Origin of the sequence: Streptomyces sp. G5(2025) (assembly GCF_049542075.1) — a bacterium.
Taxonomy (GTDB): Bacteria; Actinomycetota; Actinomycetes; order Streptomycetales; family Streptomycetaceae; genus Streptomyces.
The window spans coordinates 2,566,286-2,623,956 of sequence record NZ_JBMUZT010000006.1 but is presented as its reverse complement, the minus strand read 5'-3'; the positions used below and the strand labels follow the sequence as shown (position 1 = coordinate 2,623,956).

Below are 57,671 nucleotides of genomic sequence, written 5' to 3'. Positions count from 1 at the left end.
TACGAGGGCAACTACTCCACGTACCTGGAGACCAAGCAGACCCGTCTCAAGGTCGAGGGGCAGAAGGACGCCAAGCGCGCCAAGCGCCTCAAGGAAGAGCTTGAGTGGGTGCGGTCGAACGCCAAGGGGCGTCAGGCCAAGTCCAAGGCGCGTCTCGCGCGCTACGAGGAGATGGCCGCCGAGGCGGACAAGATGCGGAAGCTGGACTTCGAGGAGATCCAGATCCCGCCGGGCCCGCGCCTGGGCAACATCGTCGTCGAGGTCAACAACCTCTCCAAGGCCTTCGGCGAGAAGGTCCTCATCGACGACCTGAGCTTCACCCTGCCGCGCAACGGCATCGTCGGTGTCATCGGTCCGAACGGCGCGGGCAAGACCACGCTGTTCAAGATGATCCAGGGCCTGGAGGAGCCGGACGCCGGTTCCATCAAGGTCGGCGACACGGTCAAGATCTCGTACGTCGACCAGAGCCGCGCCAACATCGACCCGAAGAAGACGCTCTGGGCGGTCGTCTCGGACGAGCTGGACTACATCAACGTCGGCCAGGTCGAGATGCCGAGCCGTGCCTACGTCTCCGCCTTCGGGTTCAAGGGCCCGGACCAGCAGAAGCCCGCCGGCGTGCTCTCCGGCGGTGAGCGCAACCGCCTGAACCTCGCGCTCACCCTCAAGCAGGGCGGCAACCTGCTCCTCCTCGACGAGCCGACCAACGACCTCGACGTCGAGACCCTGTCCTCCCTGGAGAACGCGCTCCTGGAGTTCCCGGGCGCGGCCGTGGTCGTCTCCCACGACCGCTGGTTCCTCGACCGCGTCGCCACCCACATCCTGGCGTACGAGGGCGACTCCAAGTGGTTCTGGTTCGAGGGCAACTTCGAGGCCTACGAGAAGAACAAGATCGAGCGCCTCGGCCCGGACGCGGCCCGTCCGCACCGCGCCACCTACAAGAAGCTGACGCGAGGCTGAGGCGGCAGTGGCTCGACACATATACCAGTGCCCGCTGCGCTGGTCGGACATGGACGCCTTCGGGCACGTCAACAACGTCGTCTTCCTGCGGTATCTGGAAGAGGCGCGCATCGACTTCATGTTCCGGCTGGCGCCGGGTGACGGATCCCCGTCGTTCTCCGGCGGTTCGGTCGTGGCCCGCCACGAGATCGACTACGTACAGCCGTTGGTGCACCGGCACGAGCCCGTCACCATCGAGTCGTGGGTGACGAAGATCGGTGCGGCGTCGCTCACCATCGCGTACGAGATCAAGGACGCGGACCAGGTGTATGTGCGGGCCTCCACCGTGGTCGTCCCCTTCGACCTGGAGGCGCAGCGGCCCCGGCGGATCTCCGCCGAGGAGCGGCAGTTCCTCCAGGAGTACGTCGACGACTCCGCCGACGGCGGTTCGGGGGCACTCGCCGCATGACCGCGACCGCGCGGCTGCACTTCGCCGACGCCGGGGAGGCGGCGGACCTCGCCGCCTTCCTGGCCCGGCTGATCCACTACGACAAGGCCGCCGCGGTGCGGTTGCAGGCCGCCGGGGACACGCTCGCCGTGTTCGGGCGGCCGCCGTCGTTCGAGGTGCTCGCCATCCGTACGGCGCGGCTCGCCGAGCCGTACGGACACGGACTCGACGCCCCGCTCGGCACGACGCCCGGCACGCCGCTCGACGTCACCGTCTCCGCGGGTGAGTTCCTGGAGTCCGTGGGGGAGTCGGCGCAGTCCGAGACGGCGGCTGGGATCGCCGCCGTGCCCGGGGCCGTCACCGGGCCGCCGTGGGCGGGCGTGCTGCCGCCGCGGGGCGGATGGCGGCAGGAGCCGGGGCTTCCGGCTCCGGATACGGTGCGGGAACTGGTGCGGGTCGCCGTGGGCGAGTTCCGGTCCCGCGTCGAGCAGCTGCCCGCCGAACGGCGGGTGCGAGCCGAACTGGACCGCGTGGGGCGGGAGATCTGGTCCCGGACCATCGGCGAGACACCGCTGCCGGTGCGCGCCGCCCATGCCGCGCAGGCGCTCGGGTTCCTGCGGGGCGACGCGCTGACCTTGCTGTCCTCGGGGGCGTGGCTCCGGCTCCGTACCGCCTACGGGTCGGTCGCCGTGCGGCGCGCCGGGGCGGTCGGGCTCCCCGTCACTCCCGCCTAGGCGCCGGCCCGGGCGGGCCCAGGCGGCCCAGGCAGGCAGGGCAAGTGGGGCAAGTAGGCGCCGCCCGTCAGCCCTCGGAGTTCACCATCGACGCCGCCGCGTACGTCAGGTAGTTCCACAGGGTCCGCTCGTGCTCCTCGGAGAGGTCGAGCTCGTCGACCGCCGCGCGCATGTGCTTCAACCAGGCGTCGTGCGCCGCCCTGTCCACGGTGAACGGCGCGTGCCGCATCCGCAGCCGCGGGTGGCCGCGGTTGTCGCTGTAGGTGCGCGGGCCGCCCCAGTACTGCATCAGGAACAGCACGAGGCGCTCCTCGGCCGGACCCAGGTCCTGCTCCGGGTACATCGGCCGCAGCAGCGGGTCCTCCGCCACCCCCCGGTAGAACAAGTGGACCAGGCGCCGGAAGGTCTCCTCGCCGCCGACCTGTTCGTAGAAAGTCTGCTCCTGAAGCGTGCCGCGTGGGATCTCTTTCACACCGTCCATGGTCTCAGACGGCGCGACCGAGGACGGAAGGCTTAGGACCACCGCCCCCGGGCAGCGGCTCCGAGCCTCCTCGCCACTCGCATCGGCGGCGTCCGCGCAGCACAGTGGACCCATGGAACCCGATCCTGCACTCGTCGCCGAGGCCCGGTCCGCCCTCGTGCGCCAGATCGAGGCGAGCGGGGCCTGGCGGGACGACCCGGCCTGGCGGGGGGCCTTCGAGGCCGTGCCGCGCCACCTGTTCGTCCCCTATTACTACTCCACCAGCACGGGCGGGGCCCACGAGCGGCTGTGGGGCGAGGACCCCGACCCGGAGCGCCGCGCCCGCTGGGTGCGCGGTGCCTACGCCGACGCGCCCCTCGCCACCCGGGTACGCGACGGCGAGCTGGTCTCCTCCAGCAGCCAGCCGTCCCTGATGGCGATGATGCTGACCGCGCTGCGCGTACGTGAAGGAGATCGCGTCCTGGAGATCGGCGCCGGGACCGGCTACAACGCCGCCCTGCTCGCCCACCGCCTCGGTGACGACCAGGTCACCACCGTCGACCTGGATCCGGAGATCACGGAGTCCGCGCGGCGGCACCTGGCGGCGGCCGGGCACCACCCGGCCGTGATCACCGGGGACGGGGCGATCGGCTGCCCCGAGCGCGCCCCGTACGACCGGATCATCGTCACCTGCACCCTGACCTCGGTGCCCCGGCTGTGGCTCGCCCAGTGCACCCCGGGTGCCCGAATCCTCGCGCCGCTGGCCACCGGGCTGATCGCGCTGACCGTGCGGGACGCCGAGCACGCCGAGGGGCGCTTCCTGCACACGCCCGCCTACTTCGTGCCGTTGCGGGGCGGCGGCACGGGCGTTCCGCACGAGCAGCACACCGGGGGGCTGCCCCGCAGGGCCCTACAGCACGAACTCTTCCGGTTCCTTCTGGAGCTGACCGCGGGCAGCCTCGACCCGCACGAGGCGCTCGCGCTGTGGGAGCGCGAAGGCCGCCCGGCGCGCGAACGCTTCGGGGTGTCCGTGCGCGGGCGGTACGAGTGGGCCTGGCTTGACGACCCCGAAGGGCCGTATGCCTGGCCGCTGTGACGTGACCGCCCGCCGCGGGGCCCGCTAGTCGCGGCGGACCGTGATCGTCGTCCAGGCGCCCACGTGCACCTGGTCGCCGTCCTGGAGCGGCACCGGGACGAACGGCTGGATGGGCTCCTCGCCGCCGTTGACCGTGGTGCCGTTGGTGGAGTTCTGGTCGACGACTGCCCAGCTGCCGTCCTGCTGCTGGACCAGGATCGCGTGCTGGTGCGAGACGCCCGGGTCCTCCGGGGGCACCGACAGGTCGATGTCCGGGGTGTCGCCCGTGGAGTGACGGCGGCGGCCGATGGTGATCTGGTTGCCGGCCAGCGGGCGCTGCTGCTCCGGCGAGTACGCGGGCAGGTTCAGGCCCGACGCCTCGGGGCCGCTGCGCTGCATCATCGCCATGAAGTACTCGCGGTCGGGACCGATCGTCGCCGTCCACGAGCCGGGGCCCTGCTGCTGAGGGGGTGCCTGCTGCTGCGGGGGCCCCTGCTGGAAGGGGTCCTGCGACTGCGGCGGCAGCGGTCCCTGCGGGGCCTGCGGCTGCGGCGGACCTTGCGGGGCCTGCGGCTGCGGCGGGACCTGCTGGAACACGTCCTGGCGCTGGAACGGCTCCTGCGGCGGGGCCGGGGACGACGGCGGCGAGATCACCCAGTCGTCATCACCGCCACCGCCGCTGCCACCGCCGAAGGACGGAGCGCCGGAGCCCGGCGGCGGGGGAGGCGGGCCCTGCGGGGCGCCCGTCCCCTGCGGGAACGCGGGCGGCGCGGGCGGACCCGGCTGCGCGGGCGGACCCGGCTGCTGGAAAGCCTGCGGGGCGCCGGGCGGGGCCTGGCCGTGACCGCCCTGGCCGGGATCCCCCTGACCGGGACCGCCGCCGTTTCCGGTGCCGTTGCCGAACGGCGGGATCGGCTCGGCCGGCCGGTTCATCTGCGAGGGACGCGAGCCCTGGTACTCGTACGAGTCCTGCCCGGGGTGGCCCGGCTGCCCGGGGTGTCCGCCGGGCGGCTGCTGCTGGAACGGCTGCCCGGGGCGCGGCGCGGGCGCGCCGGGTCCGCCCTGGGTGTTCGGCAGCGGCCGGATCGGCGCGGCCGGGGTGTAGGACGTCGCGGTGTTCGTCAGGAAGTTCCAGCGGCACTCCTCGCAGAACGGCGCGTTCGCCTCGCGGGGTGTGCGGCACTGCGGGCAGAGCTCCGCCTCGGACGCGGGATCCGGCACGGCGGCCAGATGCGGGCGCCCGGGGCCGGGCTGCGAGAAGTTCGGGTCCTGGCCGGGGGGCGGCGGCGGATAGCCGTAGCCGGCGGCGGGCGGCGGCGGGGGAGGCGGCGGCGGTACGGCACCGGCCATGCGGTGACCGCAGACCTCGCACCAGTCGTCGGAACCCGACTGGTGTCCGTTCGGGCAGGTCGGCATGTCGGCGCTTCCCCCTCTCCTTCTCCGGCCCGAGGGCCGTACGTACTGCGTCTCACTGGTCCACGGCGCCGGGGCGCCGCGCTACTGCTTCACACGTTCTTCACGACTGCTTCTTCACGCGAACGGTCTTCGTCGACCGGGTTTCGAGGGTCATCTCGTCGGCCTCGGCGACCTTCGCCTTCAATCGAACAGTACCTTCCGCGGCATCCACCACGTCCACCACCTTCGAAAGCAGTTTCGCCGTATCGGCGTTGCCGGAGGTGGCGGCGAGCTGGACGGCGCGGCCGAGTTTCGCCGTCGCACCGTCGAGATCTCCCGATTTGCGGGCGTCGAGTCCCTGCTGGATGACGTGTGCCAGTTCCGCCTGGCCCGTGTAGTGCGCGACCTGCGGGTTGATGGAGGTGGAGGCCGCCATGTCGTCCGTCCACACCGCCCGCACCAGGCCCTGCGACAGCGTCTGCGTACTGCCGTCGGGCTGCGGCACGACCAGGGAGACCCGGGCCGCGAGCATCTCCTGGCCGAGGTCGGCGCCCGGCACCCGCACACAGATGTGGTAGTCGCGTGACTCGTCGCCCCAGGACCCCGTCGGGTAGTCCCCGGCGCGCGGCCCCGCCTCCGTGCGACGGCCCGTCAAGTCCTCGACGGTGGGCGCCACTTGTTTCACGAACTGGATCTCCACGCCCACTGGAGTCCACAGCCGCAGGCTGACGTCGGCGACCTCCTTGCCCATCGCCTCCTCCATCATCCGCGTGAAGTCGGCACAGAGCCCGGCCGGGTCGGCGACGATGTCGGCGGTGCCGAGCAGCGCGGAGGCGATCCCTGTGACCTCCTTCACCTCCCAGTCCGTGCCGACGCCGCGGGCGTCGCAGGTGAAGCGGCCCGCACAGGCGTCCAGCGTGGCCTTGAGGTCCTCGGGTGACTCGTGTTCGTTGCGGCCGTCGGTGAGCAGGATGCCGTGGCGCACCGCGGTCGGGGCGACGTCGGCGGAGGCGAGGAGCCGGTCGGCGAGCCGCAGCCAGGTGCCGATGGCCGTGCCGCCGCCCGCGCTGAGCCTGCGCAGCGCCTGCTTGGCCTGCCCGCGGGTACCGGCGTCGGCCACCGCGAGACGCCCGCCGCCGGGGTAGACCTCCTTGGCGACATGGGTGCCGCCGATCACCGCGAAGTGCACGCCGTCGCGCAGAGCGTCGATCGCGGCGGCCGTGGCGTCCCGCGCGCCCCGCATCTTCGTCGGCGGATAGTCCATGGAGCCGGAGCAGTCGACCATGATCGCCACGGCGGCGTCCGGGCCCTGCCCCGCGGAGTACAGGTGCGGCGCGCTCACCGCGGAACCGATGGTTCCGCCTCCGGTGGAGGTCACCGTCGCGATGGCGTTGACCTCGCGGCCGCCCTCGGGCAGGAACTCGTTCTGGTAGACGTCGACCGAGAACTGCGGCACGTTCGACTTCGAGAAAATGGCCATGGATGCTGCTCCCCCTCAGATCCCCGGATACTCACGGCCCCGGCGGCCCCGGTACGGCCCCCGTACGGCGCTAGGCCGATCCTGCCCCTTGGGGCGCGTACGGGAACGGGACGACCGCCACTGTTACGTTGTCGTGGCCCCCGCCGTCCAACGCGTGGCCGACGAGGACCTGGGCGCTGTGCAGCGGCCGGACCGCGGCGTCGGCGGGCACGGCCCGCGCCATCTCCTCGACGGCTTCGGCGTAGTTCCACAGTCCGTCCGTGCACACCACCACTACACCCGCACGGTCCGGCTTGAAGGAAGCGGTGTGCGGCTCCAGTTCGTACGCGTCCGCGCCGAGCCAGCCCGTGATGGCGTGCGCGCGCTCGTCGGCGTACGCCTCGGCCTCGTTCATCAGGCCCGCGGCGACCATCTGCGCCGCCCACGAGTCGTCCTCGGTGAGGCGGACGGTGGGCCCGGTGCGGTCGTCGGGGACCCAGTAGGCGCGGCTGTCGCCGACCCAGCCGATCACGAGCAGGCCGCCGGCGACGACCGCGCCGACCAAGGTGCAGGCGGGCGCGTTCTGGTGGGGGCTGTGCTCGCGGGCGGAAGCGGGCTCGTCCGCCAGGGCGTTGACGGCGTCGGCCGCCGAGAGGATGGCGTCGTGCATGGCCTGCTGCGGGTGTGTCCCGCGCTCCAGCGCGTCCTGGAGGGATTCGGTGGCCGCGCGGGAGGCGGCGAGCGAGGCCTCGTCGGGCCGGGTCGCGGAGGAGACGCCGTCACAGACGATCGCGACGACGGCGGGGGAGCCGTCGGGCAGCGCGGCCGCGGAGATCGCGAACGCGTCTTCGTTGCGGTGGTGGCGCAGGCCCCGGTCGCTGACGGCGGCGACCGCGTCGAGCTCCTGCTCCATGTGGTCGCGCTCGCGCGGCTGGGCGTGCCCGCAGTTCTCGCAGTATCCGTCCGGGTCGACGCGGCCCGAACGGCAGGCCACGCAGAGCGTGGTGCCCGGGGGCGGGGCGGGGTCGGGCAGGGCGGTGCGCGGGTCGGCCGCGGTTTCCGGGGCGGGCGTGGCTTCGGGGACGGATGGGCTTTGCGGGGCCGGTGGGCCTGGCGGGACGGGCGGTCCTTGTGGTGTGGGCGGCGCGGGTGGTCCCTGCGGTGCGGGCGGTCCCTGTGGTGCGGGCGGTCCTTGCGGGGTGGGTGGTCCCTGTGGTGCGGGCGGTCCTTGCGGGGTGGGTGGTCCCTGTGGTGCGGGCGGTCCTTGCGGGGTACGCGGTCCTTGCAGGGCGGGTGTGGTGGCCGGGACGGGTGGGCCTTGCGGGGCGGGTGTAGTGGCTGGGGCAGGCGGTCCTTGCGGTGCCGGTGGGCCTTGCAGGGCCGGCGTGATTGCCGGGACGGGTGGTCCCTGCGGTGCCGGTGGGCCTGGCGGGACGGGCATGGTTTCCGGGGCCGGTGGGCCTTCGGGGGCGGGCGTGGCCTCGGGGGCGGGCAGTGGGTACTCCTCCGGCTCCGGCAGCTCCGTGCCCGCCGAGTCGGTGCCCGGCAGGTCGGTGGGCAGATGGGTGGGCGCCGGGGCGTCGGAGCTGTCCGCCTCCGGGGCGACGGGCCACTCCGAGGGCTGACCGGCCGTGCTCGCCACGCCGTTGGGCGAGGCGGCGGGGCGGGCCGGCACCGCCGACAGGTCGTACCCGCACGCACCACAGAACAGGTCACCCGACTCCAGCGGCTCCTCGCAGCTGGGGCAGGCAGACAGTTGGGGCATCTGCGACATCACTCACACCCACGTCCGGGGGCGGAAACGGTTGGCCCGCTCCACCAGTTCGATCCTCTCCTCGCCACCCTGTGCGAGCCGGGCCAGTGTCCGGTACGAACGCTCCAGGCCGAACCGGAGACCGCGCTCGTCCAGATCACTGCCGAGCAGCACGGTCCGCGTTCCGGTGGTGGCCGGTGGCGCGGATACGTGGCCAGAGTGCTTACCGGAGAGTACCCAGTCGAGCGCCGTCCCCAGAACCTCGGTCGCCAGGCGCTCCCTGCGCACCGCGTCCAGACCGAAGCCCGCGAGCATCTCGATCTGCCCCGCCGCCGCCGTCAGGTCGTCCAGGAACGACGGGCCCGGCGACGCCACCTGACCCTCCATACGACGGCGAAGACGCGCCCGCACCGCCGCGACCCGGGCCGCGGTGTAGTGGATGGACGACTCCGGCACCGACTCCAGGGTGCGCACCGCGCCGGCCCTGTCGTCGGCGGCGAGCCGCACCCGGGCCAGACCGAACGCCGCGCTCACATAGCTCGGGTCGGTGGCCCACACCAGGCGGTAGTACTCGGCGGCGTTGTCCAGCTGGCCCAGGACCTCCGCGCACACGCCGAGCGCCAGCTTCGGCGCGGCCTCGCCGGGGAACGCGTCGTAGACCGCGTCGAAGGAGAGCGCGGCGCTCTCGAAGTCGCCGGTGGCCAGGGCCGCGACGCCCCGGTACCAGACGACCCGCCAGTCGTCCGGGTGGCGCCGCTCCAGGCCGGCAAGCGCCTCGGCGGCGGAAGCGACCTCCCCCATGGCGAGCCGCGCGCGCAGGCCGCGCAGCTGGAGCTCGACGGAGTCGGCGGGCGCCGCCCCCAGCGCGGTGATCAGCTCGGCGGGTGCGGAGGCCATGAGTCCGGCGAGGAAGCCCGCGTTCGGGTCGTTCGGGTCGACGCGCGGCACCGGCAGCGCGAGCGCGGTCGCCGTGGCGTCCAGGGGCCGCACGATCGCCGTCACCGGGGGCGCGGGCGGCAGTTCACGGCGGGCGCCCGAACCCGCGGGGACGAGCGGACGCACCCCGAGCCGCGACACCTCGCCCGGCAGCTCCGCGAACAGCTCCGTGTCCGTGACCTTCACCTCGGGGCCGAAGAGCGTGGAGAGCGCGGGGCGCGGCTTGCCCGTCTGGAGCGCCACGACCTCCCGCAGCACGCCCGTGAGCTGCTCGGCCATCTCCTGCGCGGAGGCGAACCGGCGGGCCGGGTCGGGGTCGGTGGCGCGCACCAGGAGCCGGTAGAACGACTCGTACGTACGGAAGACCTCGATGTTGTCCGGGTCGGGCAGGGAGTCCACGAAGACGTTCGTATAGCCCTGGAAGTCGAAGGTCAGGACGGCGAGGGTGCGTGCGACCGTGTAGAGGTCGGAGGCCACCGAGGGCCCCACCTCGGCGACTTCGGGGGCCTGGTAGCCGACCGTGCCGTAGATCGCGGACTCGTCGTCGTCCATCCTGCGGACGGCGCCCATGTCGATGACCTTGAGCTGGCCCTCGGTCTGGATGGCGTTGTCGACCTTGAAGTCGCAGTACAGCAGATTGCGGCTGTGCAGGTGCCCGAGCGCTTCGAGGGCCTCGATGCCGTACGCGCACGCCTGCTCGACCGGCAGCGGATCGCGCCTGCCGCCGGGCGTGCGGCGGCCGTTGGCGATCTCCTTCAGGGACTTGCCGCCCACGTACTCCATGACGATGTAGCCGTCCATGGAGCCCGTGCGCTGGTCGAGGTGCTCGACGAAGTTGTAGATCCGCACGATGTTGGCGTGCTCGATCTCGGCGAGGAAGCGCCGCTCGGAGATCGCGGCGGCCATCGCGTCCTGGTCGCCCGTGTCGAGCAGGCCCTTCAGGACCACCCAGCGGTTGGACACCGCCCGGTCGATGGCGAGGTAGACCCAGCCGAGACCGCCGTGCGCCAGGCAGCCCACGACCTCGTACTGGCCGTGCACGATGTCGCCGGGGTTCAGCTTCGGTACGAACGAGTACGGGTGGCCGCACTTGGTGCAGAACCCCTCGGTGCGGCCGGGCCGCTCCCCGCGCGCGCGGCCCACCGGCGCCCCGCAGTCGGAGCGCGAGCAGAACCGCTTGCGCTCGGGCACCTCCGGGTTCTGCTGCACCGCGCCGCGCGGATCGGGCCGCGGCACGTCCGGCACGGTGACCAGCCCCACGCCGAGCCGCCCGCGCCCCGACGAAGCGGACGTCGAGCCCGAGCTGCGCACCGACACCGAACGCGACGTCGACGAGCCCGACAGGGAGCGGGAGAGCCGCCCCGAGACCGACCGGCGCGAGGACTGCGAGTGGGACGAGCGGGACGAGCGGGAGGAGTGGGAGGAGTGGGACGAGCGGGAGGACGAGCGGGTGCTCGAACTGCCCGAGCCACGCGACCCCTTGCCGCCGCCCGTGATGCCCGTCGGCGGCGAACTCACCCCGCCGTCCGGTGCGACGACCGGGGCGAGACCGCATGTGTCGCAGTACAGCTCGCCGCCGCCGACGTCCTCGTACGACCCCGTGCATCCGGGCCGCTGACACTGCCGCTGGCTCACGCTTCCCCCCTCCGGTCGGCGGCCCCGCCCTGCTGCGGGACCTTCGGCACGAGCACCTCGGCGGCCGCCTGCTGATAGCGCAGCACCGCCTGCTCGGCCACGCGCAGATCACAGGGCGCGCTCCACAGCATCCGGCGCGCCGCGTCGTACCGCTCGACCAGGAGCGGGTCCTCGGCGTGGCCGTGCCGGGCGACCTTCGCCTTGTACGCGTCCAGGCGGCCGCGCAGCTCCGCGCGGACCGCGAGCGGGGCCGTGACGGCGGTCAGCGACTCGCGGGCGCGCAGTAGTTCGTCCTCGGCCTTCTCCTCCAGGGACTCCAGGAGCGGGGAGAGGCGGTGCCACTGGGCGTTCCTGCGGTAGTCGGAGGCCATCGCCAGCTGCTCCTGGAGCGCGGTCGGCGGGCCGCTGACGGCGGGCACCTCCGAGGCGGCGATCTTGGCGAGGACCTCGCCACGGGCGCTGCGGGCCTCCGCGAGGGTGCGGTCCGCGCGGGAGAGCACGTCCCGCAGCCTGCCGAGGCGGGCCTCGGCGTCCTGGCGGACGGTGAGCACCGCCTCGATCTCGCGGCGCACCTCCTCCAGGGCGCGCGCCTCACGGTCGTAGCGGTCGGTGTGCGCACGGCCGCCGCCGGGCGCCGAACTGCCCTCCGCCCGCTGCCAGAACGCGAGCGGGTCGCTGATCACCTGCTCGCGCAGGGCGGTCAGGGCGCGTGTGATGCGCTCCAGGTCGTCGCCCGCGGGATGCTCTCCGGGGCGTACGCCGACGGAGTGCGCGAGGTGGCGGGTGCGGGCCAGCTCGGCGGCGAGCAGGTCGATGCGGGCGGGCAGCGCCGACCACACGGCGTCGGCGGCGACGACCATGTCGAGGGAGTGCGCGTACAGGTCGTTCATCCGGGCCACCAGCTCTTCGAGCGTGAACCGCTCGGTGAGCTTGGCGGGGCCGGTGATCGACGGGGAGGGGCCGGACTCGGAGCCGCCCGCGACGGTCACCGACTCGCCGCGCAGCAGCTCCGTCAGCTCGGCCAGGTCGTCACGGCTGGGCCAGCGCCTGCGGGCCCGCACGTCGTGCGCGGCGCGCAGGGCGCCGGCGTAGGCGTCGAAGTAGGTCCAGAGCAGGGTGATCCGGCGCTCCGTGGCCGTCCAGCGCTCCTGGGTGACGCCGGTGAGCGCGGCTCCTTCGAGCAGCCGGCGTCCCGCGTGGTCCTGGAGGGCGAGGAGCGAGGTCTCGATCGCCTCGTGCTCGGCGTCGAGCCGCGCCAGCGCACGGTCCACCTCGTCCCGGTCCATCACCGGACCAGGGGGTCCCGTGACGCTCATCGATCACCTCTCCGCTCTGCGTTGGCACGATACTTCGGTTCTGCCGCGACTTCGGTTCAGTCGCGGTACTCGGGGGCGGGTGGGCCGGACACCTCGCCGAGGCCGTCCTTGAGCCACTTGTCGTAGGACTTCCGCCAGCCGTTCTTGTCGTCCTCGCGGTAGTCCCGCAGCACCTTGTTGACCCGGCGGACCAGGTCGTCCGATCCCTTCTTCATCGCCACGCCGTAGTACTCGGTGGTGAAGGGCTCCTTGTCCTTGAGCTCGACCGTCGGGTCCTGCGCGGCCTGGCCCGCGGCGAGCGCGCTGTCGGTCACCACGGCGTCCACCTCGCCGAGCTGGAGCCGCACCAGGCAGTCGAGCTGGTTGGGCACCGTGGTGGAGATATCGGCACCGAAGCTCTTCTTCTCAAGTTCCTCCAGGGCGATGGAGCCCTTGGCCGAACAGACCTTCTTGCCCTTGAGCGTGTCGTTGTAGCCCGTGATGCCGGACTTCCTGGGGGCGAGGACCTGCTGGCCCGTCTCGAAATAGCCTGTGGAGAAGTCGACTTCCTTCAGGCGCGCGCAGTTGACCGTCATGGTGCGCACCACCATGTCGACCTGCCCGCTCTGGATGGCCGGGATGCGCTGATTGGTCGGGATGGCGCGGAAGACCACGGCGTCGCGGTCGCCGAAGATCTCCTCGGCGATCTCGCGCGCCAGGTCGATGTCGAAGCCTTCGAGCGCGCCGCCCTTCTTGTTCGGGTCGCGGTAGCCCCAGCGGTAGCTGTTCTGGTCGACGCCGACGATCAGCTTCTTGACCGCGCGGTTCTTGATGGCGTCGATCGTCGGGCCGTCCTTGCCCGACGGGGGCAGGCTCCGGTCGTTGCAGTCGTCGGCGTCCGCCCGCGCGGCCACCGTGACACCAAAGCCGCCGTCGGCCGGCTGCGTGTACGCGCCGCCGGCCTTGTGCGGGAGGGCCAGGACGAGCGACCCCATGAGGGCGCAGGCGGCCCCCATCGCGCCGACTCCGCCCCAGCCGCGCAGCCTGACCGTGCCGCGTCGTGTACGCATCGTCTGCGCGCCCCCTTCCACCTCTGACCCCATCACCGGTACTCCGAAAGCCTGCGGCCGATGCCGAGCACGGCGCCCGCCGCGCCGAGGACCGCGAGTACGGCGGCGCCTGCCGGCAGCCCCGTCATCGCTCCCCTGCCGTCCTCGGCCGCCTGCTTGAACTCACGCTGTTCGTACGCGAGGGCGCGGTCCAGGGCCGCGTCCACGTTGTCGAAGCACTCGCCGGTCGCCTTGGCACCCTGGCCGCCCTTGGCGCCTATGACCTTGTCGAGTGCTCCTCGGTAGTCACCGGAGTCGTCGCGGGAGCGGGCCTCCTTGTGACGGTCCTTCCAGACGCCCACGTTCTTCACGGCCGTGCGGACGGGACTCGCACCGGGCGTGTCCTTGGCGAGTTCGGCGGCTTCGCCGAGCAGTCCGCTGTCGCCGTCGCCGAGCCGCTTCATCTGCGCGCGGTAGGAGACGTCGAACTTGTCCTTGGTCTCGCCCGCCACCTCGGTGGTCTCCGCGCCCCGGCTCACCAGTGTGAGGTTCTCGTCGCCCCGCGCCTTCAGAGAGCTGATGCGGGCGTCGTTGAGGACGTTCAGGGACCGCACGCCGTGGTCGTACGAGTCGTTGAGCCCCGAGCGGGCGAAGGTGTGGCCGACGACGAGCCAGAGCAGGACCACCGTGGCGGCGGCGGTCGCGGCGAGCAGCCCGTGGTTGAAGACCCGGTTCGTGCGGCGGTAGTTGCGGCGCTGCGCCCAGGCGAGGGCGGCGAGCGCGAGGACACCGAGGGTGATGGCGAACCATGGGTAGGGCTTGGCGCTGCCGTAGTCGGAGGTCAGGCGGGCGTTCTCCGCCTTGTAGAGCTTCTCGGCGGCCGGGAGCATCTGCGTCTGCATCCTGTCGTTGGCGTAACGCAGATAGGCGCCGCCGAGCGGCAGGCCCTGGCGGTTGTTCGCGCGGGCTCGCTCGATCAGGCCCGTGTACTGGGGCAGGAGCTTGTTCAGCTTGCGGACGGCCGCGGCCGAGGAGGAGTCCGAGCCCGCGGCGGCCGCGGCGGTCGCCAGCTTCTGCGAGGCCCGCTCGATGTCGCGCTCGTACCGCTCGCGGACGGCCGCGGGCTCCTGGCCCCCCGCCAGGAAGCCGCTGGACGCGGCGGTGTTGGCGTCCGCCAGCGAGCGGTAGATGGCCGCGGCGTCGGCGCTCAGCGGCTGGCTGCGGTGCAGCACGTCGTCCGCGGCGGCGGAACGCTCCGTCATCTGCCAGGTGGTGACCGCGCCGAACGCCACGACGAGCAGGGCGAGGAAGGCACCGATGACGCGCAGCCTGCCCGGCTCCGTGGTCGCGGCGGCGCGCAGCCGGTCGGTGCCCTCGGCCCAGGCGGTGCGGCGCGGCGCGGAGGCGGCCGGCCGCGGCGGCCCCTGCGGGGGCGGGGCGCTCGGCGCCTGGGGCGGGACGGCCGGCATGGCCGGCGCCGACAGGGCCGGCGCCGACAGCCCGGGAACCTGCCCGGCAGTCTGCCCGGCGGCCCGGCCTGGAGACCCCGGCGGACCGGGCGGCCCGGACGGCGCCGCGCTGCCGTTCGGCGGATATGTCACCTTGACCTCGACCTCCCCCTTGGTCACCGGACGGTTCCTTCCGCCCGACGCGAGCGGCGCGGGAAGAAGTGCACGGCCGCAAGTATTGCCGCAGGGACTGACATCCGCACAGGCCTTGCCGCGATCTTGCGCGGATCCCTGCCTTTGAACACGTATGGGGGAGAGCTTCGGTTCCCGCCCGCGCGCACGGCGCGGACGGGCGACACGGTGGGCGCCGGTGTGCGCCGGGGTGGGGTCCGCCTGGCCGGCCCAGGAGCGTCGCTTTCCGAGGCGCACGCGCCCGTGCCGACCGCCGCGTTCGCCAACGGCACCCGTGCGCCGCCCCCAACTGGACCACAGCCGCGCGGAGTCGGGAAGGGTGCCCCTACGTGGTCCGGTCCGGGCGGCGGGAGGAGCCGTCAGCCCAGGTGTGCGTGCGTGCCCCCTTCGTAATGGCTCCGCACGCGCGCGTGCGTGTCAGTGGGTGCTCCTGCCTGGTCGAGGCCGAGCAACGCCGCGCCCAGGACCGGGCGGGCGGTGACCACCCGTGGTTCCGCCTTGGGGGCGTGTTCGGAGAGCAAGGACCGTACGCGGTCGTCCAGTTGGGGGTGGCGGGCCGCGAGGACGCTGCCGCCGAGCAGGACCGGGGCTTCCTCGTCGAGCAGGTCGAGGCGGGTCAGCGCCACCGTCGCCATCGCGACGACCTCGTCGGCCATCCGGTCCACCAGGGAGCGTGCCACGGCGTCGCCCGCCGCCGCGGTGGCGAAGAGCACCGGCGTCAGCTCGTGCCGCCTGACCTGGGGGATGCGCCCCAGGTGCAGCGCCTCGATCAGCGCGTACATGGACGGCAGGCCGAAGTGCCCGGGCAGCGCCACCCGCAGTGCCGTCGGTCCGCCGCGGCCGTCCTCGGCGCGTGCCGCGTGCCACAGCGCCTCCTCGGCGAGGCCGCCGCCCCCGCCCCAGTCACCGGAGATGCGGCCGATCGCGGGGAAGCGGGCGGTGCGCCCGTCGGGCAGCATGCCGACGCAGTTGATGCCCGCGCCGCACACCACGGCGACACCCCGCGGCTCCGCGTCCTCCAGGAGCCCGGCGCGCAGCACGGCGAAGGTGTCGTTGTAGACCTCCACCGACGTGCCCCAGCCGCGTCGGCGCAACGCCTGTGCCAACTCCCGCTCCTCCACCGGGAGGTCGGCGTTGGCCAGGCACGCCGAGACGTGGCCCACGGAGTCGACGCCCGCCTGCGCGAGCGCCCGTGTCACCGCCTTTGCGAGCACGTCCACCGCGGGCTCGACGCCGACCCGCGGGGGCTGGAACCCGCCGCCGCGGGCCGCGCCGACGACCTGGCCGTCGGCCGCGACCACGGCGACGTCGGTCTTGCTGTTGCCCGCGTCGATCGCGAGCACGCTCGTGCCTACGCCCACGCCAGGTGCTCCCGGTTGTGCGCGATGAGGCGGTCGGTGAGAGCCTCCGCGTGCGCGTACTGGCCGACCAGCGGGTGGGCGAGCAGCGCCTTGAAGACGCGGTCGCGACCGCCGTGCAGGGCCGCCTGGAGCGCCAGGTCCTCGTACCCCGTGACCTGCGCGATGAGCCCGGCGTACAGCGGGTCCGGCTTCTCCACCGCGAGGGGCCTCGCGCCGGTGCCGTCCACCGTCGCCTGCACCTCGATGACCGCGTCATCGGGGAGGAACGGCAGCGTGCCGTTGTTGACGGTGTTCACGACCTGGTAGGGGCTGCCGCCGTTGCCGAGCAGCGACGCCGCCAGGTCCACGGCCGCCTCCGAGTAGAAGGCGCCGCCGCGCCTGGCGAGCAGCTCCGGCTTCTCGTCGAGCGCCGGATCGCCGTACATCTCCAGCAACTCCCGTTCCATCACCGCCACTTCCGCGGCCCGCGACGGCTTGGTCCGCAGCTCCTCGACCACCGCGTCGTGCTGGTAGTAGTAGCGCAGGTAGTACGACGGCACGACGCCGAGCCGGTCGACGATCTCGCGCGGCATGTGCAGGTCCTCGGCGACCGCGTCCCCGTGCTCGGCGAGCAGCCTCGGCAGCACGTCGTCGCCGCCCGGGCCCCCGATGCGTACACCCGTCTCCCATGTGAGGTGGTTGAGCCCCACGTGATCCAGGTGCACCTCACCCGGCGCGACGCCGAGCAGCTTCGCGAACTTCCGCTGGAAGCCGATCGCGACGTTGCACAGCCCGACCGCCTTGTGCCCGGCCTGGAGCAGCGCCCGCGTGACGATGCCCACCGGGTTGGTGAAGTCGATGATCCAGGCGTTTGGGTTCGTACGCCGTACGCGCTCGGCGATGTCCAGGACGACCGGCACCGTGCGCAGCGCCTTCGCGAGGCCCCCCGCGCCGGTGGTCTCCTGGCCGACGCAGCCGCACTCCAGCGGCCACGTTTCGTCCTGCTGCCGGGCCGCCTGCCCGCCGACGCGCAGCTGGAGCAGGACCGCGTCGGCGTCGGCGACGCCCGCGTCCAGGTCGGACGTGGTGACGACGCGCCCCGGGTGGCCCTGCTTGGCGAAGATGCGCCGCGCGAGGCCGCCCACCAGCTCAAGACGGTCGGCGGCCGGATCGACCAGGACCAGTTCCTCGATCGGCAGGGTGTCCCTCAAACGGGCGAAGCCGTCGATGAGTTCGGGTGTGTAGGTCGACCCTCCGCCGACCACTGCGAGCTTCATTACGTGTCTCAGCCCTTTACTCCGGTGAGGGTGACGCCTTCGACGAAGGCCTTCTGTGCGAAGAAGAAGACGACGATGACCGGGGCCATGACGAGCAGCGTCGCCGCCATCGTCAGGTTCCAGTTGACGCTGTGGGCGCTCTTGAAAGACTCCAGGCCGTAGCTCAGGGTCCACGCGCCGGGGTTCTGGGCCGCGTAGATCTGCGGCCCGAAGTAGTCGTTCCAGCAGTAGAAGAACTGGAAGAGCGCGATGGCGGCGATGCCCGGCTTGGCCATCGGTACGACGATCTTGACGAGCGTACGGAACTCGCCGCAGCCGTCGACCTTCGCCGACTCGATGTACTCCTTGGGGATGGTGAGCAGGAACTGCCGCAGGAGGAAGATCGAGTACGCGTCGCCGAACGCCATCGGGATGATCAGCGGCCACAGCGTGCCCGACAGGTGCAGTTGCTGCGCCCAGACCAGGTACATGGGGATCACGATGACCTGCGGCGGCAGCATCATCGTGGAGATGACGAGCATCATCGCGGCGCGCCGCCCGCGGAAACGGAACTTGGCGAGCGCGTACGCCACGGGTATCGCCGAGCAGACCGTGAAGAGGGTGCCGAGTCCCGCGTACAGGAGCGAATTGCGCCACCAGTCGAGGAAGCCGGGCGTGTCGAACACCGTCTTGTAGTTGGACCAGTGCCAGGAGTCCGGCCACAGCTCGCCGCTCATCGCCTGGGAGTCGCTCATCACCGACGTCAGGAAGACGAAGACGAACGGCAGGACGAACAGCAGCGCGACCGCGATCGCCACACTGTGTACGGCGATCCAGTGCAGGATCCGCTTGCGGCGGGCGCGGGCGGCGGCGGGGCCCCGGAGCGGGGCGGCGGTGCGTTCGGGTGCGGCCGGCGCGCTGAGAGCGGTAGTCGTCATGAGTCCTCAGTCCTCCGCCGCGAGCAGCCCGGAGCGCTTGCGCATCAGGAGCGTCGTCACGGCCATGGCGATGGCGAAGAGCACGAGCGAGAGCACGCACGCGGCGCCGGTGTTGAAGTTCTGGAAGCCCATCGAGTAGACGAGCTGGGGGACCGTGAGGGTCGAGTGCTCCGGATAGCCGGGCTGGATCACCGAACCGGGGCCGATGTTGACCCCGGAGGCGACCTTCCCCGCGACCAGGGCCTGCGTGTAGTACTGCATGGTCTGCACGACACCCGTGACCACCGCGAACATGACGATCGGCGTGATCGAGGGCCAGGTGACGTAGCGGAACCTGGCCCACGCCCCGGCGCCGTCCAGCTCCGCCGCCTCGTACTGCTCCTTCGGTACGTCGAGCAGCGCGGCCATGAAGATCACCATCAGGTCGCCGATGCCCCACAGGGAGAGCAGCACCAGCGAGGGCTTGGCGGTGTCCGGGTCGTTGAACCAGTTGGGCCCGGAGATCCCGATCGCGCCGAGGAGTTCGTTGACCGGGCCCGTGCCCGGGTTCAGCAGGAAGACGAAGGCGACGGTGGCGGCCACCGGCGGGGCCAGGTACGGGATGTAGAAGGCGGTGCGGAAGAACCCGACGCCCGTCTTGATCTTCGTGACGAGCAGCCCGAGCGAGAGCCCGAAGACCACCCGCAGCGCCACCATGATCACGACCAGCCAGAGAGTGTTCCACAGGGCGGGCCCGAAGAGCGGCATCTGGTCGAACACGTACTCCCAGTTCCGCAGGCCCACGAAGGTGGGCTCCTTGATCTGGTTGTAGTGCATGAAGGAGAAGTAGACGGTCGCGATCAGCGGGTACGCGAAGAAGACGCTGAAGCCGACCAGCCAGGGGGAGAGGAAGCCGAGCGTGCGCAGTCTGCGGCGCGCCGCGGGACTGGAGAGGGTCAGGGAACGTGCCATGGCTCGGGGTCCTCAGCTCTTCGACTGGAGCGTGTCGGCGTCGATCTCTTCGTCGAGTCTCCGCAGGCCCGCGCGGAGGTCGGTGGTGTGCCCGGCCTCTACGGAGTACGCGAAGTCCATCAGCGAGACGACGTAGGCGCCGCCGTTCGTGGAGGGCGGCAGGGCCTTGCTGTGCTTGCTCTCCAGAATCTTGAAGAAGGCGCGGAACGTCGGATCGGCGTCCAGGCGCGGCGACTTGAGTGCCGCGTACGTGGACGGGACGTTGTGGATGGCGTTGGCGAAGTCCACCACCTGGTTGGTGTCGGTGGTCAGGAACCTCACCAGCTCCCACGCCGCGTTCTGGTGCTTGCTGCTGTGCGCGATGCCGGCGACCGTGCCGGTGATGAAGCCGCGCCCGTAGGTCTCGGCCTGGTCGTCGGGGACGGGCAGCGGCGCCACCCCCCAGTCGAACTTGGGTTTGGCGTCGGTCAGCATGAGGCCGCGCCACTCGCCGTCCAGGTGCATGGCGAGCTTGCCGGTCAGGAAGGCGTTCTGGCCGGACATCTCGTCACCGAAGGTGAGCCGGAACTTCTCCAGGTCGTCGAAGCCGCCCTGCGCGTCGGCGAGCTCGCGGGCCGTCTTCAGGAAGTCGTACGTCGCCGGTTCCTCCGCGAGGCGCGAGTTGCCCTCGGCGTCGAAGTACCGGGGCCCCCACTGCGCGAAGAGGCGGTCCGGACTGTTCTGGTACAGCCGGAAGTTGGGCATGTACCCGACCCGCTCGTACGAGTCCTTGCCGCTGCGCACGGTGAGCTTCTCGGCGACCCGCTCGAACTCGGACATCGTGTGCGGCGGGCGCTTGATGCCGGCCTCTTCGAAGGCGTCCTTGTTGTAGTACATGCCGAACGCGTCGGCGAGGAGGGGAAGGGCGCACTGGTTGCCCTGGTAGCTGGTGTAGTCGAGCAGCGTCTTCGGGAAGATCTTCCGCTTGTCCACGCCCGTCTTCTTCATGAACGGGTCGAGGTCGACCCACATCCCCGAGTCGCAGTACTGCCCGACGTTGTTGGTGGTGAAGGAGGACACCACGTCCGGGGCCTTGTCGCCGCCCGCGCGCAGCGCCTGGTTGACGGTGGTGTCGGTGACGTTCCCGGTGGTCTCCACCTCGATGTGGGGATGCGCCTCCTCGAACCGCTCGATGCTGTCGTCGATGGCCTTGACCTCGCTGGGCGTGGCCCAGCCGTGCCAGAACTTCAGGGTGACCGGCTCGGTCGGGTCGTCGTTCGCGCTGCCGACGCTCGGGTTGGCGCAGCCGGAGAGCAACAGGCCGGCTGCGGCGAGCGCCGCGGACGCGCAGGTGGGCATGCGCCATCGCGGCATGGCGGGCTTCCTTTACGGGGGAGGGGGTCTACTACGGGCCGGGGCGCGGCTCAGGCGGTGTCGAAGACCTGGTCCCGGGCCTGCGTGAGGGCCGAGCGGAGCGCGCCGGTGAGGATCGGGTCGCCGTCGAGTTCGCTGATGCGGACCTGCGGGCAGGGCAGGGCGAGGCCCGTCAGCTCCTCCTCGACGCGTACGCGCAGCTTGTCGCCGCCGGCCTGGCCGACCGAGCCGGACAGGACGACCAGCTCGGGGTCGACCACGGCGATGACCGCGGCGATGCCGGTGGCGAGGCGGCGGGCGACCTCGGCGAGGATCACGTCGTCGGCGAAGGCGTCGGCCAAGGACGCGCCGGGCCCGGCGAGTTCGCGGACGACGGGCGCGGAGACGAGGCTCTGGAAGCCGCCCCCGCCGCCACGCGGACCGAGCGTGGCCTCCGGACCGCCGCGCACCAGCGGAGCGCCCGGCAGCGGCATGTAGCCGATCTCGCCCGCGCCGCCGGTCGCGCCGCGCAGCAGGGTGCCGCCGAGCACGATGGCGGCGCCGACGCCTTCGTCGAGCCAGGTCAGGACGTAGTTGTCGTGGTCCTGGGCGGCGCCTTCGTACTGCTCGGCGACCGCGGCCAGATTCACGTCGTTCTCGATGGCCACCGGGGTCCCGAGCACCGCGGCGAGGTCGTCGCGCAGGGTGCGGGAGTGCCAGCCGGGCAGGTGCGGGGCGTAGCGCAGCTGGCCGGTGTGCGGGTCGATGGCGCCGGGGGTGCCGATCACCGCGGCCCGCAGGTCGTCGTGGCCGAGGCCCGCCTGACGCAGTGCCCCGTCGACGGCCTCCGCGACGAGCTGGGCGGTGCGGTGGCGTACGTCCTCGGCGATGGCGTCGGCCTCCACGCGCTCGGTGCCGAGGACGGTGCCGGTGATGTCGGCGACGAGCGCGGTGATGCCGGTCGGGTCGGCGGACAGCGCCGCGACGTGCCCGGCGCCCGGGTCGATCTCGTAGAGCAGGGCGTTGGGCCCCGGCCGCCCGCTGAGGCTGCCGGTGGTGTGCACGAGCCCGGCGGCTTCGAGCCGCCCGAGGAGCTGCGAGGTGGTGGGCTTGGAGAGGCCGGTCAGCTCACCGATACGGGTCCGGGTGAGGGGGCCGTGGACGACCAGTAGATCCAGTACGGCGCGGTCGTTCATGGCGCGCAGGACGCGCGGCGTGCCGGGGGCCCCCGGAGTGCTGCCTGCTGCTGCCATCACGACACCGGCCTTTCGGCTGCCCGTTAACTGTTAGGAAACTTTCCAATTCGTGAGGACCGTAAGGCTGGCGTGAACAGGCCGTCAATAGCGAACGCCCCCGCGGCAACCAAGTCGTTACCTGCGGGGGCGGGGCGTTGCACGGGGTGCTACTCCTCCAGGAGAAACGCCGTGTCGAGCTTCGGGTAGGGCTCGGGAAGCGGCAGGGGGCGCCCCAGCTCGACCTCGACCTTGGTGGCGTAGTGGGCCTTGGCGGGGTCCTCCTCCTGGACCGGGTCGGAGTAGGCGTACGCCTTGCCCTCTTGGCGGTGGAGCAGGACGTAGACGGGGACGCCCGCGGCGGCGTAGGTGCGGTACTTCGGGCCGGTGTCCGTCTCGTGGTTGCTGGAGGTGACCTCGCCGACGAGGGCGAGGAGTTCGATGGAGTACCAGCCCTTGTGGGCCTTGCGGTACGACTCGTCGAGCTCCGACGGCCTGCGGCGGCGCACGTAGAAGTCGGGAATGACGAGGGCCGTGGTACGGCCCCCCTGGGCCGGCGCGGTAGCCGTTGCCGAAGCCGGCCAGACGAATGCCGGCCGAGCGGAGCTGGAAGTACAGCTCGGCGGCCTCGTGGTTGTGTTCGTCGTCGGGCTGTGGTGGCACGATGCCCATCCCCTCGACGTACTCGGGACGAATCGGCACCTCGGATGCCTCTTCGAACGCGATCAGTAGATCGATGGGGTCCTGCTGCGGCAGCATGCTCGGCTCCGTGATGGGATCGGCGCTCATCGCTGGTCCTCCCTGTCGCTGATGCCAGGCTACGCCCGTTCCGGGTGCCCCAGCGGGAGCATGGAGGCGCCGGGCGGGCGCCCGGGGAAGATCACGCGCGGTCCACCCGGACGGGGGAGCGCAGGGCCTATTTCGACAGGTTCGGCGGCGGGGTTATCGGGGCCGTCGCCAGGGACTGCGGGGACGTCGTCGAGGCGTAGGCGGAGGGGGGTGCCATGGCGGCCGTGGGGTCGCCGGACGAGGGCTCCTCCGGCTGGAGCGGCAGGCCGCCCACGATGCGGATGCCCGCCTCGTCGAAGGCCCGCTTGACGCGCCAGCGCAGCTCCCGCTCGACGCCCAGGGACTGGCCCGGCATCGTCTTCGCCGAGACGCGGATCACCATGGAGTCCAGGAGGACGCTGTCCAGGCCGAGGACCTCCACCGGGCCCCACAGGCGCTCGTTCCACGGCTCGTCCTTGGCCATGGCCTCGCCGACCTCCGCCAGCGTCGCCTTGACCTTGTCGAGGTCCTCGTCCGGGCGGACCATCACGTCGACGCCGGCCGTGGACCAGCCCTGCGAGAGGTTGCCGATGCGCTTGACCTCGCCGTTGCGGACGTACCAGATCTCGCCGTTGTCGCCGCGCAGCTTGGTGACGCGCAGGCCGACCTCGATCACCTCTCCTGAGGCGACGCCCGCGTCGATCGTGTCACCCACCCCGTACTGGTCCTCAAGGATCATGAAGACACCGGAGAGGAAGTCCGTGACGAGGTTGCGGGCGCCGAAGCCGATCGCGACGCCCGCCACACCGGCGGAGGCGAGCAGCGGGGCCAGATTGATCTCGAAGGCGGCGAGGACCATCAGCGCGGCCGTGCCGAGGATCACGAACGACGCCACCGAGCGGAGCACGGACCCGATGGCCTGCGAGCGCTGGCGGCGGCGCTCCGCGTTCACCAGGAGCCCGCCGAGCGCCGTGCCGTCCACGGCGTTCGCCGTGCGGTTCATGCGGTCTATGAGCTTGGTGATGGCGCGCCGGACCAGGATGCGCAGGACGACCGCGATCGTGACGATCAGCACGATGCGCAGGCCGATGCCGAGCCACGTGGACCAGTTCTGCTCGACCCAGCTCGCGGCGTTCCCGGCGCTCTCCTGGGCGTCCTCGAACGTGGGCGGCTTCGGCGTCGGCGTGTCGTCCGGGTCCGTTCCGGCTGCCGACAGGACGGACAAGAACACGGCAGGTACCTCCAGGTATCGCGGCCTGCCCGGCGGACGAGAAGTCACGGGGGAAACGGGCAGACACACCACACTAACGGGGCATTGTGTGTGGATCGTTGTCATGTTCGAGGGAGAGACAGGGCTCACCTGGGCAAGAAGCAGGTGACGTGCCGGTGGCATGTCACCTGTGGTCGAAAACACTTCGAGCCCGTTACCGGTACATGCTGGCGCTTCGACCAGGCATGAGGGGAGACTGTCAACAGATCGTCCCGGCGCGAGCCACGCGCCGCCGGCGTTATAGGAGGCATCCGTGCCGCACGTCCTGGTCCTCAACGCGTCGTACGAGCCCCTCGGCGTCGTACCGCTCCGCCGCGCGCTCGTCCTCGTCCTGGAGAACAAGGCTCTCTGCCTAGAGGAATCCGGCGCCTTCATGCACAGCGCGACGCGCACCGTCCCCGCACCCAGCGTGGTCCGCCTCAAGCGGTTCGTCCGGGTCCCCTATCGGGGGCCCGTTCCTCTGACCCGGCGCGCGCTGTTCGCCCGCGACGGCGGTCGGTGCATGTACTGCGGTGGCGTCGCAACCAGCGTCGACCACGTCGTCCCGCGCAGCCGGGGCGGGCAGCACGCGTGGGAGAACGTGGTGGCCGCGTGCCGCCGCTGCAACCACGTCAAGGCCGACCGGCACCTCATGGAGCTCGGCTGGCGGCTGCGGCACAAGCCCGCGCCGCCCTCGGGCCTCGCGTGGCGCATCATCGGGACCGGACACCGGGATCCGCGCTGGCTGCCGTACCTCCAGCCGTTCGGCGCGGACGACGCGATGGCCCGGATCGATGGCATTTCCGCCTAGGAAACGATCCGGGCCTTTGTCGTACGTGGCGCCCTGACAGGGGCCGCGCGGCGGCTCAGCCGCGCGGCCGCCGCCCGTCGGCGACCGCGTACGCCTCGACCGACCAGAGCGAGTAGCCGAAGCGGGTGGCGCGCTTGTCGCCCTGGATACGGAGGTAGCGCGTCCCGCGCGCGTCCACGCGGATCGCCTCGCGCCCGCCCTTGCCGTCCCGCACGGTCGCGGCCGTGCGCCACGTCCTGCCGTCCGCCGACGTCTGCACCCGGTACCGCGCCGCGTACGCGTCCTGCCAGCGCAGCACGACCTGGCCGAGCCGCACCGGCTCCGCCAGCTCCACCTGCCACCACGCGCCGTCCTCGGCCGGCGAGGACCAGCGGGTGGAGGGATCGCCGTCGTTCGCGGCCGACGCCGGGAAGTCCTTCGTCTCGTCGCCCGACGACGAGGCCTTCGCGCCGCGCGCCAGGTCCGGGCCCGCCGTACGCGGAGAGGCGCGGACCGACAGCGTGCGGGTCTCGCCGCCGAAGGACACCGGGATCTCGTACGTCCCCGCGGGCGTGCCCGCGGCGACGCCGATCCCGACCGGCACCTCGACGTCCGTGCCACGCGGCAGCGTGGTCCGCGCCGGCACCCGCACCTCGATGCCCTTCGGCGCCTTGGCCACGACCTGCCCGCGCAGGGCGCCGGGGCGCAGGGAGCGCAGCTTCGCCGTGACCTCGCGCGGCTGCCCGCCGATCTCCGCGTCGGCCTCGGTGCGGGCCAGCGAGAGCCGGGCCGCGGGGGTGTCGGCGTACCAGGGGACGACATGGCGCACCTCGCCCGTGCCGTCGGTGGGGGTGGCGCGTACGGCGTCGGCGCGTACGGCATCGGCGCGCCCGGAGTCGGTGTGCACGCCCCCGCCGTGCTTCTTCGCGCCGCCGGTGCCGCCACCATCATCCGTCCGGGTGAGGTCGAGTTCGGTGAAGCCGCTCTCCGCGAGGGTCCCGACGCGCTGCCAGCCCTTGCCGGGCACGTGCACCTCGACGCTGCCCTTGGTGCCCGGGTCGGTCAGCGCCGTCACCGCCGCGAGCGGACGCTCACGGCCGAACCGTGCCGTCGCGCCGTCCGAGGCCTGCTTGCCGTCGAGCCCCGCCCAGGCCGCGTACGCCTTCTGGGCCCGCGTCAGGAACGGGTCGAGGACGCCCGCGCCGACGGTGACCCCGCGCGCCCGCAGCTCCTCGCGGAGCTTCGTCAGCTCGCGCGAGGCGCGCCAGGCGGCCGCGCCGTCACCGTGCGACTGCGCGCGCAGCATGTCGACGGCCGCCTCGCCGGCCTCGCCGTACAGCCCCAGCTTCTCGATCCACGGACGCACCTCGCCGTCGAGCGCGCTGCCCGAGAGCCGCCGCGGCGCCTCGCGCATCACACCGAACGCCGCGCGCAGCCGCCCGGCGGAAGCGTCGATCCGGGCGCGGTCCGTCGTGGTGCGCGCACGCCAGAGGTCGGTCACGAGGGGCCGCAGGTACGCCGACTCGTCGGCGCCCAGCACGGACGAGGCGTCGTTGCCCGCGAGGGCCCGCAGCGCGCCCCGCGCCTTCGTGTCGCCGCCCGCGAGGTCGTCGATCGCGGCGAGCCACGACTCGTGCGGGCGGTACGCGCGCGGGTTCCAGGCGTAGTCCGCGGCCGTGAACAGCGGGATGCGGGAGGCGGCGGGCTGCTCCATGGCGTTGCCGAGGAGAGCGGCCGAGCCGGTCGCGACGGCGGGCTCACGGCCGGTGTAGGGGCCGAGGTAGATGCGGTCCTGCGCGAAGTCGTTGACCGGGTAGTTGTCCATCGTGACCAGCGGGTGCGGGCCGAACGCCTCGCGGGCGCCCGCCAGTTCGCGCCCCGTGATGGTCTTGGGGACGACGCCGACGCCGGTCCAGGCCACCTGCACACGGCGGTCCAGGCCGGCCGAGAGGGCGGCGCGGTACGCGGTCGTGCCGTCCTGGAAGTACTCGGTCGGCATCAGGGAGAGCGGCTCGGCGTCCGGGTGGCGCCCGGCCAGGTGCGCGGCGACGGCGTTGGCCACCCCGGCCTGTGCCTTCGCGGCGGCCTCCGGGCCCCTGCCGAACGTCTCGGCGTCCCGCTCGCAGTGCCACTCGCTGTAGCTGACGTCCTGGAACTGGAGCTGGAAGGCACGTACCCCGAGCGCCCACATCGCGTCGATCTTGCGGGTGAGGTCCCTGATGTCCCTGTCGGACGACATGCACATGGCCTGCCCGGGGGAGACGGCCCAGGCCAGCGTGACGTGGTTGGCCTTCGCGCGTGCGGCGAGGGCGCGGAAGTCCGCGCGCTGGTCCGCCGGATAGGGCTCGCGCCAGCGCGCCTGGCGGTAGAGGTCGTCGCCGGGGGCGTAGAGGTAGCGGTTCTGCTTGGTACGCCCCATGAAGTCGAGCTGGGCCAGGCGCTGCTCGCGGGTCCAGGGGGTGCCGTAGAACCCCTCGGTCAGCCCGCGCACGGCGGTGCCGGGCCAGTCGCGGATGCGTACGCCGGGCAGGGTCCGGGCCTTACCGGCCAGCTGCCGCAGGGTCTGCACCCCGTGAAAGAGCCCGTCCTCGCCGGCTCCCGCGAGGGCGACGGTGGCACGGCCGTCGACGCGGCCGACGGCCAGGCGGTAGCCGCCCGACGGCAGGTCCCCGTGCTCGCGGGCACCGAGCGCGCGCAGCGCCCGGTCGGCGCCGGGGCCGCCGACGCGGACGACGAGGGTGGCGCCCTCGGGCAGCGGATCGCCTTCGCGCACCTCGATGACCCGACGGGCACCGGCGTCGCGCAGCACTTCGCGCAGCGCTTCGAGGGCGTACGGGTCGCAGCCGTCCCCGGCAGCGCGGCTGCCCTGGCGGTTCCGGCTGTCCCAGCCACCCCGGGCGCCTTGCGGGTCCTGGCCGTCCCGGGTTTCTCGACGGCCCTGGGCGTCTCGATCGTCCTGGCTGCGCCGGCCGTCGCGGCGGTTCCGGCTCCCTTGGTCGTCCTGGGCGTCCTGGCTGCGCTGGGCGGCCTGGGAGTCTTGGCTGTCTCGGGTGTCGCGGCGGTCGTGGCCGCTTCCGCCGTCCCGGCTGCCCTGGCTGTCCCGGCCGTTCCCGCTGCTCCCGCTGTTCCGGCTGTCCCGGCCGTTCCCGCCGTTCCGGCTGCCCTGGCTGCCCTTGGTGCCGCCGCTGTCCTGGCTGTCTGGGGCGTCCCGGCCGTCTTGGCTGCGCCGGCCGTCTCGGCTGTCCTGAGCGACCCGGCCGTTCCGGCTGCCTTGGTCCTCCTGGGCGTCCCGGGCGTCCTGGCTGCGCTGGGCGGCCTGGGTGTCGCGGGTGTCGCGGGTGTCCCGGCGGTCGTGGCCGCTTCCGCCGTCCCGACTGCTCTGGCTGTCCCGGCTGTCTCGGCCGTTCCCGCTGCTCCCGCCGTCCCGGCTGCTGACCCGGCCGTCGCCGTGCTTGGCCCCGTCGCTCCGGTCGTCGGTGGGCGGGGTCACGAGGACGACGTCGCCGCTCACGGTGACGGCGCTCCCGGCGGGCTCCATCGCGTGGGGGCGCGGCCAGACGGGCGGTAGTGCGGCGCCGCTCTTCCCGTCGTCGGCGCCGGGGCCGTCTGGGGAAGTGGCCGGAGCGCCGGGGCCCGGGGCCGCGAGGGCGCCGGGCGCACCGCCGAGCGCGCCCGCGATGACGGCGACCGCGACGGCGACCGCGCCCTTCCTGCGCCGCAACTGCACGCCCTCTCCCTGTCCTCCGGGGCCCCTGGGGCACCTGACATCACGTGTGGCAGTGAGCCCACCACTGAGGTGGCGGGGGTGTCAACGGGAGTGAAGGAGCAGTGGGGATTCTTCGCGGAACCTGCGCGGAGCAAGGGCCTGCGGGCCTTCCGCGCGGCCCGCCCCGGCGCTCGCCCGCCGTGGACATCTTCCGCGGATCCGCAGGTCCGGAGCCCGATCTTCCGTGGCATGAAGGGCGCCGGAAGAACAACTCCCGCGCGGGGCAAGCGATGGTGACCAGAGTCACGTTGGTGCACGCTATACGTCTGTGGCCCCGCACAGTGGGTAGGGCTGCCGTGACCTGCCCCCTGACTAGGAGCCCCCACGTGGCCGCTTCCGCGAATCTTCTGCTCTCCGCCCTCTCCAAACAGGTCCCCGCCCCCGACACGCACCTGATCTCCGGTTCCGGCGCCCATCTGACCCCCGGTCCGGGTACGCGGCTGATCCCCGGGCCCGACCGGCGTCCGGCCTCCGGCCTCGGCGCGCGGCAGGTCTCCGGGCCCGATTCGGGCCTCGACGGTTCCTCCTCCTGCACCTGCCTGGAGCCGCCCCTCACCAGCGAGCCCCCGCTCGCCGACGCCGCGCCGCTCACCAGCGAGCCGCCCCTCGCCGACGCCGCCCCCCTCACCAGCGAGCCCACCGCCACCGGTACGGCCTCGGGCCTGGACCCCATGGGGGTCTGATGGCCCTTTCCCGGCTGGCCGCCTTGTACGGGGTGGCCACCTCCTACTCCCCGTCCCCGGGACGCACCGTCCCCGTCGGCGACACCGCGGTCGTCGCGGCCCTCGCCGCGCTCGGCGTGGACGCGAGCGGCCCCGCTGCGGTTCGCGCCGCCCTCGCCGCGCGCGAGGCGCACCTGGCCGAGCGTCTGCTCCCGCCGACGGTGGTCGCCTGGACGGACGGCGCGCTGTCCGGCGCCTCGCCCCTCGCGGGGCTGCCATCGGGGACACGGGTGCGGGTGGAGACCGAGGGGGGCGCGGTGATCGAGTGGACGGTGCCCTGGACCTCCACCTCAACTGCCGCCGCCGAGCCCGCGCCCGACGGCTGGGCAGGGCTGCCGCCCGGCGTGCACCGGCTTCTCGTACGCAACCCCGACGGGCGCCGCGCCGAGGCCCACCTCATCGCCGCCCCGCGCCGGATCAAGACGCCGCCGCGCCGCACGCACGGGCTGCTGGTCCAGCTCTACTCCCTGCTGTCCCGCGACTCCTGGGGCATGGGCGACCTCGGTGACCTGACCGAGCTCGCCGCCTGGTCCGGCCACGCCCTGAACGCCGGGTTCATCCAGGTGAACCCGTTGCACGCAGCCGTGCCGGGGGTCCCCGGCGGCCCGGGCAGCGACCCGTCCCCGTACCGCCCCTCCTCCCGCCGCTTCCCCGACCCGGTGCACCTGCGCGTCGAGGCCGTGCCGGAGTTCGCCCGGCTGACGGGGGACGCCCGCGACCGCGCCGAAGCCCTGCGCCGCCGCGCCGAGGCACTGCGCGAAGGGGTCCTGCGCGGGGGCGAGTTGATCGACCGGGACGCGGTCTGGGCCCTGAAGCGCGAAGCCCTGGAACTGCTCCACGAAGTGCCCCTCGGCCCCGGCCGCCGCGCCGACTACCACGCCTTCCTCGCCGAACAGGGCCCCGCCCTGGAGGACCACGCCACCTGGAACGCCCTCGCCGAGGCCTACGGCCCCCACTGGCACTCCTGGCCCGCCGCCCTGCGTGACCCCGCCTCGCCCGCGACCGCCCGGGCCCGGCGTGAGCTGATGGACCGCGTCGACTTCCACAGCCGCCTCGCCTGGCTCACCGACGCCCAACTGGCCGCCGCGCAGCGCACCGCCCGCGAGGCGGGCATGGACATCGGCCTGGTCCACGACCTCGCGGTCGGCGTGCACCCGGGCGGCGCCGACGCCTGGGCCCAGCAGGACCACTTCGCGCCGCGCATGACCGTCGGCGCCCCGCCGGACGCGTTCAACGCGCGCGGCCAGGACTGGGGCCTGCCGCCCTGGCGCCCGGACCGCCTCGCCGCGTCCGGCTACGCCCCCTACCGCGCCCTCGTACGCGGACTGCTGCGGCACGCGGGGGCCCTGCGCATCGACCACGTCATGGGGCTGTTCCGCCTCTGGTGGGTCCCCGAGGGCGGCGACCCCACCGAGGGGACGTACGTCCACTACGACGCCGAGGCGATGCTCGCCGTCCTCACCCTGGAGGCGCACCGCGCGGACGCCCTCGTCATCGGCGAGGACCTCGGCACCGTAGAGCCGGGTGTACGCGAGACGCTGCGCGAGCACGGCGTGCTCGGCACCTCCGTCCTCTGGTTCGAACGGGACTGGGCGGGCACCGGCCGCCCGCTGCCCGCGGACGCCTGGCGCGCGGACTGCGTGGCCACCGCCACCACGCACGACCTGCCGCCGACCGCCGCCCGCCTCACCGGGGAGCACGTCCAACTCCGCCACGACCTCGGCCTGTTGACCCGCCCCCTGGCCGAGGAGCGGGCCGAGGCGGCCCTTGACGTACGCGAGTGGCTCGGCCTGCTCTCCCGGCTCGGCATGCTGCCCGGCGGCATGGGCTGCGAGGAGGACGAGATCCGCGCCGTGCACCGTTTCCTGCTCGCCACGCCCGCCCGCATGATCGGCGTCTGGCTCCCGGACGCGGTCGGCGACCGCCGCCCGCAGAACCTCCCCGGCACCTGGGACCAGTACCCCAACTGGCGGCTGCCCGTCGCCGACGCCACCGGACGCCCCCTCACCCTGGAGGACCTCGCCGCCTCGCCGCGCCTGCACGCGTTCATGGCCGTCTTCCGCGAGGGCGGCGAGGGCTGCGGGGCCGCCCGTACGGCACCCCCGGGCGCGCACCCCGTTTAGGAGTTCGCTACGTTTGCACCGTGGACAAGAAGAACGCTCTGCGCGCCGGCGCCCTGGCCTCCGGCACGACGCTGATGATGCTGCTCATGTCGTCCCCCGCGCTCGCGAACATGCGTGACGACGGCGACGACCCGGGCCCCGGCCTGAGTGTCATCGACACGCTCGGCCTCTATGTCGCCGCGCCCATCGTGCTGTTCCTGGTGATCGCGGGCCTCGTGATGGTCGGCGACAAGTCCCGCAAGCAGCAGAAGCAGGGCTGAGCCACCGACCGTAGCCTCGTCCGAGGGCTCGGTCCACCGACGTACGCGCAAGTCGCTCACGGCGGTGGGTCGAGCCCTCGGCGTGCGTTCAGGAGCCCTCAGGGCCGGTCGGCCGTCAGGTAGCGCTGGAGCGTCGGTGCCAGCCAGTCCGTGATCTCCTCCCGCGTCAGCGCGGCCGACGGCGGGAACCGCAGGACGTAGCGCGTCAATGCGAGGCCCAGCACCTGCGCGGCGCAGAGCGCGGCCCGCGACGGCGCCTGCGCCGGATCCGGGCAGATCGCGCGCGCCACCGGCAGCAGCTGCTCGGCGAAGATCTCCCGCATGCGCTCGGCGCCCGCCTGGTTCGTGATGCCCACGCGGAGCAGCGCGGTGAGCTCGTCCGCGTCCTCCCACACGTCCAGGAAGTGGGTCACGAGGAGCCGCCCCACGTCCTCGCGCGGCACGCGCGTGAAGTCCGGCATCCGCAGATCGACCGAGGTGGCGGCTGCGAAAAGGCCCTCCTTGCTGCCGTAGTAGCGCATCACCATCGACGGGTCGATCCGCGCGTCCCGGGCGATGGCGCGGATCGTGGCGCGCTCGTACCCGTCGGCGGCGAACCGTTCGCGGGCCGCCGCGAGGATGCCGGCGCGGGTGGCGTCGGAGCGGCGGGGCGGCGCGCCGGACGCCGGTGAGGCAGGGGGGACATGGGCTCTTTCCGTCATGCCAACAAACGTAGGCCAACACCTGTTGACAGTCCAGAGGGGCGGTCCTACCGTGACCAACAAGCGTTGACCAACAAGCGTTGACCAATGCGCGCTGGCATCAGGAGGCGGCCATGAACGGTTCTTCGAACGATGGCGACACCGGCGGCGTCGTGGTCGTGGGGGCGGGGCCCACCGGGCTGCTGCTCGCCGGGGACCTCGCGGCGGCGGGCGTCCCCGTCACTCTCGTCGAGAAGCGGGCGCCCGGCATCAGCAACCTCTCCCGCGCGATGGTCGTGCACGCCCGCACCCTGGAGCAGCTCGACGCCCGGGGCCTCGCCGACGAACTGGAGGCGAAGGGGGAGCCGCTCGCCGGGCTGCGCCTCTTCGAGCGCCTGACGCTCGACCTCGCGCCGCTGCCCTCCCGCTTCCCGCACCTCCTGGTCCTGCCGCAGTACGAGGTCGAACGGGTCCTGGAGCGGCGCGCGGCCAACGCCGGGGTGCGGTTCGCGTACGAGACGGAGGTCGTCGGCCTGACCCAGGACGCCGACGGGGTGACGCTCGAAGCCCGGGGCGCGGGAGGAGAGCCGGACACGCTGCGCGCGGCCTACGCGGTCGGCGCCGACGGCCTGCGCAGCGCGGTGCGCGAGGCGGTCGGGCTGCCCTTCCCCGGCAGGTCCGTCATCCGCTCGCTCGTCCTCGCCGACGTCAAGCTCGCCGAGCGGCCGCCGACGCTGGTCACCGTGAACGCCGTCGGCGACGCCTTCGCCTTCATCGCGCCCTTCGCCGACGGCTACCACCGCGTCATCGGCTGGAACCGCGCCCGCGACGTCGCCGACAGCGAGCCGCTCGGCCTCGACGAGGTCAAGGAGATCGTCCGGGCGGCGCTCGGCCGGGACTTCGGGATGCACGACGCCCGCTGGATGTCCCGCTTCCACAGCGACGAGCGGCAGGTGCCCGCGTACCGCGTGGGCCGCATCTTCCTCGCCGGGGACGCCGCGCACGTCCACTCCCCGGCCGGCGGGCAGGGCATGAACACGGGCCTCCAGGACGCCGCCAACCTGAGCTGGAAACTGGCCGCCGCCGTCAACGGCCGTGCGCCGAACGGCCTGTTGGACGGCCTGTTGGACACGTATCACGCCGAGCGGCACCCGGTCGGCAAGGCGGTCCTGCGCACCAGCGGCGCACTCGTCCGGCTCGCGATGGCGAAGCGGCGGGGGACACGCGCCGCCCGGGCCGTACTCGCCGCCGTCGCCACCCATGTGCGCCCGGTGCGGACGAAGGTGCTTGGCCGGATCACGGGCATCGGCTTCACCTGTCCGGCCCCGAGGGGCGCCCACCGCCTCGTCGGGCGGCGGGTCCCTGACGTCGCGCTCGAAGAGGGGCGGCTCTACGAAGTCCTGCGCGCGGGCGAGTTCGTCCTCATCGCACCGCGGGGCGCGGAGTGCGGGCGCGAGGCGGGGCGTGCGGTGGTGGCGCACTGGGCGAGCGCGCGACGTACGTGGATCCTGGTGCGGCCGGACGGGTACGTGGCGTGGGCGGCGGAGGGGGCGGACGCGGGGGCTGTGGCGGGGGCGTTGAAGGCGTGGGGCGTCAACTGCGTCAACTGAGCTGTCGGCATCGCGCGCCGCGACGTATCGTTCACTTTGGCTACAAATAAACAGCGGAAACTTTCGATGGACCTGATGGGTCGCGGGGTGTCACGGTGGTCGCACACCACACCGAGACACCCCGCCCGCCGTGGCGGGGAGAGAGACAAGGGATACCCCGTGGCAGTCCTCGACCGGACCCCCGCTTCCGCCGCCACCGCCGCGCGCCCCACGGCGGGCGCCGCTCGCCCCATCGGCGTCGGCCTCGCCCTCGCGGCCCTCGCCACGGTCGTCTGGTCGGGCAGCTTCGTCACCTCCCGCGCCCTGCACGACAGCGTCCCGCCCGTCCAGCACGCGTTCTGGCGCTGGATCATCGCCATCGTGGCGGTGGCGCCGTTCGCGGCGCGGGAGACCTGGCGGCAGCGGAAGCTGCTGCGCGCGCACCTGCGCTTCCTGCTGCTCGCCGCCCTGCTGGGCGTCACCGTCTACAACACCCTCGTGAACCAGGCCGGCCTGACGACCACCGCCGGCAACATGGGCATGATCATGGCCGCGTCGCCCGTCCTGATGGCCGTCCACGAACGCCTCGGCGGCGCCCGGCTCGGCGCCCGCCGCGTCACGGGCATGCTCGTCGCCTGCGCGGGCGTCCTGCTGCTGGTCGGCAAGGGCTCCCTCGCCATGGACTTCGCGGTCGGCGACCTGTGGGTCATCGCCGCCGCGCTCTCCTTCGGTACGTACAGCGCGCTCCTCAAGCGCAAGCCCGCGGAGATCGGCGGACTGCCGTTCCTGTTCTCGACGTTCGTGCTCGGCGCGCTGATGCTGCTGCCGGTCTTCGTGGCCAGCTACGTCATGCAGGGCGGCTTCGAACCGACGGTCGGCACCGTCTCCCCGCTCCTGTACGTGGGCGTGGTGTCCTCGGCGGTCGCCTTCTTCGCCTGGAACAAGGCCATCTCGATCATCGGCGCCGCGCGCGCCGGAACCGTCTACTACCTCCAGCCGGTCTGCGTGGCCCTGCTCTCCTTCGCGCTCCTCGGCGAGGCGATGGGGCGGCTCCAGGTGCTGTGCATGGGGCTGATCCTCGGCGGGGTCGTGCTCGGCGCGGCCCGCGCGAAGTAGAAGCAGGGGAGCGGGCGGGGATGCGGCCGGTGGGGCCGGGTCTGTTGGCCACTCGGTACGTTGACCCCATGAGCGAGTGGGACATCAAGAAGCTCCAGATCCTGCGTACGTTGAGTGAACGGGGCACCGTCACGGCGACGGCGCAGGTGCTGCGCATGACGCCGTCGGCGGTGTCGCAGCAGCTGTCCAACCTCGCCAAACAGCTCGGCGTGCCGCTCCTGGAGGCCCATGGCCGCCGGGTGCGGCTGACCGACGCGGCCCACCTCGTGCTGCGGCACGCGGAAGCGGTCTTCGCCCAACTGGAACGGGCGGACGCGGAGTTGGCCGCGTATGCGCTGGGCGAGGCGGGGGAGGTGCGGGTCGGGGCGTTCTCGACCGCCGTGCCCGCGCTCGTCGTGCCGGCGGTGCGGGCGCTACGGGAGGCTGCGCCGGGCATCTCCGTACGGGTACGGGAGACCGAGGCGGCGGAGGCGTACGAGTTGCTCGCGGCCGGGGAGGTGGACGTCGCGCTGTCCCTCGCGGTGCAGGCGCCGGCCTCGCCCGACGCGGACACGCGTTTCACCCGGGAGTCGCTCGTCGCCGACCCCCTGGACGTGGCGCTCCCCGGTGACCATCCGCTGGCGGCGGCCGAAGGGCTGCGGCTGGCCGATCTGGCGGGGGAGCCGTGGATCTTCGGGGGGAGCGGGCCCTGGTCGGAGATCACGCGGGCGGCGTGTGAAGGGGCCGGGTTCACGCCGGAGCAGGCGCATTCCGCTTCCGGGTGGACGGCGATCCTCGCGATGGTGGAGGCGGGGATGGGGGTGGCGTTGGTGCCGCGGATGGCGGCGGTGCGGCGGGACGGGGTGGTGATGCGGGGCCTCGCGGAGGACCGGCCGCGGCGGCATGTGATCGCGGCGGTGCGGAGGGGCGCGGCGGACGGGGCGGCGGTCTCCCGGGTGCTGGTGGCGTTGCGGGGGGTTGTGGCGGGGCGGGGGTAGGGGGGTGGGCGCGGTGTTTCTTCGGGTGCGGGCCGTGTCCGGTCTGGCCCGCGCTTCGCGCGGATGCCTCCCGCCCGCCCGTTACCGGTGGTGTAGGGGGCGCCGTGTTTTCGGGTGCGGGTCGTGGTCGGTCTGTGCCGCGCCCGCACGGGTCGTGCCCCGCGGCCGGAAGCCGCGAGGCACGGGCATGGTCCGGAACCGATGCGGGGTGAGCGGGTGGGTGGACAAGCCCGCCGCGGAGCAGCGGAACACCCCACGGCGGCCCCCGCCCGCCCCCGCCCGGCCAGAGGGCTACGCGTCGGCGATCCGCGCCCGCAGCGCCCGCTCCACCCCCGACCGCGACTCCATGATCAGGCGCCGCAGGGCCGCGGACGGGTTCGTCGAGGCGAGCCACGCGTCCGTGGCGTCCAGCGTGGCCTGGGAGACCTGGAGCGCCGGGTAGAGACCGATCGCGATCTGCTGGGCCATCTCGTGGGACCGGGCGTCCCACGCGTCCTTGACCACCGAGAAGAACTTCTCCGTGTAGGGCGCGAGCAGCTCCCGCTGGTCCGTCTGGACGAAGCCGCCGATCACCGCTTCCTGCACGGCGTTGGGCAGCGTGTCGGACTCGACGACCGAGGCCCAGGCCGCCGCCTTCGCCTCCGCGGTGGGCCGCGCGGCCCGCGCGGACGCCGCGTGGCGTTCGCCCGCCGCCGTCTTGTCCCGCTCCAGCTCCGCCGCGATCCCCGCCTCGTCGAGCCGGCCCGTCGCCGCGAGCCGGCCCACGAACGCCCAGCGCAGCTCCGTGTCGACGGCCAGGCCCTCGATCGTCTCCGAGCCGTCGAGCAGCCGCTCAAGGAGGGACAGTTCCGCGTCGGTGCGGGCCGTCGCCGCGAAGGCGCGGGCCCACGCCAGCTGGTGGTCGCTGCCCGGCTCCGCCGCCCGCAGGTGGGACAGCGTCGCCTCCGTCCAGCGTGTCAGCGCCTCCTCGCGGCGGGCGGGCGCCGCGTACAGGTCGAGGGCCAGCTTCACCTGGCGGTGCAACGACTGCACGACGCCGATGTCGGACTCCTTGCCGATGCCGGAGAGGACCAGGGAGAGGTAGTCCCGCGTCGGGAGCTCCGCGTCGCGTGTCATGTCCCACGCCGAGGCCCAGCACAGCGCCCGCGGCAGCGACGCCTCGAAGTCGCCGATGTGGTCCGTGACGAACGCCAGGGACTCGGTGTCCAGGCGGACCTTCGCGTAGGAGAGGTCGTCGTCGTTGAGCAGGATCACCGCCGGGCGGGCCTTGCCGACCAGCGCGTCGACCGCCGTCAGCTCGCCGTCGACGTCCAGCTCCACGCGGTCCGTGCGGATCAGCTTGCCGGACGCCCCGTCCAGGTCGTAGAGGCCGATCGCGATGCGGTGCGGGCGGAGCGTGGGCTCACCCTTCGCGCCCGCGGGCAGCGCCGGGGCCTCCTGCTTGACCGCGAAGGACGTGATGACGCCGCGCGTGTCGACGTCCACGACCGGGCGCAGGACGTTGATGCCCGCCGTCTGAAGCCACTTCGTCGACCACGTCTTCAGGTCGCGCCCGCTGGTCTCCTCCAGCGCGCCCAGCAGGTCGGACAGGCGTGTGTTGCCGAACGCGTGCTGCTTGAAGTACGCCTGCACGCCACGGAAGAACTCGTCCATGCCGACGTAGGCGACGAGCTGCTTGAGGACGCTCGCGCCCTTGGCGTACGTGATGCCGTCGAAGTTGACGAGGACGTCGTCCAGGTCGCGGATGTCCGCCATGATCGGGTGCGTGGACGGCAGCTGGTCCTGGCGGTACGCCCACGTCTTCATGGAGTTGGCGAACGTCGTCCAGGAGTGCGGCCAGCGCGAGCCCTCCGCGTACGCCTGGCAGGCGATGGAGGTGTACGTCGCGAACGACTCGTTCAGCCAGAGGTCGTTCCACCACTCCATCGTCACGAGGTCGCCGAACCACATGTGGGCCAGCTCGTGGAGGATGGTCTCCGCGCGCGTCTCGTACGCCGCGTCCGTCACCTTCGAACGGAACACGTACTGGTCGCGGATGGTCACCGCGCCCGCGTTCTCCATCGCGCCCGCGTTGAACTCCGGCACGAAGAGCTGGTCGTACTTGGCGAACGGGTAGGCGTAGTCGAACTTCTCCTGGAACCAGTCGAAGCCCTGCCGCGTCACCTCGAAGATCGCGTCCGCGTCGAGGTACTCGGCGAGCGAGGGCCGGCAGTAGATGCCGAGCGGCACCGACTGCCCGTCCGGCCCCTCGTACGAGGAGTGCACCGCGTGGTACGGGCCGACGATCAGGGCCGTGATGTACGTCGAGATGCGCGGCGTCGGCTCGAAGACCCAGACGTCGCCGTCGGAACCCTTGGGCTCGGGCGTCGGCGAGTTGGAGATCACCGTCCAGCCGCTCGGCGCCTTCACGGTGAACTGGAAGGTCGCCTTCAGGTCCGGCTGCTCGAAGCTCGCGAAGACCCGGCGCGCGTCCGGCACCTCGAACTGCGTGTACAGATAGGCCTGTTGGTCGACCGGGTCGACGAAGCGGTGCAGGCCCTCACCGGTGTTGGTGTAGTCGCAGTCGGCGACGACCCGCAGTTCGTTGGGGCCCGCCGCCAGGTGCCGCAGCTTGATGCGCGAGTCACGGAACACCGCGGCCACGTCCAGCGCGTGCCCGTTCAGGACGACCTCGTGGACCGCGGGGGCCACCAGGTCGATGAAGGTCTCCGCGCCAGCCTCGGCGGAGTCGAAGCGCACCGTGGTCACGGACCGGTAGGTGCCGCCCTCCTGCGCTCCGGAGAGATCGAGGTCGATCTCGTACGAGTCAACGGTCAGTAGCTTCGCTCGCTGCTGCGCCTCTTCGCGGGTCAGATTGGTGCCGGGCACGCGGTCATCTCCTCGGGTACGACGAGTGTCTGTCGGACGAGTGGTGCTGTCATTCGGGGGGTGCGACTTGTGGTGTTTCCGGCCATCCTTCCATGCGGGTTCGCACGTCCGCCCGGGCCATTGTTCTCCCGCTGCCGTGCCGCTACGCTCCGCGCGACCGACCCGGCCCGGGCAGGCCGCCGACCACGGCCTGACGACCACCCGCCGGGACCACGGTGACCACGGGGACCACGGGGATCACAGGGGGATACGGGGATGCTGGGGATCGAGGGGCCGGGCGGCGCCGGCCCGGCCGCACGGCAGTCATGATCGACGTACTCGTGGCGGGCGCCGGCGTCGGCGGGCTCACCGCCGCGCTCAGCCTGCACGCGGCGGGCATCGGCGTACACGTGGTGGAGGCCAGCGACGAGCTGCGCCCGATCGGCGTGGGGATCAACCTCCTGCCGCACGCCGTACGGGAGTTGACCGAACTCGGGCTCGGCGGCGAGCTGGCCGCGACCGCGGTGGCGCCGGACGCCATGGTCCACTTCGACCGGCACGGCAACCGCATCTGGGGCGAACCCCGCGGCCTCGCCGCCGGCTACCACTGGCCGCAGTACTCCCTGCACCGCGGCGCCCTCCACCTCCTGCTGCTCGCCGCGGTGCGCGAGCGGCTCGGCGACCGTGTGGTGCACACCGGCACCGCCTTCGTCCGCCTCGCCGAGCGCGAGGGGTCCGCCCTGCGGGTGATCCTGCGGGACATGGCGCGTGGCCGTGAGCACGCGGTGCGGGCGCGCGCCCTCGTCGGCGCGGACGGCCTGCACTCGGCGGTACGGGCCATGCTCCACCCCGGCGAGGGGCCGCCGCTGTGGAACGGCATCCGGATGTGGCGCGGCGTCGCCGAGTGGCATCCGGTGCTCGGCGGGCGCACGGTCGCCGTGGCGGGCGGCAACGCCACCGCCAAGCTCGTCGTCTACCCGATCTCCCGGGCCGCCGAGGAGCGGGGCAGGGCACTGCTCAACTGGGTGGCGGAGGTGCGCTTCCCGCGCGCGCACCGGCACGCCATGGCGGGCCCCGCCGACTGGAACCGCTCCGGGCGGCTCTCGGACGTCCTGCCGTACTACGCGGGGTGGCGCATCGGCGACCTCGACGTCCCCGCGCTGCTCGCCTCGACCCGGCACATCCTGGAGTACCCCATGGTCGACCGGGACCCGCTGCCCCGCTGGGGCCGGGGACCCGTCACGCTGCTCGGCGACGCCGCGCACCCCATGTACCCGGTGGGGTCCAACGGCGGTTCGCAGGCCGTCCTGGACGCCCGCGTCCTCGCCCGCTGCCTCGCCTACACCTCCCCGGACCGCGAGGCGGGCCTGCGGGCCTACGAGGAGGTGCGCAGGGAGGCGGCCAACGCCCTCGTCGTCGCCCACCGCGACATGCCGGCCGACCGTGTCCTCCAGACGGTCGCGGAGCGGGCCCCGGACGGCTTCGCGCACGTGGAGGACGTCCTGGCGCCGGAGGAACTGGCCGCCCTGGGCGAGGCGTACCGCAGGACCAGCGGCGTGGACGCGGCGGAGCTGAACAGCCGGGGGTCGTGGGGCGTCGGCTGAGGGACCGCCGTCGCGCGCCGGGGAGCGTCGGCTGAGGGGCCGCCACCCGCGCCGGGGAGCGTCGGCTGAGGGGCCGCCACCCGCGCCGGGGGAGCGCCACGTCCGAAAACCGCCAGCTTCGCCCTCCCCCGCGCGTGAGGCTCGACCCATGAACGACATCGCGCACCCCACCACCGCTTACGCCCCCCGCCCCATCGCCCCCGACGCCCTCGCCCGGCTCCGCGACATCGACGACGCGGGGCGGCCCTGTGTCCCGTACGTCGACCACCAGGGAGGCGACCCGCTGCGCTGCTGTCTGCGGCCGATCGCCCCCGGTGAGCGCGTCGCCCTGGTCTCGTACGCGCCCCTGCGCCGCTGGGCCGCCGATACCGGTGCGGCGCCCGGTGCCTACGACGAGCAGGGCCCCGTCTTCATCCACGCCGACGCGTGCGAGGGACCGGCGGCCGACCGTGCGGGTTACCCCTTCTCCCGGGCGGGCGCGCTGCGGACCATACGCCGCTACAACGCCGAGGGACGCATCGTCGGCGGGCGGCTGCTGGAGATCCCCGCGGACGAGACGCGCGCCTTCGACGACGCCTTCGACGAGGCCTTCGCCGACCCGGAGGTCGCCCTCGTGCACGTGCGCGCCGTGGAGTACGGCTGCTTCCACTTCGAGGTGCGCAGGCCCGCCTGACGCCTCCCCCACGCGCCGCCCCTGCCCGGGCACGAGGTCTCCGGCGTTGTTCCGCGCGTGGCCGGGCCCGAGGGTGGACGGCATGTCACAGAGCGCGCAACTCCCCACATCCCCGGCCCCTTCGGGTCGAGTACACCCAGGTCCCGCCGTCACCGTCGTCGCCGTCGCCACCGCCACCTTCTCCGTCGTCACCACGGAGATGCTCCCCGTCGGCCTCCTCACCTCCATCGGCTCGGGTCTGCGCGTCTCGGACGGCACCGCGGGCCTCGCCGTCACCCTGCCGGGTCTCGTCGCGGCGCTCGCCGCCCTGCTGCTGCCCGTCACCGTGCGCCGCGCGGACCGGCGTACGGTCCTGTGCGCGCTGATGGCGCTGCTCGCCGCCGCCAACCTGGCCTCCGCGCTCGCCCCCGCCTTCGGCGTCCTGCTCGTCGCCCGCGTCCTGGTGGGCGTCTGCATCGGCGGGGTGTGGGCCATCGCCGCCGGTCTCGGGGTGCGGCTGGTCCGCGAGGAAGCGGCCGCGGGGCGGGCCACCGCCGTCATCTTCAGCGGGATCGCGGTGGCGTCCGTCCTCGGCGTCCCCGCGGGCACGCTCCTCGGCGAACTGGCGGGCCGGCGCTGGGTGTTCGCGGCCCTCGCCACGCTCTCCCTGGCGGTCGCCGCGCTGCTCGCCACGGTCCTGCCGGCGCTGCCCGCCGGTGAGGCCGTGCGGATCGGCGCCTTCGCGCGGCTGCTGCGCATCGGACGGCTGCGGGCCGGGCTGCTCGCCGTCACGCTCCTGGTCACCGGCCACTTCGCCGCGTACACCTACGTACGACCCGTCCTGGAGCGGGTGCCCGGCATCGGCGCGGGGCTGGTCAGCGGGCTGCTGCTCGCCTACGGAACCGCCGGCGTCGCGGGCAACTTCGCGGGCGGCGCCGTCGCGGCCCGCGACCCGCGCCGGGCGCTGCTCGCCCTCTGCGCGGGGCTCGGCGCGGTGGTGCTCCTGCTGGTGCCCGCCGGTGGCTCGCTCGTCGCGTCGGCGGCGCTGCTGGTGGCGTGGGGCCTGGCGTACGGCGGGGTGTCGGTCTCCGCGCAGAACTGGGTGATGGCCGCCGCGCCGCACGACCGCGAGGCCGCGTCGGCGCTCTTCGCCGCGGTCTTCAACGTGGCGATCGCGCTCGGCGCCTTCGCGGGCGGCCGGGTCGCGGACAGCCGCGGCGCCGACGACGTGCTGTGGCTGGGCGGCGGCCTCGCCGTGCTCGCGCTGATCGCCGTGGTGTGCGCGAAGCCGGTGGCCTTGGCGTATGCGAAAGGGGCGGCCACCGGTGAAAGGCGACCGCCCCCGTTGGGACGTACAAGGGGCGGCCACCGGTGAAAGGTGACCGCCCCCGTCGGGACGTACGCGGCTGAGGTCAGCCCTTGAGCTCGGCCGCGACCAGCTCCGCGATCTGCACGGCGTTCAGCGCCGCGCCCTTGCGGAGGTTGTCGTCGGAGATGAAGAACGCCAGGCCGTTCTCGACCGTCTCGTCCTTGCGGATGCGGCCTACGAAGGAGTCGTCCTTGCCCGCGGCGGCCAGCGGCGTGGGCACGTCCGTGACGACGACGCCCTCGGCCTTCGAGAGCAGCTCGGTGGCGCGCTCGGGGCTCAGCGGACGCGCGAAGCGGGCGTTGACCTGGAGAGAGTGGCCGGTGAAGACGGGCACGCGCACGCAGGTGCCGGAGACCTTCAGCTCCGGGACCTCCAGGATCTTGCGCGATTCGTTGCGCAGCTTCTGCTCCTCGTCGGTCTCGTTCAGACCGTCGTCGACGATGGAGCCCGCCATCGGCAGGACGTTGTACGCGATGGGCGCGACGTACTTGTCCGGCTCGGGGAAGTCGACCGCCGAGCCGTCGTGGGTGAGCTTCGGGGCGTCCTCGCCGACCTTCTTGACCTGCTCGAACAGCTCGTCCACCCCGGCGAGACCGGAACCGGACACCGCCTGGTAGGTGGCGACGACCAGCGCTTCGAGGCCCGCCTCGGCGTGCAGCGGCTTGAGGATGGGCATCGCGGCCATCGTCGTGCAGTTCGGGTTGGCGATGATGCCCTTGGGGCGGTTCGCGACCGCGTGCGGGTTCACCTCGGAGACGACGAGGGGGACCTCGGGGTCCATGCGCCAGGCCGAGGAGTTGTCGATCACGACGGCGCCCTGCGAGGCGACCTTCTCGGCGAGGGCCTTGGAGGTGGCGCCACCGGCCGAGAAGAGCACGATGTCCAGGCCGCTGTAGTCGGCGGTGGAGGCGTCCTCGACGGTCACGCCGTCCACGACCGTGCCGGCGCTGCGGGCCGAGGCGAACAGGCGCAGCTCGTCGACCGGGAACTTCCGCTCGACGAGGATCTTGCGCATGACCTTGCCGACCTGACCGGTGGCTCCGACGATTCCGACCTTCACAGGGACTTCCTCCGTATGTGCGTGCGGCCTCGTGACCTCGGCCGGTCTGTGGGGGGTGGCTCCATCATGCGTCTCTCCAGGCCCGGGTTGTCCAATCCATTGTCCGAGGTGCGGGACGCCACACTCGCCGTGAACGTTCCGGGCCGTCCCGGCGTCGTAGGGGAAAGGCGGGGGCGCCTTGGAGCTTGGGGGAGGCACATTGCCGCGCATCAGGACGCGCCGCGCGCCACGGCGCCAGGAGCCGGACCGGGCGGATCCGCTCGATCCGCTCGATCCGGCCCAGGAGGACCGGGTGCGGGCGGTGCTCGCGCTCGGCGGGGTACCCCACGCCGACCTGCCGGACGGGGTGCAGCAGGTCAGGCTGAAGCTCCTGGAGCGGGCCGCGGACGGGCGCGAGGCGCCGCGTGACGTCTCCGCGTGGGCGGCCGTCGTCGCCTCCAACCTCGCCATGGACTGGCATCGGGCCCGGCGCAGGCAGGAGCGGCTCGGGGAGCGGCTCGCCGTGCTGTGGCGGGAGAGCACGGACGAGGACGGCGCGGAGTCACGGGCCCTGTCGATGGCCGTCGCGCAGGGTCTCGGGGAGCTGCCGGACGCCCAGCGGCAGGTCGTCGTGCTGCGCTTCTACGCCGATCTGCCGGTGCGGGCGATCGCGGCGGAGCTGGGTATCCCGGAGGGCACGGTCAAGAGCAGGCTGCACACGGCGGTACGGCTCCTGCGGGCGCGGCTGCACGAGGGGGAGGTGGTGTGACGGTGCCCGGCAAGGACGACGTCGACGCGCTGATGGCGGCGATCACCGCCGAACCGGTGTCCGAGGAGGCGCTGCGCGACCCCGCCTTCGCCGCCGAGCACGCGGCGGCCGTGGCGGACGTCGCACTCCTGCGGGAGCGGCTCGGGGCGATCGGCGGGGCGCTGGCGGGCGCCCCCGAGGCGCCGCCGGAGCGGGTCGTCCCGCTCAGGGCCCCGCGGACGGCCCGGCGGCGGTTCACCGTCGCGCTCGGCGCGGTCGCCGCGGCCGTGGCCGCCGTCACCGTGATCGGCGGGCTCGGCCGGCTCGCGGTGGACGCCGGTACGGGGCCGGCGACGCGGACGCTGCCGACTCGAAGGCAGTGGCGCCCCAGGAGCGGGGCGCCGGCTCCGGGCACGCCGAGGCCGACCTCACCGCCGAGGGCTTCGTCGCGTGCTCGCGGCTCATCGTGGAGGGCACGGTCACGGCGGTCGACGCGGTGCCGGGCGCCGCGCGGGACCGGATCACGCTGAAGGTGACGCGGTACATCAAGCCCGCGTCCGGCGACCGGACGGTCACGTTCCCGATGAGCCGTGACAATGACGTGGCCCCGCGCCTGGAGAAGGGCGACCGCGCCCTGATCACCATCCCGAAGGGCGCGGCGGAACCGGACAACTGGTCCACCGGCAAGGACGGTGACGAGCTGCGCCGCATGATCCTCAAGGCCTTGCCGGGCTCGGCGGGCATCCGGTGCCGGGAATGAGAAACGCCGGGTGGGCTCGGACGAGCCCACCCGGCGCTTCAGGTCAGTCGGTCACCGTTACGGCGTGACCTTCTCGGTCACGGCGTGACTCATTCGGTTACGGCGTGACCTTTTCGATCTTCACGCTGCCGTTGCCGGCCACCGTGCCGCCCGCGTTCAGCAGGGACACCTCGCCGAACAGCTCACGGCCCTCGGCGGCCGGGGCCTTCGCCTCGACCGCCGCCTCGACCCGCGCCGAGGCGCCGTTGCCGAGCTTCACCGTCTTCGACTCGTCGACCGTGACCTTGCCGAGCGCGTCCGAGAAGAACACGTCCCGGTAGTCGTAGGCGGTCGAGCCGGTCGGCACCGAGTAGCCCACGACCTCGATCGTGTACGTACCGGCGGCCGGCTTCGTCAGGCTCACGGACTCCTCCGAGTCGCCCTCCGCGGACGAGCCGACGACCTTGCCGTCCTTCTTGACGGCCAGGTCCAGGTCGGCGGCGACATCGGCCGGCGAGCCGATGACGACGTCGAGCCGCTCCGCGCCCGCGGGCACGTCCACCGTGGTGGTCTGCGTGGCACCCTGGCCGATGGTGGGCCGCGCCGACTTGGACGAGCCGAGCGAGCCGCCCTTCAGCTTGCCCTCGACCGCGGCGAAGTTGTTCGTGGCCTTCCAGGCGACGGGCGCCGGGGTGCCGACCTTGGCCTCGGGGATCGTCTGCACGGCCGGGTCGAAATCGACGCCGAGGGCGGAGACCTTCAGCTCGTACGGGTTGTCGAGCAGCGGCGACGTGCGCCGCGACTCGACCTCGATCTCCCAGACGCCGGGCTGCGGCTCCGCGTACGCACGCAGGTCCGGGCGGCAGGTGTTGGCCGGGTTCTCGTAGTTCGGGTAGCAGGCGAGCGACGACGTGGAGTCGAGCGGGACACCGTAGGGGTGCACCGCGATGAACCGCGTCTGGCTCTTGCCCTTCAGACCGCCGAGGGCGACCTCCAGGGACTTGGTGCCCTTGGGGACGGTGACGAAGTACGACGTGGTGCTGTTGCGCTGCACCGAGCCCTTCGCGGTGTGCGTGTACGACGGCTTGGCGAGCGGCGCCGAGACGACGACGGTCGACATGATCTGCCGGTCGACGCCCTCGGTGCGCTCGTCGTCGACGGTGAGGATCGCGCTGTGCAGACCGGCGGACCCGGCCTTCGCCTGGACCTTGACGGTGACCGGCTTGTTCAGCGGCAGCGTCACTTCGCCGTCGCTGCCGCCGCCGAGCAGGCGGAAGGTCTTGTCGTGGTTGTTGACCAGGTCCAGCTCGTGGCGGACGCCGCGGTCCGGGCCCGAGGTGCGGGTGATCGTGACGTCGTACGTCCGCTTCTGGCCGGCCTTGAGGCCGCCCTCACGGTCGTAGATACCGGTGCCGGGCTTCTTCAGCTCCTGCTCCAGGGCGGTGTCGACCGGGGCCTGCACCGTGTACGTGTGCGCCTTCGCGCCGTCCTCGATGGCCTTCCAGGCGTCGACCACGTTGATCAGCCCGGTGCCCTGCGCGTACGCCTGCTCGCCGCGGATGCGGTCCGCGGTCGAGGTGAGCGCGGTGCGCAGCTTCGCCGGGGTCAGGTCGACCTTCTCGCGCTCGGCGGCGGAGAGCAGCAGCGCGGAGGCGCCCGCGGCCTGCGGGGAGGCCATCGAGGTGCCCTGGAGCATCGAGTAGCCGGCGGGCAGCTGGTAGCCGGCCTCGGCGACCGCGGAGCCCGGCAGCCAGGTCTGCGTGGTGTTGATGGAGGCGCCCGGCGCGGAGATGACCGGCGCGAAGCCGCCGTCCTCGCGCGGGCCGCGCGAGGAGAAGTTCATCATCGCGTACTTCTTCTCCACGGCGGAGCCGTAGTTGGCGGCCCAGGTCTCCTTGGAGATCGAGGCGCCGACGGAGATGACCTTGTCGGCGAGGCTGGGGTCGCCGATGGTGTTCGCGCCGGGGCCGGAGTTGCCCGCGGAGATCACCAGCTGCACGCCGTAGGTGTCGATGAGGCGCGTGTACAGCTCGGCGCGCGCGTTGTTGCCGTCGTTGAGGGCGGGCAGGCCGCCGATCGACATGTTGACGATGTCGACGCCGCGCTTGGTGACGAGGTCGATCATGCCCTCGGTGAGCGCGACGTTGGTGCAGCCGCCGGTCCAGGTGCAGGCGCGCGAGGAGACCAGCTTGGCGCCGGGGGCGGCGCCGTCCATCTTGCCGCCGAACAGGCCGTTGGCCGCGGTGATGCCCGCGACGTGCGTGCCGTGCTCGGACTCGATGACGCCGATGTTGACGAAGTCGGCCTTCTTGCCGACCCAGTCGCCGCCGTACGGGTCGGTGGGGACGTCCTTGCGGATCTCGACGACGAACGGCACGCGCTCGACGACGTCGGTGTCCGGGTTGTCCTTGCCGAAGTAGGCGACCTGGTGGTCGTCCTTGTACGGCTTCATCGCCTCGTCGTCGGTGAAGTCGTTGTTGTCGTTCAGGTCGACGCGCACGGTGCCGGCCGCCGCGTCGTACAGGACGCCCCAGCTGTCGGTGGTGTCGCCGTCGCGGTTGATGTCGCCCTTGGCGTCGCCGCCCGTGGTGGCCGACTCGCGGAAGCGGTTCACCTGGAACGAGCCCGCGGGCGCCTTCCAGGTCTTGCCGTCCCAGGTGAAGGTGGGCCCGCTGACCGCGTCGGTCATGCGGCGCCAGGTGCCGTCGGCGTCCACGATCGGGTCGGTCGCCGTCACCCAGTCGGTGATCTTGCGCTCGCCGGTGGTGGTCTTCCTCAGCGCCGGGTGGCCGAGGTCGACGCCGGAGTCCAGGATGCCGATGGTGACGCCCCGGCCGTCCGCCTTCGGGTGCTTCTTCACGAAGTCGACGGCGCCCGTCTCGGCGGACGGGTTGTACGGGTTCTTCGCCGGGGTGTTCTTGCCCGGCCCCGGGTACGTGCCCCGCGTGGCGGTCTTCGCACCCTTGGCACGGTCGGCGGCGGGCGTGGGGTCGTCCAGCTCGATCTCGTGACGCAGGTCGATGGCCTGCACGGACGACAGCTTCGCGGCGGACTTGATCGCGGCGTCGGCCTTGCCGGTCGGCACGGTGGCGCGGACGTAGCCGAGCTTGTCGTAGGTGCGGCCGACCGAGCCGCCCTTGACGGCATCGAGTTGGTCGGCGACGCGCTCGGTGGCGCCGGGCGCGGTGGCGACCATCATTGTGACGGTCTTCTCGCCGTCCGCCTTGGCCTCGGCGAGCAGGTCGGCGTCGGCCGGGCCGAGCTTGCCCGCGGCCGACTTGGGCTCGGGCACGGGCGTGTCGTCCGCCGCGAAGGCCATGGGGGCGGCGCCGGTCGCGCAGAGCGCGGCCGTGAGGCCGATGGCTATCGCGAGGCGGGGCGCGCGTCCTGAGACCGGGGGTCTCGCGCTGGAACTGGATCTGGGCATCGGCATCCCTGTACGTGAAGGTCGGGAGGAGGGTCCATACGGCCATACGGCCCGGTGTCCGCGAAGGTCCGGAATCCGGGGCCGGATGACCGCTCAGCCTTACGTAAGTGACAGCTGTTTGGGGAGAGTTGTCCGAGCCGTGATCGGGACGTGACGTAATTCCGCCATACGCCATGGCGGACAAGGCGGTTTATAGCGGGACTTGGGGCTACTGCTATCGGCCGTCGACAGGCCTCGACATGGGCCGCCGTCGCTACCGCGCGTCGCGCGAGCGGGCGTAATGCCGCGAGGCCTTCGCGCGGTTGCCGCAGGCCGCCATGGAGCACCAGCGGCGGGTGCCGTTGCGCGAGGTGTCGAAGAAGTGCAGGACGCACGCCTCGTGGGCGCAGCCGCGGATCCGGTCCGGCGCGGTGACCAGGAGGTTCAGATAGTCGCGGGCGGCGAGCCAGGCCGCCCCCCACGTCACGTCGGCGAACTCGGGTACCTCGCCCGGCCCCTCGGCGGACAGCGTCGCGCGGATGCGGCCGTGCCCGAGGATCCGGTCGACGCGGGCGGCGGCGGCCGGGTCACCGGGGGAGTCCACGGCGGAGGCGAGCGCGTCGCGGGCGCGCAGCACGTGCTCCAGGGTCGGGCCGTCGGCGGGGAAGCGCTCGGCGAGGCCGTTCGCCGCGAGCCAGACGGCGAGCCCTTCGGCGTCGGACAGCAGATCCTGGCGTGCGCCGTCGTGCACCCAGCGGGTGTTGAGCAGGTCCAGGGAGAGCGGCTCGCCGGTGAGCGGGCGGGGGTCGTGCGGGGCGGCGGGCATGGGGTGCTCCCTTCGACGCTAACCCCTCAAGGTTACGTGACCGGTTGACGCTCACACTCCCTAACCCCTAACGTACCTTTCAGTGGTTAGCCCGCCCTGCTCGGGGTGGCGCCGCGACACGTCAACGACCAGGGGAGAGTCATGACCGCGAACACCACCTCCACGGCTCCGCGCACCGGCCGCATCGGGCATATCGGCCTGAACGTCACGGACCTCGAACGCTCCCTCGCCTTCTACCGCGACGTCCTCGGCTACGGGGTCATCGGCGAGGGCAAGGAGGAAGGCCGCCGCTTCGCCTTCCTCGGGGAGGGCGCCCGCCCGGTCCTGACGCTCTGGCAGCAGGCCGACGCCGCGTACTCCGGCGGCCACGCGGGCCTGCACCACCTCGCGATCGAGGTCGACTCGATCGAACGCGTCAAGCAGTACGAGAGCGCGCTGCGGTCCTACGGCGTGAAGTTCGCCTACGAGGGCGTCGTCCCGCACGGCGAGGGCGCCGCGTCCGGCGGCATCTTCTTCCACGACCCGGACGGAACGCGCCTGGAGATCTATGCCCCCTCCGGAACACAAGATGAGCCGGCCCCGGTGCAGTCGGCCCCGACCTGCGGCTTCTTCTAACCGCAGCCGACCTTCGGGGGCGCCCCCGAAGGGGCGCGGGGAACTGCGCGAGCAACCACAACCCACCCGCACGCGACGTTCGAGGGGCGCCCCCGAAGGAGCGCGGGGAACTGCGCGCTCAGCCCCAACCCACCCGCACGCGACGTTCGAGGGGCGCCCCCGAAGGGGCGCGGGGAACTGCGCGCTCAGCCCCAACCCACCCGCAGCCGAGACCACACCACCCCGGATCGGAGCGCCCCATGGCCCCGCACGCCGCCGCCCCCACCCCCTACCACCCCGGCTCCCGCGCCGTCCAAGACAAGGCCGGCGTCCGCGAACTCGCCGACCACGTGGGCCGCTCCATAAGCCAAGGCATCCGCCCCGTCGCCGCCGCCTTCCTGGAGATCCAGCCCCAGCTGGTGATCGCCGCGGCCGACTCAGCCCGCGCCGCCGACTCAACCCGCGCCGCCGACTCAGCCCGCGCCGCCGACCCGACCCGCGGCGCCGTCTGGGCCTCCCTGCTGACCGGCACCCCCGGCTTCGTACGCGCCACAGGCCCCCGCCAGATCTCCATCACCGCCACCCCACACGCCACCGACCCCCTTGCCGCCGCCCTCACCCGCGAGACCACCCCCGTCGGCACCCTCGCCCTCGACCCCCGCACCCGGCGCCGCATGCGGCTGAACGGCAGGTCGCGGCCCGCACCCCGCGGCCTCGCGATCGAGGCCGACCAGGTCTTCGCCAACTGCCCGAAGTACCTGCAAAAGCGCACCCTCCACGAAGAGCGCACCCCGCAAGGCGGCCGCGGGCCACAAGGCGGCCCCGGCGCGCCCCGCCACACCACCCGCCTCACCGACGCGCAGCGCGCGTCCGTCGCCGCGAGCGACACCTTCTTCCTCGCCACCGCCCACGCGCACGGCGCCGACGCCGGACACCGCGGCGGCAACCCCGGCTTCGTCCGCGTCACTTCCGCGACCACCCTGGAGTGGGACGACTACCCCGGCAACGCCATGTTCCTGTCCCTCGGAAACCTCCACGACGACCCACGCGCCGGCCTCCTCTTCCTCGACTGGCGGACCGGCACCACCCTCCAGCTCACCGGCACCGCCCGCACCGACCACGCCGACGACGGCTCCCGCACCGTTCGCTTCACCCTCACCGAGACGGTCGAGACCCCCTCCGCGAGCCCCTGGCGCTGGTCCGACCCCGAGTACTCTCCTGCCAATCCGGCCCTGGGCGACTAGCGTCGGTCTGTGCACAAGGAACTCAGGGTGGCGGCCTACGCCGTATGCGTACGCGACGGACAGGTCCTGCTCGCCCGCTGGGTGGCGGGCGACGGCAGCAAACGCTGGACGCTGCCCGGCGGCGGCATGGACCACGGCGAGGACCCCTACGACACCGTGATCCGCGAGGCCGACGAGGAGACCGGGTACGTCGTCGAACCGGTCACCCTCCTCGGCGTCGACTCCCTGCGCCGCCGCTACCCGCGCAGACTCGGCGCCGTCGCCGACTTCCACGGACTGCGCATCCTGTACGAGGGCCGGGTCACCGGCGGCGAACTGCGCCACGAGACCGACGGCTCCACCGACCTCGCGGCCTGGCACCCCCTGGAGTCCGTCGCGGACCTCGACCGCGTCGGGCTCGTCGACATCGGCCTCGAACTGTGGCGCGCCCGTCCCTCCGACGGACACCTCCGCCACACCACCGACCCGGGCCGGTGAGCCTCCGACGAGCCTTCTCTTCCCCCAAAGGTGAACATGGAGTGACCGCTTCCTCTCCGTCCGGGAAGAGGTGCGTGACCACGCAGGGCGCCCCGTGATCCACGTACGGTGATCGGCGCCGCTCGTTGCGGTCTCGTTCACACACAGGTCACCCCCGATGCCAACGATCCAGTACGAGCGGGAAGTTCACGGGCCGCACCTCGGCCCCGGCCCCCGCGACCACTGTCGACGCGTTCGCACCCGGGGAGACCGCGCATGCCGCGCATACGCTCTGTCGCCACCGCAGCCGCCACCTCACCCGCCACGTCACCCGCCACGGTCCGCCTCGACCGCCGCTCCGTCCTCGCCGCCGCCGGCGCGATCACCCTCTCCGCCGGGGTCGGCTACGCGCTGGGCCCCGGCGCCGGCTCCGGCAACGCCGCGCCCGCGGGCCACGCCACCGTGCCCCGCTCCCGGCCGGCGCCCGCCGCGCCCCTCATGCCCTACAGGAGCGGCACCACGCTGCTCGGCGTCGCCGCCCCGCGCGGCACCTCCGGCTACCGGCGCCTCGGCGACGGGCCCGCCTGGCGGCGCGTGGTGCGCGGTGACCTCGCGGCGGCGAAGCAGGGGCGGGAGGGGCGCAGGACCGCGCTCGCCGCGTTCGTGCAATTCACCGACCTGCACCTCGTCGACGTACAACATCCGTTGCGGTACGAGTACTTGCGGGCGCAGACGGCCAGCGCCTGGCGGCCCCACGAATCCCTCTCGGTGGCCGGCGCGGTCGCCCTCGTCGAGCGCGTCAACGCCCTGCGCGGCGCACCCGCCACCGGCGCGCCCCTGCACTGCGTCGTCACGACCGGCGACAACACCGACAACAACTCCCGCACCGAACTCGACTGGTTCCTCAAGGTGATGAGCGGCGGTCGCATCACCCCCAACACCGGCGACCCGCGCCGCTACGAAGGCGTGCAGGACAGCGGTCTCACGCTGTACTGGCACCCGGACGACGCCCTGCGCGACGCCGACAAGGCGCTCGGCTTCCCGCGTCTGCACGGCTTCCTCGACGCCGCCGTCCGCGAGGTCAACAGCCCCGGTCTCGGCCTGCCCTGGTACTCCACGGTCGGCAACCACGACGCGCTGCCCGGCGGCTGCTGGGCACCGAAGGACTCGTACTTCACCGAGTTCGCCGTCGGCGGCAAGAAGCTGATGTCCCTCGACGAGACGCGCGGCGCCGCCCTGTGGAAGGCCGTGAAGAAGGGCCGCGACCCCAAAGGCGCCCACTTCAAGGAGCTGCTCAAGAGCGAGGCGCGGCGCATGCGGTCCGTGACGCCGGACGAGTCACGGGCACCTTTCACCCCCGCCGAGTACGTCAAGGCGCACCTGGCCCCCGCCCACCAAGGCCCCGGGCCCGTCGGCCACGGCTACACCGAGGAGAACCTCGCCTCCGCCACCCAGTACTACTCCTTCCGTATCAGCGACGACGTGCTCGGCATCAGCCTGGACACCACCGACCCCGGCGGCCACTACGAGGGCTCGCTCGGCACCGCCCAGCTGCGCTGGCTGGAGCGTGAGCTGAGTGCCAACGAACAGCGGGACGGCGGGGCTTCGTACGTCGTCGTCTTCAGCCACCACACCAGCCGCACCATGCGCAACCTCCGCCACGACCCGGCACGCCCCGGCGAGGCGCGGCACGGCGGCGAGGAGATCCTCGCGCTGCTCGGCCGCCACCGTTCCGTCGTCGCCTGGGTCAACGGCCACAGCCACAAGAACGCGATCACCCCCCACCGCACCCCGCACGGCTCGTTCTGGGAGGTCTCCACCGCCTCCCACATCGACTTCCCGCAGCTCGCGCGGGTCGTGGAGCTCAGCGACAACCACGACGGCACGATCTCCCTCTTCACCACGCTCATCGAGTCCGCCGCCCCGCACCGCACGGATTTCGCCGACCTCTCCCAGACGGGCCTGGCCGCGCTCTACCGCGAGCTGTCCTTCAACGCCCCGGGCGCGAAGCCCGCGCTGGGCGGCGAGGCCGGGGACCGGAACACGGAACTGGTGCTGCGCAAAGGCTGAACCGGCGCACGCGTCACCTGGGCAGCACCACCACATACGCCGCCGGGTCGCGTTCCGTCGCCGCCATCAGCGCGGTCCGCAGGACGGTCGCCTGCTGCTCCGCCGTGTCCCGGAGCTTCTTCGGGGTGATGTGGACGACGGTGACGCCGAGCCGTTCCAAGTGCTCGCGCTTGCGGACGTACTCGGACCACAGCGCGTCGTCGTCCTGGCCGAGGCCCCGGTGTGGCGCACGGGTGTCGAGCTGCACGGCGACGGCGTGATCGGGCCAATAGGCGTCGACGCCGCCGAGGTGCGGGCCGCCGGGCAGCCGCAGGTCGACGTTCCACAGCGGGTCGGGCAGACCGTGCTCGGTCACCAGCCGGTACAGCCGGTCCTCCGCGATGGCCCGCCCCTCGGCGAGCAGCGCGTCCACGGCGTCCACGACGTGCGGCAGGGTCAGCAACCGGGCATTGGTCAACTCCCGCACCACGGCGGACGGTTCGCAGTGACCGCCGCGCACCGCCTCGCTGAGCAGCCGGCGCACCGCGCCCGCCTCGGTGAGCTGCGCCACCGCGTCGGCGAGCGCGCGCGGCACCGGAGCCACCGGAACCCCCGTGATCGGCTGGGGACTCGGCAGCCCGGCCCCGCGCACGAGCCGCACGAACCCGGTGGAACGCAGACGGCGGGTGCGGGGCACCAGGACGTCGATGCGGTCCAGGGAGAGCAGCGGGGGAGCGGACGAGAAGCGGTGCAGCGTGAGCGCCGCGAGACCCGTGATCATCGCGTCGCCGTACGGGCCGTACGGGGCGTGCGGCTCGCCCGCGGCGGGCTGGGCGGGCACGGCGCGGGCCTCGCGGGACGGCGGGCGCCCCGCGTAGAGCAGGGCGCCGTGCAGCCGCTCCTCGCTGGTCGGCGGGCCGGGGTGCAGCAGGCAGACGCCCGGCAGGAGCCGCTGCCAGGGGCCGCCGGGGCGGCAGTGCGCGTCCGCGGCCGCGGAGGAGACGCCGTGCTCGCGGAGCTGGGCGGCGCTCAGCACGCGCGGCTGGATCTCCGCGAGGCGCTGGAGGGGAAACGGGGAGACCGGGGTGTCGTGGTTCATGACCCGGTCGTTCCCGCCCCCGCTCCGCCCCCTAACCGCTGTTACACACTCGTCGACAAACCCGGACAAGCTCGCCCTAAAGCACGGGAGTTCGACTGCCGATGAGCCTCCGCCCCGCTGCTGGGCCCCCCGCCGCTAGGCCCCCGCTCCGGCGTCGCACGCCTGGGCCCGCAGGGAACGGGCCAGGTCGTCGCGGGCCTCAAGGACCAGGCGCCGCAGGGCCGGAGCGGCGCCCTCATGGGCGGCCAGCCACGCGTCGGCCGCGGTGAGCGCCCCGTCGCCCTGGAGATGCGGGAACAGCCCCCGCACCACGTCCATGCCGATCTGGATGGACCGCTGCGCCCACACCCGCTCGATCGCCTCGAAGTACATGGTGACGTAGGGCGCGGTCAGCTCCCGCTGCGACGGCTGGGCGAACCCGGCGATCGTCGCCTCGGCCAGCGCGTTGGACAGCGCGTCGGACTCCACCACGGAGGCCCACGCCTGCGCCTTCACCGCCGCCGAGGGACGCGCGGCCAGGCACCGCACATGGTGCCGCTTGCCGGAGGCCGTGTCGTCGCGGGCCAGCTCGGCCGCGAGGACGTCCTCGCCGGCGGCGCCGTGCGCGGCCAGTGGACCGAGCAGCGCCCAGCGCAGCTCCTGGTCGATCTCCAGGCCGTCGATCCTGGCCGTGCCGGCCAGCAGCCCCTCAAGGAGCTGGAGATCGGCCGCCGAGGTCGCCACCGCCGCGAAGAACCGCGCCCACGTCAGCTGGTGCTGGCTGCCCGGCTCCGCCAGGCGCAGCTCCCGCAGGGCACCCTCGGCGAGCACCCGGCCGCCCTCCTCGCGCCAGTCGGGCGCGGCGTACTGCGTCAGGGCGGTGTTGGCCCACGTGTGCAGCATCTGGAGCACGCCGATGTCGCTCTCGCGCCCCGCGAAGCCCAGCACGAGGCCGATGAAGTCCCGCGCGGGCATCAGCCCGTCCCGCGTGAGGTTCCACAGCGCGGACCAGCACAGGGCGCGGGCCAGCGGGTCGGTCAGGTCACCGAGGTGCTCCCGCAGCGTCGCGAGGGAGGTCTCGTCGAAGCGGATCTTGCAATACGTCAGGTCGTCGTCGTTGACCAGGATGAGCTCGGGGGCCGCCTCGCCGGCCAGCTCGGCCACCACCGTGCGCGGGCCGTCCACGTCGGCCTCCGCGCGGGCGTACCGCTCCAGGTCACCGGCGGGCGTCCTGCCGTACAGGCCCACCGCTACGCGGTGCGGGCGCAGCTCCGGGTGCGACTCGGCGGCTTCCTGGAGCACGGACAGCTCGGTGATCCGGCCGTCCGCGTTCAGGATGACCTGCGGGGTCAGGGAGTTGACACCCGCCGTCTGGAGCCAGGACCGCGACCAGGAGGACATGTCGCGGCCGGACGTCTCCTCCAGGACGGAGAGGAGGTCACCGAGGACGGTGTTGCCGTACGCGTGTCGCTTGAAGTAGCGGCGGGCGCCCTCCAGGAAGGCGTCTCGGCCCGCGTACGCGACGAGCTGCTTGAGGACCGAGGCGCCCTTGGCGTACGTGATCCCGTCGAAGTTGAGCTTGGCGTCCTCCAGGTCACGGATGTCGGCCGTGATGGGGTGCGTGGAGGGCAGCTGGTCGGCGCGGTAGGCCCACGACTTGCGGTTGTTGGCGAAGGTGATCCAGCCGTTGGTGAAGCGGGTCGCCTCGACCATCGAGAAGGAGCCCATGAAGTCCGCGAAGGACTCCTTGAGCCACAGGTCGTCCCACCACCGCATGGTGACCAGGTCGCCGAACCACATGTGGGCCATCTCGTGGAGGATCACGTTGGCCCGGCGCTCGTACGACGCCTGGGTCACCTTGCCGCGGAAGATGAACTCCTCGCGGAACGTCACCAGGCCCGGGTTCTCCATCGCGCCGAGGTTGTACTCCGGCACGAAGGCCTGGTCGTACTTCCCGAAGGGGTAGGGGTAGTCGAAGTGGTCGTGGAAGAAGTCCAGGCCCTGCTTGGTGACGAGGAAGATGTCGTCGGCGTCGAAGTGCGGGGCGAGACCCTTGCGGCACATCGCGCCGAGGGGGATCTCCAGGCGCGTGCCGTCGGACAGGACGCGCTCGTAGGAGTCCGTCACATAGTGGTAGGGGCCGGCCGCGATGGCCGTGATGTACGTCGAGATCGGCTTCGTCTCGGCGAACTGCCAAACGCCGTCCAGCAGTTCACCCACGCCGTTCGACCACACCGTCCAGCCCTCGGGGGCCCGCACCGCGAAGCGGTAGGGGGCCTTCAGATCGGGCTGTTCGAAGTTGGCGAAGACGCGGCGGGAGTCCGCCGGCTCGTACTGCGTGTAGAGGTAGACCTCGCCGTCCTCGGGGTCGACGAAGCGGTGCATGCCCTCACCGGTGCGGCTGTAGGCGCACTGGGCGTCCACCACCAGTTCGTTCTCCTCGGCGAGGTCCTCCAGCGTGATGCGGGTGCCGTCGAAGGCCTCGGCCGGGTCCAGGTCCTTGCCGTTGAGCGACAGGGCCGTGACGCTCGGCGCGATCAGGTCGGCGAAGCTCGCGGCGCCGGGCTCGGCACGGAAGCGGATGGTGGTCACCGAGCGGAACGTGCGCGGCTCCTGACCACCCTCGCCCACCGCCGAGCGCAGGTCCAGAAAGACCTCGTAGCCGTCGACGGACAGCAGCGCGGCCCTCTCGCGGGCCTCGTCGCGGGACAGATTCTCACCGGGCACGGGCGGCACTCCCTTGTGACTCGCATGACTCGTACGAACGGTTTTGATCCTCGCATGTGCCGTCGGCCGCCGACATCCGGGAATGCCCTGGCGGACCCCCGACGTTCCCCTCCCCAGGCGCCGAACACATCCCCTAGGGAGAGACATGTCCGAGAACACGAACGCCGCGAACGCGAACGCTGCGCACACGGCCAAGACCCCGGTCGACTTCTGGTTCGACCCGCTGTGCCCCTGGGCCTGGATGACGTCGCGCTGGATGCTTGAGGTGGAGAAGGTCCGCGACGTCGAGGTCCGCTGGCATGTCATGAGCCTCGCCGTCCTGAACGAGGACAAGCTCGACGAGCTCCCCGAGGAGTACCGCGAGATGCTCGCGACCAAGGCCTGGGGGC

General features: G+C 72.8%; 47 protein-coding genes (2 of these 47 running past the window's edge). 23 read left to right on the top strand and 24 right to left on the bottom strand.

The window, feature by feature from the left end:
* The 3 genes in view from ettA to ACOBQB_RS22680 are tightly spaced (at most 7 nt apart) and all read left to right on the top strand, a layout consistent with a single transcriptional unit that may run on beyond the window.
* Positions 1-957: the 3' portion of an energy-dependent translational throttle protein EttA gene (gene ettA, locus ACOBQB_RS22690; protein WP_423593977.1), read on the top strand. 708 nt of this gene lie to the left of the window's left edge; 957 of the gene's 1,665 nt are visible here — the last part of the coding sequence; its start codon lies off the left edge, out of view; its stop codon occupies positions 955-957.
* A gap of 7 nt (positions 958-964) precedes the next feature.
* The gene (locus ACOBQB_RS22685; RefSeq protein WP_423593976.1) at positions 965-1,405 is read left to right on the top strand and encodes an acyl-CoA thioesterase; all 441 of its coding nucleotides are present in this window, start codon (positions 965-967) and stop codon (positions 1,403-1,405) included.
* On the top strand, positions 1,402-2,118 hold the full coding sequence (locus ACOBQB_RS22680; RefSeq protein WP_423593975.1) for a hypothetical protein: 717 nt from the start codon (positions 1,402-1,404) through the stop codon (positions 2,116-2,118). Before ACOBQB_RS22685 ends, ACOBQB_RS22680 begins: the two co-directional genes overlap by 4 nt.
* A 67-nt stretch (positions 2,119-2,185) precedes the next feature.
* Here the strand turns inward: ACOBQB_RS22680 and ACOBQB_RS22675 are convergent, their stop codons facing one another.
* Positions 2,186-2,599 (bottom strand): globin, encoded by a 414-nt coding sequence (locus tag ACOBQB_RS22675; protein WP_423593974.1) that lies wholly within the window; start codon positions 2,597-2,599, stop codon positions 2,186-2,188.
* A 112-nt stretch (positions 2,600-2,711) separates the two neighbouring features.
* Here ACOBQB_RS22675 and ACOBQB_RS22670 point away from each other — a divergent pair, with 112 nt between their 5' ends.
* On the top strand, positions 2,712-3,674 hold the full coding sequence (locus ACOBQB_RS22670; protein WP_423593973.1) for a methyltransferase domain-containing protein: 963 nt from the start codon (positions 2,712-2,714) through the stop codon (positions 3,672-3,674).
* 24 nt (positions 3,675-3,698) lie between these two features.
* Here ACOBQB_RS22670 and ACOBQB_RS22665 read toward each other — a convergent pair whose 3' ends face one another.
* From ACOBQB_RS22665 to ACOBQB_RS22650, 4 genes are all read right to left on the bottom strand, one after another.
* The gene (locus ACOBQB_RS22665) at positions 3,699-5,069 is read right to left on the bottom strand and encodes an FHA domain-containing protein (protein WP_423593972.1); all 1,371 of its coding nucleotides are present in this window, start codon (positions 5,067-5,069) and stop codon (positions 3,699-3,701) included.
* 100 nt (positions 5,070-5,169) lie between these two features.
* A complete protein-coding gene (locus ACOBQB_RS22660) occupies positions 5,170-6,528 on the bottom strand; it encodes a vWA domain-containing protein (RefSeq protein WP_423593971.1) in 1,359 nt (452 codons plus the stop codon).
* Between the two features lie 70 nt (positions 6,529-6,598).
* Positions 6,599-8,281, bottom strand: a complete 1,683-nt coding sequence (locus ACOBQB_RS22655; protein ID WP_423593970.1) for a PP2C family serine/threonine-protein phosphatase — start codon at positions 8,279-8,281, stop codon at positions 6,599-6,601.
* Positions 8,282-8,284: 3 nt separating this feature from the next.
* Positions 8,285-10,432: a tetratricopeptide repeat protein gene (locus ACOBQB_RS22650; RefSeq protein ID WP_423593969.1), complete on the bottom strand. Its 2,148-nt coding sequence runs from the start codon at positions 10,430-10,432 to the stop codon at positions 8,285-8,287.
* A gap of 10 nt (positions 10,433-10,442) precedes the next feature.
* On the opposite strand from ACOBQB_RS22650, the gene ACOBQB_RS22645 reads away from it, so the two are divergent.
* Positions 10,443-10,814: a hypothetical protein gene (locus ACOBQB_RS22645; RefSeq protein WP_423593968.1), complete on the top strand. Its 372-nt coding sequence runs from the start codon at positions 10,443-10,445 to the stop codon at positions 10,812-10,814.
* 13 nt (positions 10,815-10,827) lie between these two features.
* Here ACOBQB_RS22645 and ACOBQB_RS22640 read toward each other — a convergent pair whose 3' ends face one another.
* From ACOBQB_RS22640 to ACOBQB_RS22590, 11 genes are all read right to left on the bottom strand, one after another.
* Positions 10,828-12,147 (bottom strand): hypothetical protein, encoded by a 1,320-nt coding sequence (locus tag ACOBQB_RS22640; protein WP_423593967.1) that lies wholly within the window; start codon positions 12,145-12,147, stop codon positions 10,828-10,830.
* A gap of 56 nt (positions 12,148-12,203) precedes the next feature.
* Complete coding sequence (locus ACOBQB_RS22635) at positions 12,204-13,196, bottom strand: glutamate ABC transporter substrate-binding protein (RefSeq protein ID WP_423593966.1); 993 nt, start codon at positions 13,194-13,196, stop codon at positions 12,204-12,206.
* A 32-nt stretch (positions 13,197-13,228) separates the two neighbouring features.
* The gene (locus ACOBQB_RS22630) at positions 13,229-14,776 is read right to left on the bottom strand and encodes a hypothetical protein (protein ID WP_423598671.1); all 1,548 of its coding nucleotides are present in this window, start codon (positions 14,774-14,776) and stop codon (positions 13,229-13,231) included.
* 398 nt (positions 14,777-15,174) lie between these two features.
* Positions 15,175-16,176, bottom strand: a complete 1,002-nt coding sequence (locus ACOBQB_RS22625; protein WP_423593965.1) for an N-acetylglucosamine kinase — start codon at positions 16,174-16,176, stop codon at positions 15,175-15,177.
* The gene (locus tag ACOBQB_RS22620; protein WP_423593964.1) at positions 16,167-17,432 is read right to left on the bottom strand and encodes a 6-phospho-beta-glucosidase; all 1,266 of its coding nucleotides are present in this window, start codon (positions 17,430-17,432) and stop codon (positions 16,167-16,169) included. The genes ACOBQB_RS22625 and ACOBQB_RS22620 overlap by 10 nt, the downstream gene beginning before the upstream one ends.
* An 8-nt stretch (positions 17,433-17,440) precedes the next feature.
* The gene (locus tag ACOBQB_RS22615; protein ID WP_423593963.1) at positions 17,441-18,349 is read right to left on the bottom strand and encodes a carbohydrate ABC transporter permease; all 909 of its coding nucleotides are present in this window, start codon (positions 18,347-18,349) and stop codon (positions 17,441-17,443) included.
* A gap of 6 nt (positions 18,350-18,355) precedes the next feature.
* Entirely contained in the window at positions 18,356-19,300 is a 945-nt protein-coding gene (locus tag ACOBQB_RS22610) for a carbohydrate ABC transporter permease (RefSeq protein WP_423593962.1), read from the bottom strand.
* Positions 19,301-19,312: 12 nt separating this feature from the next.
* Positions 19,313-20,653: an ABC transporter substrate-binding protein gene (locus ACOBQB_RS22605; RefSeq protein WP_423593961.1), complete on the bottom strand. Its 1,341-nt coding sequence runs from the start codon at positions 20,651-20,653 to the stop codon at positions 19,313-19,315.
* A 50-nt stretch (positions 20,654-20,703) separates the two neighbouring features.
* The gene (locus tag ACOBQB_RS22600; RefSeq protein ID WP_423593960.1) at positions 20,704-21,885 is read right to left on the bottom strand and encodes an ROK family transcriptional regulator; all 1,182 of its coding nucleotides are present in this window, start codon (positions 21,883-21,885) and stop codon (positions 20,704-20,706) included.
* A gap of 149 nt (positions 21,886-22,034) precedes the next feature.
* On the bottom strand, positions 22,035-22,373 hold the full coding sequence (locus ACOBQB_RS22595; RefSeq protein ID WP_423593959.1) for a Uma2 family endonuclease: 339 nt from the start codon (positions 22,371-22,373) through the stop codon (positions 22,035-22,037).
* A 407-nt stretch (positions 22,374-22,780) separates the two neighbouring features.
* Entirely contained in the window at positions 22,781-23,863 is a 1,083-nt protein-coding gene (locus ACOBQB_RS22590) for a mechanosensitive ion channel family protein (protein WP_423593958.1), read from the bottom strand.
* Between the two features lie 292 nt (positions 23,864-24,155).
* Between ACOBQB_RS22590 and ACOBQB_RS22585 the strand changes: the two genes are divergently transcribed.
* Entirely contained in the window at positions 24,156-24,692 is a 537-nt protein-coding gene (locus ACOBQB_RS22585; RefSeq protein ID WP_423593957.1) for an HNH endonuclease, read from the top strand.
* 55 nt (positions 24,693-24,747) lie between these two features.
* On the opposite strand, the gene ACOBQB_RS22580 is transcribed toward ACOBQB_RS22585, so the two are convergent.
* A complete protein-coding gene (locus ACOBQB_RS22580) occupies positions 24,748-28,398 on the bottom strand; it encodes a beta-N-acetylglucosaminidase domain-containing protein (protein WP_423593956.1) in 3,651 nt (1,216 codons plus the stop codon).
* A 365-nt stretch (positions 28,399-28,763) separates the two neighbouring features.
* On the opposite strand from ACOBQB_RS22580, the gene ACOBQB_RS22575 reads away from it, so the two are divergent.
* Genes ACOBQB_RS22575 through ACOBQB_RS22565 form a run of 3 tightly spaced genes read left to right on the top strand, consistent with a single transcriptional unit; the run spans position 28,764 to position 31,542 of the window.
* The gene (locus ACOBQB_RS22575; RefSeq protein ID WP_423593955.1) at positions 28,764-29,120 is read left to right on the top strand and encodes a hypothetical protein; all 357 of its coding nucleotides are present in this window, start codon (positions 28,764-28,766) and stop codon (positions 29,118-29,120) included.
* Complete coding sequence (malQ, locus tag ACOBQB_RS22570; protein WP_423593954.1) at positions 29,120-31,282, top strand: 4-alpha-glucanotransferase; 2,163 nt, start codon at positions 29,120-29,122, stop codon at positions 31,280-31,282. The genes ACOBQB_RS22575 and malQ overlap by 1 nt, the downstream gene beginning before the upstream one ends.
* A 20-nt stretch (positions 31,283-31,302) precedes the next feature.
* A complete protein-coding gene (locus ACOBQB_RS22565) occupies positions 31,303-31,542 on the top strand; it encodes a hypothetical protein (RefSeq protein WP_423593953.1) in 240 nt (79 codons plus the stop codon).
* 98 nt (positions 31,543-31,640) lie between these two features.
* Here the strand turns inward: ACOBQB_RS22565 and ACOBQB_RS22560 are convergent, their stop codons facing one another.
* Positions 31,641-32,243, bottom strand: a complete 603-nt coding sequence (locus tag ACOBQB_RS22560) for a TetR family transcriptional regulator (protein WP_423593952.1) — start codon at positions 32,241-32,243, stop codon at positions 31,641-31,643.
* Positions 32,244-32,356: 113 nt separating this feature from the next.
* Between ACOBQB_RS22560 and ACOBQB_RS22555 the strand changes: the two genes are divergently transcribed.
* From ACOBQB_RS22555 to ACOBQB_RS22545, 3 genes are all read left to right on the top strand, one after another.
* The gene (locus tag ACOBQB_RS22555) at positions 32,357-33,832 is read left to right on the top strand and encodes an FAD-dependent monooxygenase (protein WP_423593951.1); all 1,476 of its coding nucleotides are present in this window, start codon (positions 32,357-32,359) and stop codon (positions 33,830-33,832) included.
* A gap of 159 nt (positions 33,833-33,991) precedes the next feature.
* On the top strand, positions 33,992-34,927 hold the full coding sequence (locus tag ACOBQB_RS22550; RefSeq protein ID WP_423593950.1) for a DMT family transporter: 936 nt from the start codon (positions 33,992-33,994) through the stop codon (positions 34,925-34,927).
* Positions 34,928-34,995: 68 nt separating this feature from the next.
* Positions 34,996-35,904, top strand: coding sequence for a LysR family transcriptional regulator (locus tag ACOBQB_RS22545; RefSeq protein ID WP_423593949.1), 909 nt, complete (start codon positions 34,996-34,998; stop codon positions 35,902-35,904).
* 291 nt (positions 35,905-36,195) lie between these two features.
* On the opposite strand, the gene pepN (ACOBQB_RS22540) is transcribed toward ACOBQB_RS22545, so the two are convergent.
* Positions 36,196-38,772, bottom strand: a complete 2,577-nt coding sequence (gene pepN, locus ACOBQB_RS22540) for an aminopeptidase N (protein WP_423593948.1) — start codon at positions 38,770-38,772, stop codon at positions 36,196-36,198.
* A gap of 305 nt (positions 38,773-39,077) precedes the next feature.
* Between pepN (ACOBQB_RS22540) and ACOBQB_RS22535 the strand changes: the two genes are divergently transcribed.
* From ACOBQB_RS22535 to ACOBQB_RS22525, 3 genes are all read left to right on the top strand, one after another.
* Positions 39,078-40,355: a flavin-dependent oxidoreductase gene (locus tag ACOBQB_RS22535; protein WP_423593947.1), complete on the top strand. Its 1,278-nt coding sequence runs from the start codon at positions 39,078-39,080 to the stop codon at positions 40,353-40,355.
* Positions 40,356-40,503: 148 nt separating this feature from the next.
* Complete coding sequence (locus ACOBQB_RS22530) at positions 40,504-41,028, top strand: DUF1203 domain-containing protein (RefSeq protein WP_423593946.1); 525 nt, start codon at positions 40,504-40,506, stop codon at positions 41,026-41,028.
* 82 nt (positions 41,029-41,110) lie between these two features.
* Positions 41,111-42,382, top strand: a complete 1,272-nt coding sequence (locus ACOBQB_RS22525) for an MFS transporter (RefSeq protein WP_423593945.1) — start codon at positions 41,111-41,113, stop codon at positions 42,380-42,382.
* Between the two features lie 37 nt (positions 42,383-42,419).
* Here ACOBQB_RS22525 and ACOBQB_RS22520 read toward each other — a convergent pair whose 3' ends face one another.
* Positions 42,420-43,436 (bottom strand): aspartate-semialdehyde dehydrogenase, encoded by a 1,017-nt coding sequence (locus ACOBQB_RS22520; RefSeq protein ID WP_423593944.1) that lies wholly within the window; start codon positions 43,434-43,436, stop codon positions 42,420-42,422.
* Positions 43,437-43,635: 199 nt separating this feature from the next.
* On the opposite strand from ACOBQB_RS22520, the gene ACOBQB_RS22515 reads away from it, so the two are divergent.
* Genes ACOBQB_RS22515 through ACOBQB_RS22505 form a run of 3 tightly spaced genes read left to right on the top strand, consistent with a single transcriptional unit; the run spans position 43,636 to position 44,923 of the window.
* Positions 43,636-44,184 carry an RNA polymerase sigma factor gene (locus tag ACOBQB_RS22515; RefSeq protein ID WP_423593943.1) on the top strand — a complete coding sequence of 183 codons (549 nt, stop codon included), beginning with the start codon at positions 43,636-43,638 and terminating at the stop codon, positions 44,182-44,184.
* Positions 44,181-44,693, top strand: a complete 513-nt coding sequence (locus tag ACOBQB_RS22510) for a hypothetical protein (protein ID WP_423593942.1) — start codon at positions 44,181-44,183, stop codon at positions 44,691-44,693. The genes ACOBQB_RS22515 and ACOBQB_RS22510 overlap by 4 nt, the downstream gene beginning before the upstream one ends.
* 2 nt (positions 44,694-44,695) lie before the next feature.
* Positions 44,696-44,923, top strand: coding sequence for a hypothetical protein (locus ACOBQB_RS22505; protein ID WP_423593941.1), 228 nt, complete (start codon positions 44,696-44,698; stop codon positions 44,921-44,923).
* 97 nt (positions 44,924-45,020) lie between these two features.
* Here the strand turns inward: ACOBQB_RS22505 and ACOBQB_RS22500 are convergent, their stop codons facing one another.
* Both ACOBQB_RS22500 and ACOBQB_RS22495 read right to left on the bottom strand, forming a co-directional pair.
* The gene (locus ACOBQB_RS22500) at positions 45,021-48,329 is read right to left on the bottom strand and encodes a S8 family serine peptidase (protein WP_423593940.1); all 3,309 of its coding nucleotides are present in this window, start codon (positions 48,327-48,329) and stop codon (positions 45,021-45,023) included.
* 253 nt (positions 48,330-48,582) lie between these two features.
* The gene (locus ACOBQB_RS22495) at positions 48,583-49,134 is read right to left on the bottom strand and encodes a CGNR zinc finger domain-containing protein (protein WP_423593939.1); all 552 of its coding nucleotides are present in this window, start codon (positions 49,132-49,134) and stop codon (positions 48,583-48,585) included.
* A 141-nt stretch (positions 49,135-49,275) separates the two neighbouring features.
* Here ACOBQB_RS22495 and ACOBQB_RS22490 point away from each other — a divergent pair, with 141 nt between their 5' ends.
* The 4 genes from ACOBQB_RS22490 to ACOBQB_RS22475 all read left to right on the top strand — a co-directional run bounded on the left by ACOBQB_RS22490 (position 49,276) and on the right by ACOBQB_RS22475 (position 53,498).
* Positions 49,276-49,749 (top strand): VOC family protein, encoded by a 474-nt coding sequence (locus tag ACOBQB_RS22490; RefSeq protein ID WP_423593938.1) that lies wholly within the window; start codon positions 49,276-49,278, stop codon positions 49,747-49,749.
* A 239-nt stretch (positions 49,750-49,988) separates the two neighbouring features.
* A complete protein-coding gene (locus ACOBQB_RS22485; protein ID WP_423593937.1) occupies positions 49,989-50,972 on the top strand; it encodes a pyridoxamine 5'-phosphate oxidase family protein in 984 nt (327 codons plus the stop codon).
* A 9-nt stretch (positions 50,973-50,981) separates the two neighbouring features.
* Positions 50,982-51,449 (top strand): NUDIX hydrolase, encoded by a 468-nt coding sequence (locus ACOBQB_RS22480; protein WP_423593936.1) that lies wholly within the window; start codon positions 50,982-50,984, stop codon positions 51,447-51,449.
* 255 nt (positions 51,450-51,704) lie between these two features.
* Positions 51,705-53,498 carry a TIGR03767 family metallophosphoesterase gene (locus tag ACOBQB_RS22475; RefSeq protein ID WP_423593935.1) on the top strand — a complete coding sequence of 598 codons (1,794 nt, stop codon included), beginning with the start codon at positions 51,705-51,707 and terminating at the stop codon, positions 53,496-53,498.
* Positions 53,499-53,511: 13 nt separating this feature from the next.
* Here the strand turns inward: ACOBQB_RS22475 and ACOBQB_RS22470 are convergent, their stop codons facing one another.
* A complete protein-coding gene (locus ACOBQB_RS22470) occupies positions 53,512-54,576 on the bottom strand; it encodes a hypothetical protein (RefSeq protein ID WP_423593934.1) in 1,065 nt (354 codons plus the stop codon).
* Between the two features lie 135 nt (positions 54,577-54,711).
* On the bottom strand, positions 54,712-57,282 hold the full coding sequence (gene pepN / locus ACOBQB_RS22465) for an aminopeptidase N (protein ID WP_423593933.1): 2,571 nt from the start codon (positions 57,280-57,282) through the stop codon (positions 54,712-54,714).
* A 145-nt stretch (positions 57,283-57,427) separates the two neighbouring features.
* Between pepN (ACOBQB_RS22465) and ACOBQB_RS22460 the strand changes: the two genes are divergently transcribed.
* On the top strand, positions 57,428-57,671 hold the start of the coding sequence (locus ACOBQB_RS22460) for a DsbA family protein (RefSeq protein WP_423593932.1). 428 nt of this gene lie beyond the right edge of the window; 244 of the gene's 672 nt are visible here — the first part of the coding sequence; the start codon lies at positions 57,428-57,430; the stop codon falls past the right edge of the window.

Coding starts and splice junctions, on each gene's coding strand:
- ACOBQB_RS22680 (WP_423593975.1), top strand. CDS start 1,402: ATGACCGCGACCGCGCGGCTGCACTTCGCCGACGCCGGGGAGGCGGCG.
- ACOBQB_RS22675 (WP_423593974.1), bottom strand. CDS start 2,599: ATGGACGGTGTGAAAGAGATCCCACGCGGCACGCTTCAGGAGCAGACT.
- ACOBQB_RS22670 (WP_423593973.1), top strand. CDS start 2,712: ATGGAACCCGATCCTGCACTCGTCGCCGAGGCCCGGTCCGCCCTCGTG.
- ACOBQB_RS22665 (WP_423593972.1), bottom strand. CDS start 5,069: ATGCCGACCTGCCCGAACGGACACCAGTCGGGTTCCGACGACTGGTGC.
- ACOBQB_RS22660 (WP_423593971.1), bottom strand. CDS start 6,528: ATGGCCATTTTCTCGAAGTCGAACGTGCCGCAGTTCTCGGTCGACGTC.
- ACOBQB_RS22655 (WP_423593970.1), bottom strand. CDS start 8,281: ATGTCGCAGATGCCCCAACTGTCTGCCTGCCCCAGCTGCGAGGAGCCG.
- ACOBQB_RS22640 (WP_423593967.1), bottom strand. CDS start 12,147: ATGAGCGTCACGGGACCCCCTGGTCCGGTGATGGACCGGGACGAGGTG.
- ACOBQB_RS22635 (WP_423593966.1), bottom strand. CDS start 13,196: ATGCGTACACGACGCGGCACGGTCAGGCTGCGCGGCTGGGGCGGAGTC.
- ACOBQB_RS22620 (WP_423593964.1), bottom strand. CDS start 17,432: ATGAAGCTCGCAGTGGTCGGCGGAGGGTCGACCTACACACCCGAACTC.
- ACOBQB_RS22615 (WP_423593963.1), bottom strand. CDS start 18,349: ATGACGACTACCGCTCTCAGCGCGCCGGCCGCACCCGAACGCACCGCC.
- ACOBQB_RS22610 (WP_423593962.1), bottom strand. CDS start 19,300: ATGGCACGTTCCCTGACCCTCTCCAGTCCCGCGGCGCGCCGCAGACTG.
- ACOBQB_RS22605 (WP_423593961.1), bottom strand. CDS start 20,653: ATGCCGCGATGGCGCATGCCCACCTGCGCGTCCGCGGCGCTCGCCGCA.
- ACOBQB_RS22600 (WP_423593960.1), bottom strand. CDS start 21,885: ATGGCAGCAGCAGGCAGCACTCCGGGGGCCCCCGGCACGCCGCGCGTC.
- malQ (WP_423593954.1), top strand. CDS start 29,120: ATGGCCCTTTCCCGGCTGGCCGCCTTGTACGGGGTGGCCACCTCCTAC.
- ACOBQB_RS22560 (WP_423593952.1), bottom strand. CDS start 32,243: ATGACGGAAAGAGCCCATGTCCCCCCTGCCTCACCGGCGTCCGGCGCG.
- ACOBQB_RS22555 (WP_423593951.1), top strand. CDS start 32,357: ATGAACGGTTCTTCGAACGATGGCGACACCGGCGGCGTCGTGGTCGTG.
- ACOBQB_RS22545 (WP_423593949.1), top strand. CDS start 34,996: ATGAGCGAGTGGGACATCAAGAAGCTCCAGATCCTGCGTACGTTGAGT.
- ACOBQB_RS22535 (WP_423593947.1), top strand. CDS start 39,078: ATGATCGACGTACTCGTGGCGGGCGCCGGCGTCGGCGGGCTCACCGCC.
- ACOBQB_RS22530 (WP_423593946.1), top strand. CDS start 40,504: ATGAACGACATCGCGCACCCCACCACCGCTTACGCCCCCCGCCCCATC.
- ACOBQB_RS22525 (WP_423593945.1), top strand. CDS start 41,111: ATGTCACAGAGCGCGCAACTCCCCACATCCCCGGCCCCTTCGGGTCGA.
- ACOBQB_RS22500 (WP_423593940.1), bottom strand. CDS start 48,329: ATGCCCAGATCCAGTTCCAGCGCGAGACCCCCGGTCTCAGGACGCGCG.
- ACOBQB_RS22495 (WP_423593939.1), bottom strand. CDS start 49,134: ATGCCCGCCGCCCCGCACGACCCCCGCCCGCTCACCGGCGAGCCGCTC.
- ACOBQB_RS22490 (WP_423593938.1), top strand. CDS start 49,276: ATGACCGCGAACACCACCTCCACGGCTCCGCGCACCGGCCGCATCGGG.
- ACOBQB_RS22485 (WP_423593937.1), top strand. CDS start 49,989: ATGGCCCCGCACGCCGCCGCCCCCACCCCCTACCACCCCGGCTCCCGC.
- ACOBQB_RS22475 (WP_423593935.1), top strand. CDS start 51,705: ATGCCGCGCATACGCTCTGTCGCCACCGCAGCCGCCACCTCACCCGCC.
- ACOBQB_RS22470 (WP_423593934.1), bottom strand. CDS start 54,576: ATGAACCACGACACCCCGGTCTCCCCGTTTCCCCTCCAGCGCCTCGCG.